The sequence below is a fragment of the Erythrobacter sp. 3-20A1M genome, from assembly GCF_018636735.1.
Taxonomy (GTDB): domain Bacteria; phylum Pseudomonadota; class Alphaproteobacteria; order Sphingomonadales; family Sphingomonadaceae; genus Alteriqipengyuania.
In genome coordinates this window covers 3,056,920-3,112,768 of record NZ_CP045200.1, presented here as the reverse complement: position 1 = coordinate 3,112,768, position 55,849 = coordinate 3,056,920, and the positions used below count along the sequence as shown (strand labels likewise).

Here is a 55,849-nt window from a genome sequence, read left to right as displayed (position 1 = left end):
TCCCCGCAGCATGGTCCGGCCACCGGCATAGGCCGCGACACCGCCGATCAGCGCAAAGCTGAACAACAGGCTCCATCCCATCACGCGGGCGAAATGGCGGCCCATGTGATAGGGGCGTTCGTCTGCAAGTTCAGGCTTCGTCATCGAAAATCTCCTCGATCGGCAGTTCGAACAGCCGGGCTATACGGAAGGCGAGGGGGAGGGATGGGTCGTGCTTGCCTGTCTCGATCGCGTTGACCGCCTGGCGGCTGACGTCGAGCTGCTGCGCCAGCTCCGCCTGGCTCCAGTCGCGCATCGCGCGCAGCACCTTCAGCTGGTTCTTCATTGAGAGCGCCATCGCTTCAGGCAGAACCCGGCGAAATAGGCCACCATGACCGCGCACATGGTCGTCATCTGGTCGGTCAGGAATACAGGCGGCCCGTAAGGCTTCTCCAGCGTGAACAGCGATATCAGCCCCACGATCGTGACCCATGTGCCCAGCAGCCCAAGGGCGCACCGCGCACCGGCGAGGATAAGGGCATCGAGATATTCGTCCCTGGCGCGATAGTTCAGGGACTGTGTGAAGAGCAGGCTGCCCGCCATCAGTGTGAGAAGCCAGGTGAACGAGCCGTCGAAACCCAGCAGCCGACAGGTTAGCGCAAGCAGCGCATCGGCTAGCCCGAACATCCGAGATAGGGCAATGTAGCCCGCTCGTTCTCAGTGACGGGATTTTCGGAATAGCTCATCGGTCAGCCCCTCCCACGCAGCCAGGCATAGGCGAAGCCGCCGTAGAACGCGGTCGCGGTCAAGGACGCGAGCAGGAACGCGCGATTGAACCAGTCCGGCAGGCGAAATCTGATATCGCCCGGATCGACCGGCGAACCCGCAGCCGAATGGCCGAGCCCGTAGGCTCCGTAGAAAATCCCCAGCAGGCCCTGCGCCAGAAACCACAGGGCGATGACCACGATGCCGCAGGCGAAACCGAAGGAGGCGAGCGAACGGAAGTGTTCGTCGAAACGGTTGTATGTGGCGAAGGTCACGAGGTGGCAGCCGATGATGACAGGCCCGGCCCCCTCCAGGATCGCTCCGACGGGGCCGAGCGAGAAGAAATTGCACACCACAAGTGCCAGACTGATCGGCAGCCCGACCCACACCATATTGTAGGATCGCGATTTCTGGTCTTCGGACAGGGCGTAGGGGTCGTAAGGCACTGGGTCTATCCTCGGTTTAGCGCGCGCTGCGCAGCCAGGCGATGTGGAAGGCGGCATAGAAAGCCAGGATCGCGCCGATGCCGACGTACTTGCCGTTGAAATCGGGCGGGGCGGCGTTAGCGGTGTCGTTGAACCCGTCGATCAGGCCGTGGCCGAAGCCCAGCAGCACCGGGCCGAAGATGGCAAGGATGACCACAGCGAAGAATGCGGCGGATGTCCCGGCCTGCCACAGCCCTTGCGTGTATTCGTCGCGCAGCTTGCGCCGCAGGATCATCGCGAGGCTGACGAGGATGATCCCGGTGAACAGTCCGAGCACGAAGTCGGGCCAGCCGAAGATGCTGGTCGCGGCCAGGCCCAGCGTAGCGATCGCGCCCATTATTGCGGAAACGAAATAGATGCGGGCTTTCTTGTCCGGGGTCATGCGGGTCTCGTGATGAAAAAGGCGGGCGATCGGACTGGCTGTCGGTTCGGTGCGCGGAAGGGTACGGTACCGCGCACCGATACCATAGGCTTCATGCGCCGGTGTTCTCGACGCGGCTCTGCGCAAGGCGCTCGGCGGAGAATTTCGCCATGGCGATCGCCCGTTCCTTTTCCGCGCTGGCGCTGGCGAGCGCGGTTTCGCGGCATTCGGCGCGCGCGCGGATCGCATGGAGGTCGCGGCCGGAAACCTTGCACACGGCCCGCGTAGCGGCGCTGATCCTGCGGTCGAGCGTGCGCTGGCCGGCTTCGCTGGTGAGATCGAGATCGTTGGTCTGGACGGTAACCTGCGGTGCCTCCTGCGCAGAGACGGTCGCGGGCAGTGCCATCATGGAACCGAGGGCGGCGAGGACGATGAACTTGGTCATGGCAGAAGTCCTTTTCTACTGTGCGTTGTGTCGCGTCAACCTCACGGAATGTCAGGTCTGCCTGACTATATGTCGCGATTCGCTGTCTATGTCAACACAACCTGACACAGTGTCGCGAGAACCTGTCTTTCGGCACTCGCGCGGGCCGCGCCATTGACGCGTTTTCGCACCTGCGCCATGGCCGCTCGCAATATGGACCGTTCGCCGCAAACCAGTTTTCAGGACATGATCCTCGCGCTTCACGATTTCTGGAGCACGCATGGCTGCCTGATCCTTCAGCCCTACGACATGCGGATGGGGGCAGGGACGTTCCACACCGCGACCACCCTGCGCGCGCTGGGGCCGGAGGCGTGGAACGCCGCCTTCGTGCAGCCGTGCCGCCGTCCGACCGACGGGCGCTATGGTGAGAACCCCAACCGGTTGCAGCATTACTATCAGTACCAGGTCATCCTGAAGCCCAGCCCGCCCGACATTCAGGAGCTCTATCTGGAAAGCCTGCGCGTGATCGGGATCGATCCGTTGAAGCACGACATCCGTTTCGTGGAGGACGACTGGGAATCGCCCACGCTGGGCGCATGGGGGCTGGGCTGGGAAGTCTGGTGCGACGGCATGGAGGTCACCCAGTTCACCTATTTCCAGCAGATGGGCGGGTTCGACTGCAAGCCGGTGGCGGGCGAGCTGACCTACGGGCTGGAACGCCTCGCGATGTATATCCAGGGCGTAGACAACGTTTACGACCTTGATTTCGACGGGCGCGGGACGAGCTACGGCCACGTCTTCCTCGAGAACGAGAAGCAGATGTCGAAGTGGAACTTCGAAGTCGCCGAAACGGACGCGCTCTTCGACCTGTTCGCCAAGGCGGAGAAGGAGTGCGAAAACGCGCTTGCCAACGACGTGCCCATCGCCGCTTACGAGCAGGCGGTGGAGGCGAGCCACATCTTCAACCTTCTCCAGGCGCGCGGCGTGATCAGCGTGCAGGAACGCGCCAGCTACATGGGCCGCGTGCGCGATCTCGCCCGCGGTAGCTGCGAGAAATACGCCGAGCTGAAGGCGCCGGAATGGGCCGAGAAATATCCGGAGTGGTCCCTGTGAACGAACGTTCACCCGACAAGAACGCGAGTGATTTCCTCCTCGAACTTCGCTCCGAAGAAATCCCCGCGCGGATGCAGGCGGGGGCGCGCGCCGAGCTGGAAAAGCTGTTCCGGCGCGAGATGGACGCGGCGGGCGTCTCGACTGGCGAGATCACCGTATGGTCCACCCCGCGCCGCCTGGCGCTGATTGCGCGCAGCCTGCCGCAAGCGACCGAGGCGGTGCGCGAGGAAGCCAAGGGCCCTCCCGAAGGCGCGCCGAATCAGGCGGTGGAGGGCTTCTGCCGCAAGAACGGCGTCACCCGCGAGCAACTCGAGGTGCGCGACGTGAAGGGCCGCCCGACCTATTTCGCGGTGATCGAGAAGCCGGGCCGCGCCACACGCGACCTGCTGGCCGAGGCGATCCCCGCGATCGTGCGCGATTTCGCGTGGCCCAAATCGATGCGCTGGGGCGTGGCCTCGATCAGCACCAAGAGCCTTCGCTGGGTGCGCCCGCTGTCCGGCATCGTCGCATTGCTGGGGGACGAGGTGGTGGAGTGCGAGGTGCACGGCGTTACCAGCGGTGCGGTCACGCTGGGGCACCGCTTCCACCATTCGGGCGTCATCACCATCGGCGATGCGGGCGACTACGCGATGAAGCTGCGCGCGGCCCATGTCATCGTCGACCATGAAGAACGCGCCGCGCTGATCCGTAAGGGCGCTGCACAGGTCGCGTCCGAGGCCGGCCTGTCGCTGGTCGAGGACGAGGGGCTGGTGGTCGAGAACGCCGGGCTGACGGAGTGGCCCGTCCCGCTGCTCGGCAGGTTCGAGGACGAGTTCCTCGACGTCCCGCCCGAGGTGATCCAGCTCACCGCGCGGGTGAACCAGAAATATTTCGTCTGCGAAGACGCCGCAGGCAATCTTGCCAACGCATTCGTGTGCACCGCCAATATCGAGGCGGCGGACGGCGGGGCGGCGATCGTCGACGGCAACCGCAAGGTCCTCGCCGCGCGGCTATCCGACGCGCGCTTCTTCTGGGAGCAGGACCGCAAGACCCCGCTCGCCGAACATGCCAAGCGGCTGGAGCGGATCACCTTCCACGAAAAGCTCGGCACCGTCGCCGACAAGGTCGACCGCGTGGCCAAGCTGGCGCGGTGGCTGGTGGAAGAGGGGATCGTTGGTTCGAATGCAACTCGGGGAGCCGCCTCCACCTCCGCTCGCCCTGAGCCTGTCGAAGGGCCGCACTCCACTTCTGGCGAAGCGCCGGAAGAAAAGGACGGTGCTTCGACAAGCTCAGCACGAGCGGGTGGGGAGGTGTACGACACTGCTCAACTCGCGGATTGGGCCGAACAGGCCGCACGGCTCGCCAAAGCCGATCTCGTCACCGAGATGGTCGGCGAATTCCCCGAATTGCAGGGCTTGATGGGCGGCTACTACGCCCGCGCCGAGGGGCTGCCCGACCCGGTCGCCGATGCGATCTGCGACCACTACAAGCCGGTCGGGCAGGGTGACGATGTGCCCAATGCTCCGGTAACGGTGGCGGTGAGCCTGGCGGACAAGCTGGATACGTTAGCCTCATTTTTCTTCGTGCAGGAGAAACCGACAGGGTCGAAAGATCCGTTTGCGCTTCGTCGCGCTGCACTCTCTATTCTACGCCTGCTGATGAACAATAGTCTTCGGCTTCCTCTGTATGGCGTTTTAGAAAGAGCAATCCTGCAAATTCGGTACTCTATACGCGTCGGTGAAATGGGCGACCTACCGGAAATCGTCGATAAGGCGTCGGGTTATTCGATCTCGTCTGAAGAAGGCAGCTGGGATGCGGACGGTGGGTATAACATCGTTAGAGACGGCGAGAAGGTTGTAGCTAGGTTTCCGTATCGCCTTTCTAGCGATGAAAAGAGTTTTCAAGAGCGGCTGCGCCAGCCTGATCCGATGCCAGACCTCCTCGACTTCCTCGCCGACCGCCTCAAGGTCCAGCAGCGCGAGGCCGGTGTCCGCCACGACCTGATCGACGCCGTCTTTGCGCTCGGGAACGAAGACGACCTCGTGCGGCTTCTCAATCGTGTGAAAGCCTTGCAGAACTTCGTCGCCGCGCCGGACGGGCAGAACCTGCTCGCCGCGTACAAGCGCGCAGCCAATATCCTGAAGAAGGAGGGCTGGGACCCGGATCGCGACGGCTCCGACCGTATCGCCCGCACGGGCGAGGAGGACCCGCTGGCGCTGGTCGACGATCCCGACATGGCGGCGGTGGTCGATGCCCGGATGGCCGAGAAGAAGAAAATCTCTCTGTCCTACGCTCCCGAGCTGGCCGAAAGCGCGCTGATCGAGGCGCTCGATACCGCCGAACCGCGCGCGATCGCGGCGGTGGAGGAGGAGCGGTTCGAGGACGCGATGGGGGCGCTCGCCACGCTTCGCGCGCCGATCGATGCGTTCTTCGAGGAGGTGACGGTCAATGCCGAGGAGGAGGACAAGCGCGCAGCGCGGCTCGGGCTGCTCGCGCGCTTCCGCGACGCGGTCGACCGGGTGGCCGATTTCTCGCGGATCGAGGGATAAACCCAAAGTTGACTTTCTTGGGCGTACAGGGGCGCAAATAGCACGCACTTTCAAACGGATGGCGCGCCGCCGCTGTTTTGCAAAACGGCCCGGTCGGTGTTCCACGGCAGGGGGATTCCAATGACGAAAACGGTCTACACATTCGGCGGCGACGCGGATCATTCGGACGCGCGGCAGAAGGACAAGACCGTCACCGGCGGCAAGGGCGCGAACCTGGCGGAAATGGCCAGTATCGGCCTGCCCGTACCGCCCGGCTTCACCATCACGACCGAGGAATGCCTGCGCTATCTGCAGGAAGGTGCGGATTTCTCCGACGACCTGCGCCGGGCGGTGGCCGATGCGGTCGGCCATATCGAGCGCACCGTCGGCAAGAAACTGGGCGACGCGGCCGATCCGCTGCTCGTCTCCGTCCGCTCGGGTGCCGCGATTTCCATGCCCGGCATGATGGACACCGTCCTCAATCTCGGCCTCAACGACGAGACGGTGAAGGGCCTCGCCCAGACCAGCGGCGACGAGCGCTTCGCCTGGGACAGCTATCGCCGCTTCATCCAGATGTATTCCGATGTCGTCCTCGGCCTCGACCACGGATTGTTCGAGGAAGCGCTGGAAATCGCGAAGGAAGATCGCGGCTATTACAACGATACGGAGATGGAGGCGCAGGACTGGCAGGCGCTGGTCGAGGAATACCTCTCCATCGCACAGCGCGACCTCGGCCACCCGTTTCCGCAGGACGTGAACGAGCAGCTGTGGGGCGCGATCGCCGCCGTGTTCGACAGCTGGGATACCGAGCGCGCAAAGATCTACCGCCGCCTGAACGACATTCCGCACGACATGGGCACCGCGGTGAATGTGCAGGCGATGGTGTTCGGCAATATGGGCGACACCAGCGCGACAGGCGTCGCCTTCACCCGCGATCCCTCCACCGGGGAGAAGGCCTATTACGGCGAGTGGCTAGTCAACGCGCAGGGCGAGGACGTGGTCGCGGGCATCCGCACGCCGCAATACCTGACCAAGGCCCGGCGAGAGGATGCCGGCGCGGACAAGCCGAGCATGGAAGAGGCCATGCCCGATGCCTATGGCGAGCTGGCCCGCGTGTTCGAGCTGCTCGAAGGGCACTACAAGGACATGCAGGACATCGAGTTCACGGTTGAACGCGGCAAACTGTTCCTGCTCCAGACCCGCAATGGCAAGCGCACCGCCAAGGCGGCGCTGAAGATGGCGGTCGAGATGGAAGGCGAGGGGCTGATCGACCGCAAGACGGCGGTGAGGCGGATCGACCCGATGGCGCTCGACCAGCTGCTGCACCCGACGCTCGATCCCGACGCGGCGCGCGATGTGATGACCACGGGCCTCCCGGCGTCACCCGGCGCGGCGAGCGGCAAGATCGCGATCGACGCCGACACCGCCGAACAATGGGCGGGGCGCGGCGACAAGGTGATCCTGGTCCGTATCGAAACCAGCCCTGAGGATATTCACGGGATGCACGCGGCGCAGGGTATCCTGACCGCGCGCGGCGGCATGACCAGCCACGCGGCGGTGGTCGCGCGCGGCATGGGCCGCCCCTGCGTGTCGGGTGCCTCGGCCGTCTCGATCGATCGCACCGCCCGCACGCTGCGGATCGGCAATCGCGAGTTGAAGGAAGGTGACGTCATCACCATCGACGGCGGCAACGGGCAGGTCATGGCGGGCGAGGTCCCGACCATCGAGCCCGAACTCGCCGGCGATTTCGCCAAGGTGATGGAATGGGCGGACGAGCATCGGCGGATGGGCGTGCGCACCAATGCCGAAACGCCCGCCGACTGCCGCATGGCGCGCCAGTTCGGGGCCGACGGCATCGGGCTGTGCCGGACCGAGCACATGTTCTTCGACGCCGGACGGATCAGCGCGGTGCGCGAGATGATCCTGGCCGACGACGAGAAGGGGCGGCGCAAGGCGCTCGACAAGCTGTTGCCCGAACAGCGCGACGATTTCGCGCAGATTTTCGAGGCGATGGCGGGCCTGCCGTGCACGATACGCCTGCTCGACCCGCCGCTGCACGAGTTCCTGCCCACGGAAGACGCCGATTTCGCCGATCTGGCGGAGATCACCGGGCTGGGTGTCGATCACCTGAAGCGGCGTGCGAACGAACTGCACGAATTCAACCCGATGCTGGGCCATCGCGGCTGTCGCCTCGGCATCACCTATCCCGAAATCTACGAGATGCAGGCGCGCGCCATCTTCGAGGCGGCGTGCGACGTGGCCGCGAGCAGCGGCGATGCCCCGGTCCCCGAAGTGATGATCCCGCTGGTGGCGACAAAGCGCGAGCTCGAAATCCTGCGCGCGCTGGTCAATCGGGTGGCGGACGAGGTCTTTACCGAGAAGGGCCGCACGCTCGACTATCTCGTCGGCACGATGATCGAACTGCCGCGCGCCGCGCTGATGGCGGGCGAGATCGCGGAGGAAGCGCGCTTCTTCAGCTTCGGCACCAACGATCTCACGCAGACGACGCTGGGCGTCAGCCGCGACGATGCGGGGCGGTTCCTCAGCACCTATGTCGACAAGGGCATCTTCGCGCGCGATCCCTTCGTCAGCCTGGATGTGGACGGCGTGGGCCAGCTGGTCGAGCTGGCGGCGGAGCGCGGGCGCAAGACCCGGCCCGAGATAAAGCTCGGCATTTGCGGAGAGCACGGCGGCGACCCCGCCAGCATCGGCTTCTGCGAACGCGTCGGGCTCGATTACGTCAGCGCCTCGCCCTACCGCGTGCCGATCGCGCGACTGGCGGCGGCGCAGGCGGCGCTGGACAAGTAGGGGCTATGTCCAGCCGGTCAGGGTGAGGATCTCGAACGTTTCGGTAACCCTGCCGGTGTCGTCGGCCTGAGCGGCGAACGCCTCCTTCGCCCGGTCGAGCGAGGCGCGGGTGAGGGGCGGGGGAGTATCGGCCAGCACGCCGCTCATCCCTTGCGCGCGCAGGTCGGCAACATGGCGCTCGAACGAACGGTAGGAGACGGTGAGCGTGCGCGAATCGACCACCTGCCGCGAAAAGCCGGCGCGTTGCATCAGCGCACTGGCCCCCTGCGTGTCGATCTGCGGATGCAGCCGCGCCGCGGTCCGCTCGCCATCCGCCGCCGCGAGGATCCGGCGCAACTGGGGCAGGCTACCAGCGCCCGTGAAGCTGGCAAAGAACAGCCCGCCCTCGGGCAGCGCGCGCCGCACATGCAGGAGCGCACCGGGCAGGTCGTTGACCGTATCGAGCAGGCCCATGCTGACGAGAATGTCGAACGCAGGCGCAGCGAAGGGCTGCTCCTCGTCGATCGTGTCGGGACCGGCAGTCCGTACTGTGAAGCCGCGCTCCTCCAGCGACGGACGGAGGAGGTTTGGCCGGTCTCCCAGCAGCAGGACCCGGGCAGGCTCGACCTGCATGAAGGCAAGCCGCTCCAGGATATCCTCGGCCATGTCGGAACGCAGGAACTGCGCCGAGTGATCGGGGGCAGCATGTGCGTGCCGCGCGTCGCGGGCAATCCGGCGGGTGGGCGAAAAGATGCGTGGCGGGGCGGGTGCGGACATGCCGCTTGCCTACCCGGCGAAGCCCGCGCAGCATAGACCGATGCCGCTCGTTTCGACACTCCGCCAGACCTTCGCGCCGGTGGTGGACTTCGTCTATCCGCCGCGCTGCCCAGTGTGCGGCACCGCGATCGGCAACCAGGCGGGACTATGCCTCGATTGCTGGAGCGAGCTGGCCATCCCGGGCGAGCCCGCATGCGCCACTTGCCAGCGCCCCCTGCCGGTCGAGACGGTAGGTGCCGAAGGGAGTTGCGCGCCGTGCCTCGCCGCTCCGCCACGGCACGCGGGTATCCACGCCGCGACGATCTACGGAGCCGTCTCGCGCAAGATCATCCTCGCCTTCAAGCACGGCGGGCGAATCGCCCATGCCGGAATGATGGCGAGGCTGATCGCGGCGCGGCTACCAGTGATGGAGGGAGAGCATACCGTGATCGTGCCGGTCCCGCTGCATCGCTGGCGGCTGTGGCGGCGCGGTTACAACCAGGCCGCGCTGTTGGCAGCGGAGCTGGCGAAAGCCGGGCGAGGAACGCTGATGGTCGACGCGCTAGTCCGGACGCGCGGCACACCTTCGCTGGGGGGCTTGGGTCGCAGTGCGCGGATGCGCGCTCTGCGTGGCGCGATTGCAGTGCACCCGCGCCGCCGTTCGGCACTCGCCGGTAAGTCGGTTATCCTCGTCGACGATGTCGTGACGAGTGGCGCTACGTCGGACGCTTGCGTACGGGCGCTCCTGCAGGCGGGAGCCTCCAGCGTCCGGATCGCCTGCTTCGCGCGGGTGATCGATGAAGGATCGCAGAAAAGAGTGTCCAAGGAACAAGCGCCCGGAACCGCGAAGGCTCCGGGCGCTGCGTGACGATACCGTCATCGAAGCGGGCGACCATCCCCCCGGATCGCGCACCGCCCTGTTCTCCAGCGAACGCACGAACCCTCATGTGCGATCGCCAACCCCCCGAACCCTGGCGCTCTTGCGGCACCGCCGTTCGGCTGAGGCAATAAGTTCCACGGGAGCGTCCAAGAGCAAAGGGCCATTGCGCGACCCATCCGATTTTGCGACGACCCTGTTGTTCGAGTGCAACATAAGAAGCGCCCCGACGAGGGGGACTAGATCATGACGACGAAATCAGACCAGCTGATGCGGGAAACCGGCGCGAACTTCATGCCCAAGTTCGACGATCGCGGGCTGCTGACCGCGGTCGTTACCGATCAGAAGGATGGCACCGTTCTGATGGTGGCGGCCATGAATGCCGAAGCGCTGGAAATGACCCGCCGGACCGGCTTTGCCCACTTCTGGTCCCGATCGCGGGAGCGACTGTGGATGAAGGGAGAGACCTCGGGCAACCGCCTCGCGGTAAAGCGCATGCTGGTCGATTGCGACCAAGACGCATTGGTGCTGATCGCAGAACCCGCCGGTCCGACATGCCATACCGGCGCGCGCAGCTGCTTTTACCGTGAACTCGCTGGAGGGGAACTTGCGCCCGTCGGGGAGTGAGGATTGACCCTTACGTAAAGGTCAGGTAGATGATGCCGACCATGTCGGAAACCGCACTTGATCGCAGCAAGCCCCATGCCGGGGCGCATCTCGAACGGCCGGACGCGCTGAAACGGGACCGCTTCAGTATCTCCGATCTGACCTCTGAATTCGACTGTACCGCGCGAGCATTGCGATTCTACGAGGACGAAGGGTTGATCGCGCCGCGCCGGGTGGGTCTGACGCGGATTTACTCGCAGCGCGATCGCGCCCGCCTGGCGTGGATCATGCGGGCCAAGAATGTCGGGTTCAGCCTGTCCGAAATTCGCGAGATGATCGATCTCTACGATCTCGACGACGGGCGGAGCGAGCAACGCCGCGTCACTATCGAACGCTGCCTGGCCCATGTCGCCAAATTGAAGCGCCAGCGTGATGACATCAATTCTTCGATCGACGAACTGACCGCCTTCATCGCCCAGGTCGAGAACGCGATCTACAACGAAGACGAGTGAGTTCGAGCCATTGGCCTGAACACCTTACATCAAACCCCGAAGGACACCCATGCCGACCTATATTGCTCCCACCCGCGACGCGCGCTTCGTTATCAACGAGGTGCTCGATCTTGCCAGCTATGGAAATCTTCCTGGGTTCGAGAGCGCGACCCCGGACCTGGTCGATACGATCCTGTCGGAAGCGGGCAAGTTCACCGCCGAGGTGCTCGCGCCCCTCAACCGGTCGGGTGACGAGCAGGGTTGCACGCGACATCCCGATGGCTCGGTGACCACCCCCGATGGCTTCAAGGAAGCCTACGCGCAGTTCGTGGAGGCCGGTTGGGGCACACTGACTGCGCCCGAGGAGTTTGGCGGGCAGGGCCTGCCGCATGTCGTCGGCTTCGCGATGGAGGAGTTCATTTCTTCGTCCAACCAGGCGTTCGGCATGTATCCCGGCCTCGCCAACGGCGCGGTTTCGGCGATCATCGCAGCGGGCTCGCAGGAGCAGAAGGAAAAGTACCTTCCCAGGATGATCGCTGGCGAATGGCTGGGCACGATGAACCTGACCGAGCCCCAGTGCGGCACCGATCTGGGTCTTATCCGCACCAAGGCGGAGCCGCAGAGCGACGGCAGCTATGCGATCACCGGCACGAAGATCTTTATCTCGGCGGGCGAACACGACCTGACGGAAAACATCATACATCTGGTGCTAGCGAAGACCCCGGGTGCGCCCGACAGCTCCAAGGGGATCAGCCTCTTCATCGTGCCCAAGGTGTTGGTGAACGACGACGGCTCGCTCGGCGAGCGCAACGGTGTCGTCTGCGGCTCGATCGAGGAGAAGATGGGTATCCACGGCAACTCGACCTGTCTGCTGAACTACGACGGAGCGAAGGGCTGGCTCGTCGGCGAGGAGAACAAGGGGCTCGCCGCGATGTTCGTGATGATGAACGCGGCGCGCCTCGGTGTCGGCATTCAAGGGCTCTCGCAGGCCGAAGTCGCCTACCAGAACGGCGTCACCTACGCGCTCGACCGACGGCAGGGCCGCGCGCTGACAGGTCCGGCGGAGCCCGAGGAAAAGGCCGATCCGATCTTCGTCCACCCCGACGTGCGGCGGATGCTGATGGATGCGAAAGCCTTCACCGAAGGGATGCGGGCACTAGCCCTCTGGACCGCGCTGGAGGTCGATATGACCCACCGTGCGGCGGACGAGGAAGACCGCAAGACGGCGGATCAGCTCGTCGGTCTGCTGACCCCGGTGATCAAGGGATACGGCACGGACAAGGGTTACGAGATCGCGACCAATATGCAGCAGGTCTATGGCGGCCACGGCTACATTCGCGAATGGGGCATGGAGCAGTTCGTGCGCGATGCGCGTATCGCGCAGATTTACGAAGGCACGAATGGCGTGCAGGCCATGGATCTGTGCGGCCGCAAGCTGCCATCGAAGGGTGGGGCGGCGATCCAGGCGTTCTTCAAGCTCGTCGGTGAGGATGTGGGCGCCGCGAAGGACGACGAAGCGCTCGCTCCGCTGGCCGAGAAGTTGGAGAAGGCGCTGGGTGAACAGCAGGCCGCGACCATGTGGTTCATGCAGAACGCAATGCAGAACCCCAACAACCTAGGCGCGGGTGCCCATCACTACATGCACCTGATGGGTATCGTCTGCCTCGGGCTGATGTGGCTTCGCATGGCGAAGGTGGCGCAGGAGAAGCTGGCGAATTCGCCTGAGGACAAGGCGTTTTACGAGGCGAAGATAAAGACCGCGCGCTATTTCTTCGATCGCTACGTACCCGATGCGGGCGCGCTGCGGCGCAAGATCGAAAGCGGGAGCGAGAGCATGATGGCGCTGGAAGAGGCGGACTTCGCCACCGCCGCCTGATCCAGCCGGATACGAAAAAGGGCCGGACCGCGAAATGGTCGCGATCCGGCCCTTCTCGATCAGGCACTGCGATTATTCGGGCAGGAAGTCCGCCACCGAGAGGTAGCGTTCGCCCGTATCGTAGTTGAAACCGAGAATGCGGGTTCCGCTGTCCAGCTCGGAAAGCTTCTTGTCGATTGCGGCGAGCGTCGCTCCGCTCGAAATCCCGACCAGCAAACCTTCCTCGGCCGCGCAGCGGCGCGCCATTTCCTTGGCCTTGTCCGCATTCACGGCGATCGCACCGTCGATGCTGCCGGTATGCAGATTGTCGGGGATGAAACCGGCGCCGATTCCCTGGATCGGGTGTGGGCCGGGCTGCCCGCCGCCGATAACCGGCGAACCCTCTGGCTCCACGGCATAGGCCTTCATGGAGCTCCAGTGTTTCTTGAGCTCCTCCGCACAACCGGTGATATGGCCCCCCGTACCAACGCCGGTGATCATGACATCGATCGGATCGTCGGCGAAATCGTCGAGAATTTCTTTCGCGGTGGTCCGCACGTGAACCTTGTAGTTCGATTCGTTGTCGAACTGGCTCGGCATCCAAGCCCCATCGGTCTGTTGGACCAGCTCGGTAGCGCGTTCGATCGCGCCCTTCATGCCGCCTTCCTTGGGCGTGAGGTCGAATTTGGCACCGTAGGCCAGCATCAGGCGTCGCCGCTCTACGCTCATGCTTTCGGGCATGCACAGGATCAGCTCGTAGCCTTTCACTGCGGCGACCATGGCAAGGCCAATGCCGGTATTGCCACTGGTCGGTTCGATGATGGTGCCGCCCGGTTTCAGCGTGCCGGCCTTCTCCGCATCTTCCACCATGGCTAGGGCGATGCGGTCCTTGATCGAACCGCCGGGGTTGGCGCGTTCGGATTTCACCCAGACTTCGTGATCCGGAAACATCCGCGAAAGGCGGATGTGCGGGGTGTTTCCGATGGTGGCTAGAACGCTGTCGGCTTTCATGAGATCTGCTCCTGCAATTGCTCTTCGGGGCTTTCTTCATCCAACGCAGGCGGCGGGTCGAAGGTCCGGGTGGTCCGCAGAACCGGAAAGATACGGCTCCACAGGATCACGGTCGATATGGCGCCCGCACCACCGGCGACAAGAGCGGCCACGGGCCCGATGAGGAAGGCAAGGCTGCCAGAGAAGAAGTCGCCGAATTCGTTGGAGGCGCTGATCGTCAGCAGGCTGACGGCGGAAACGCGGCCCCGCTTGTCGTCGGGGGTGTGTAGCTGGATCAGAGACTGGCGGATATAGACCGAGAACATGTCGGCCGCGCCCACAATGAACAGCATCGCCAGGCTGAGCGGCATCCAGGTCGACAGGCCGAACCCGATGGTCGCGCCACCGAATACCGCCACCGCGCCCAGCATTTTCGGCCCGACATTGGTCTTGAGCGGGCGGATGGAAAACCATGCCGCGGTCAGCGCCGCGCCGATGGCCGGTGCCATGGCGAGTTGCGCCAGACCGGTTTCCCCCACCTGCAACACATCGCGGGCAAAGACGGGCAGCAGCGCGTTGGCTCCGGCGAGAAACACCGCCAGCAGGTCGAGCGTGATCGAACCGAGCACCATCTTATTGTGGACGACATAGCGCAGCCCCTCCACGATCCGCCCGATCGGACGCTGAGCCCCGGCGATGGGGGTACGCGGAACCTCTCCGATGAAGCCGAGCGAGACGATAGCGACCAGGAACAACGCACCCGCGACAGCATAGGGAAGCGCCGGCTGGATCGCGTAGAGATACCCGCCCAGTCCCGGGCCCGCGATCATCCCGACCTGCCACGCGATGGAAGACAGCGCGATGGCGTTCGGCAGGATCGCCTTGGGTACCAGATTGGGGGCGAGGGCGGACAGCGCAGGGCCGTTGAATGCGCGAACGATGCCCAGCACCACGGCGATGCCGAACAGCCAATGAAGCTCGAGCAATCCCCGCGCAGTGAGCAAAGCGAGCGCGATGGCGCAGCCCAGTTGCAGGACCACGGTGGATCTCGCGACCGTGCGACGATTGAACCGGTCGGCCACGAGGCCGGAAAACGGGGTGAGGAGGAATAGCGGAACGAACTGGAACAGCCCGATCAGCGCCAACTGGCCCGACGCCTCCGCAACGTTGTGCCCGGCATCGCGCGCGATGTTGTAGGTTTGCCAGCCGATGATCAGCATCATCGCGTACTGGCCCAGCGTCATGGTCAGCCGGGCGAACCAGTAGGCGCGAAAATTGGCAATGCGGAAGGGGTGGGTTGGTTCGCTCACCCCCGCGCCTTGGCATTCGCCGCGATCGAATACCAGCGCTTAAGACTGGCTCAGCGCATCCGCTTGAGACGGGGATTGGGCTGCAACTGTTCGATGATCGCCATCAGGTCGTCGGTCCGCAGGATGCGTTCGAACTGGAATCCGGCGCGTGTGTCGCGTGCCCAGATCGTGTGTGCCTCGATCCGGCCGATGATCGGCAGACGCACGATCACGCGCTCGCCGCGCTCGATCCCTTCCGCGTTGTCGATCATGAAACCGTTTGCGGAGATATTGCTGATGTGAAACGCGATATCGCCGCGTTCGCTATGTTCCGCCAGGGTAGGGTAATCGACCGGATGGCGCGACGCGCGCCGCTGGTCGGTTACAGACAGCTGTGCTCCCACGGCCATGGTTCCACCGGTCCCTTCTTCGCCAACTTCGTGAAGGGAGACAATTGCCGGGTAATCGCTGACATCTGGTTAAGAGCGGACTGTCCCGTTTCGACACAAGATAAATGAAATCAGTCGCTTAACCCCTCAGGAGGCCGTGCTTCTTCTTGCCGAGACTGATGCGGATGTCCGATCCGGGCGAAGGGGAGAGCTCCAGCGCGAGGTCGTCCACCACCTCGCCGTCGACCCGGATCGCACCCTCCTTGATCTTGCGCTTGGCCTCGCCATTCGACTGCACGAAGCCGAGCGCGTTGAGTACGGTGGTCAGGGGAACCGGGCCGGCATCGGCGACATGGACGGGTAGATCGGCCCCGGCTCCGCTGCCCGCGAACGTATCGCGCGCGGTGGCCGCGGCTGAAGCCGCCGCCTCTTCGCCGCGGACGAGTGCGGTCACTTCGTTGGCGAGAACTTCCTTCGCTGCATTGATCTCGCTCCCTTCGAGCGATTCGAACCGTGCGATCTCGTCCAGCGGCAGATCGGTGAACAGACGCAGAAAGCGGCCGACGTCCCGATCATCCGTATTCCGCCAGTATTGCCAGAAATCGTAGGCGGGCAGGGCATCCTCGTTCAGCCACACCGCGCCCGCCGCGGTCTTGCCCATCTTCGCACCGTCGGCGGTGGTGAGCAGGGGAGTCGTGACCCCGAACAGCTCCGCCCCGTCCATGCGCCGCGACAGCTCGATCCCGTTGACGATATTGCCCCACTGGTCGCTGCCGCCCATCTGCAGGCGACAACCGTGGCGACGCTTCAGCTCCAGGAAATCGTAGGCCTGGAGGATCATGTAATTGAATTCGAGGAAGGTCAGCGGCTGCTCGCGGTCGAGCCGCAACCTGACCGAATCGAAGGTCAGCATCCGGTTCACCGTGAAGTGCGGGCCGACATCGCGCAGCAGCTCGATATAGCCGAGATCCGACAGCCAATCGTCGTTGTTGACCATGATCGCACCGGTCGGACCGTCGTTGAAATCGAGCACCCGTTCGAACACCCTGCGGATAGACGTGATGTTCGCTTCGATATCCTCGCCGGTTAGCAGCTTGCGGCTTTCGTCCTTGCCGCTCGGATCACCGATCTTGGTCGTGCCGCCGCCCATCACCACGATCGGCTTGTGCCCGGTCTGCTGCAGGCGGCGGAGCATCATGATCTGCACAAGACTGCCGACATGCAGGCTTGGCGCGGTGGCATCGAAGCCGATATAGCCCGGCACGATCTCCTTCGCAGCCAGCGCGTCGAGCGCGTGGGCATCCGTCGTCTGGTGGATGTAGCCGCGCTTTTCGAGCAGGCGCAGGAGGTCGGAGGAATAGGTGCTCATGGTGGGCGCCCGCTAGCACGGGGGAGGGCCGATGAAAACGCATGAACTGGTGCCGCACATCGCCTGTCCGCCGCGGCGGGTAAGCACGGTAACGGTCTATGTCGCACAGCATCACCCCGGCTGGCTGTGGCTGCGTTGGCGCATCGACACCGCCCGGCGGCTCGTGGCGCCGCGTTTCGCGGGGGCAGGGCGCGCAGATGGGTTGTGGCAGACGACCTGCTTCGAGCTGTTCCTGCGGCCCGAGGCCGGGGAGGGTTATTGCGAGTTCAACTTCTCCCCATCCGATCGCTGGAACGCCTACGATTTCGACCGTTATCGCGATGGCATGCGCGAGCGGCCGGGCGAGGCCGCACCGGTTTGCACCATGCGAACCGGGCGCGTCTTTGCGCTGTTCGAGGCAGCGATCCCGCTATCCCTGCTACCCAATGCCCCTTGCGCGATGGGCTTGAGCGCGGTCATCGAGGAGGAAGGCGAAGAGAAGAGCTTCTGGGCGCTAGCGCAACCCGCCGGCCATCGCCCCGATTTCCACGATCCCGCTTGCTTCGCCGCGACGCTTCATCCACGCGGAGCGGTATGAAAACCGGACTGGACCGCCTGCTCGCCGACTCCACCTTTCGCAAACCGCTGGAGGGTAAGCGCGTCGCGCTGGTCGCCCATCCCGCCTCGGTCGCGTCGGACCTGACCCACAGCCTCGACGCCCTGATCGCAGCGGGTTTTACCGTGACCAGCGCGCTCGGCCCCCAGCACGGTTTGAAGGGGGACAAGCAAGACAATATGGTGGAGACGGCGGACGAGACCGATCTGCAATACGGCATCCCGGTCTTCAGCCTTTATGGCGAGGTGCGTCGGCCGACGGGGCAGATGATGTCGACCGCCGATGTTTTCCTGTTCGATCTGCAGGACCTCGGCTGCCGCATCTACACCTTCGTCACGACGCTGCTCTATCTGCTTCAGGAAGCGGAGAAGCACGGCAAGAGCGTCTGGGTGCTCGACCGCCCCAACCCGGCGGGTCGTCCGGTGGAAGGTACGTTGTTGGTGCCGGGGCAGGAAAGCTTCGTCGGCGCCGCTCCCATGCCGATGCGACATGGGTTGACCATGGGCGAGATGGGGCGATGGTTCGTCGAGCACTTCGACCTCGACGTCGACTATCGGGTCGTGACGATGGAAGGGTGGGAGCCGGACGGCCCCGGTCACGGCTGGCCGCAAGATCGTGTCTGGATCAACCCGAGCCCCAATGCCGCCAATGTGAACATGGCGCGCGCCTATGCGGGTACGGTGATGCTGGAGGGCGCGACGCTGAGCGAGGGGCGTGGCACCACGCGTCCGCTGGAGGTGCTGTTCGGCGCACCGGATATCGACGCGAAGGGGGTGCTGGCAGAAATGGAACGGCTCGCGCCCGAATGGCTGGCTGGGTGCGCCCTTCGCGAATGCTGGTTCGAGCCGACCTTCCACAAGCACGCGGGAACGCTGTGCAACGCGCTGATGATCCACGCCGAAGGGTCGTTCTACCGGCACGACACTTTCCGGCCGTGGAGGCTGCAGGCCCTGGCTTTCAAGGCCATTCGCGCCCTCTATCCGGATTACGACATGTGGCGCGACTTTCCCTACGAATACGAGAGGGAGCGGTTGGCGATCGACGTCATCAACGGCGGGCCGAGCTTGCGCGAATGGGTCGACGATCCCGCCGCTACGCCGCACGATCTCGATAACATGGCCGCGTCGGACGAGGCGAGCTGGGTAGAGACCTTGCGCGGCCATCTGCTGTACTGAGGCGAGACCACGCCGGATCGTCGGCAGTTCATACTGTTAGCCTTATAAGGCACAGCGGCCGCCCTCTGATCCCCATTGCTTAGAGCCGACCCCATTCCGAGGACAGGCGGACCGGCTATCCTCGCCGCCGATGCGGCGTCTGTCTGGTACCGGAACACCGGCCACATCCCGCGCGAATTCGACATGCGCGTGCAAGACTGCTGTCGATTAAACGATGCGCAGTCGCGCTGGTTCAGCAAACCGCCACCCTCCATCGAAGACCCGAGCTAATTTGCAGACCCGGGTCGGTCAGCGAGCTGGAATGAACTCCACTTTTCTGGGGTCGGTCTCTGGCACCGGACGAATGCCATCTTCCGGGTCTTTCATGACGAGGACCGTGCAGCCATCGACGCGGTGATCGACCGCCGCGTAAAACAGCGGCTCCTCCGGGCTGGCGGTGCGGCGATCGAGCCTGGGCAGGCCGCGATCTTCCCGCACGTCTGTGACCGTGTCACGACAATGGCGTTCGGACTGGGCGCTGGTTGCCTGGGCGTGCGGCAGCTCCATCGGGTCCTCCGGTTGGGGGTGCGCGGAAATGAGAGGCGCGGCAGCGGCAAGGATCAGAAGAGCTTTCATCGAGACGTCCTCCAGAAGGATGAGGTTATGTTATCCCTGCTTTCGGCTCAACTCCCGCATGGCACCGTCCAAACCGTCAAGCGTCAGGGGATACATGCGGTCATTCACCAGCTCGCGCATCATGCGGGTGCTCTGCGAATAGCCCCACTGCTTCTCGGGGACGGGATTTAACCAGACGGTGGCGGGATAGGTATTGGTCATCCGGCGCATCCAGGTCGCGCCCGCCTCCTCGTTCATATGCTCCACGCTGCCGCCGGGATGGCTGATTTCGTAGGGGCTCATCGCTGCATCGCCGACGAAGACCACCTTGTAGTCGTGACCGAACTTGTGGAGCACGTCCCAGGTCTTCGTCCGCTCCTGCCAGCGGCGGCGGTTGTCCTTCCACACGCCTTCGTAGAGGCAGTTGTGGAAGTAGAAGAATTCGAGGTTCTTGAATTCAGTGGTTGCGGCGCTGAACAGCTCCTCCGTAACCTTGATAAAGGGGTCCATCGACCCTCCGACGTCGAGGAAGAGCAGCAGTTTCACCGCATTGTGCCGTTCGGGGCGCATGCGGATGTCGAGCCAGCCCTGCTTGGCCGTGCCGCGAATGGTTCCTTCGAGATCGAGCTCATCCGCCGCACCCTCGCGCGCGAAGCGCCGCAGGCGGCGCAGTGCCATCTTGATGTTGCGGGTGCCGAGTTCCTTCGTGTTGTCGAGGTTCTTGAACTCGCGCTTCTCCCACACCTTGATCGCGCGCTTGTGCTTGCTCTCGCCGCCGATCCGCACGCCCTCCGGATTGTAGCCCGAATGGCCGAAGGGCGATGTGCCGCCCGTGCCGATCCACTTGTTGCCGCCGTGGTGCTCTTCGTTCTGCTCCTCGAGCCGCTTCTTCAGCGTCTCCATGATCTCGTCCCAGTCGCCCAGCGACTCGATCTCGGCCATTTCCTCCGGGGTCAGGAATTTTTCGGCAACGGCTTTCAGCCACTCCTCCGGAATATCGACCGGGTTCTGGCCGTAATCGGTCAGCACACCCTTGAAGACCTTCTGGAACACCTGGTCGAAGCGGTCGATCAGCCCCTCGTCCTTCACGAAGGTCGCGCGAGAGAGGTAATAGAACGCCTCGGGCGTCTGGGCGATGACGTTGCGATCGAGCGCTTCGAGGAGCGTCAGATGCTCCTTGAAGCTGGCGGAGATACCCGCCTCGCGCAATTCGTCGACGAAATTGAAGAACATCAGCTTTCCAGTGCCGGCTTTTCGATTGAGGGTTTAGAAGCGATAGAGGGCGCACGAATGCGTGCGACCGCGCTGACCAGCACGAAGCTGATATACATGAGCAGGTACCACGCGCCCAGCTTCATGGGCGACACCATGGTCCAGCCTGCCGCTTGGTGGGGATAGCTCCATGCGCGGGCGAATGTGCCGAGATTTTCGGCGAACCAGATGAACAGCGCGACGAGGAACCAGCCGAGTAGCAGCGGCATCCAGCGCGGCGTGCGCCAGACCGTGAACCATACGCGGGTCTGGGCAAACAGGATGAGGAGCGCGGCGAACAGCGCCAACCGGATGTCCGGCAGCCAGTGATGGGCGAAGAAGTTTACGTAGATCGCGACGGCGAGCCCCCAGCTTGCCCAGCGGGGCGGATAGCCGGTGTAACGAAAGTCGAAGATGCGCCAGACACGGGCGATATAGCTACCGACGGCGGCATACATGAAGCCTGAGAACAGCGGCACATCGCCGATCCGCAGCACGCTGGTTTCGGGATAGAGCCACGAGCCGTGCGCTGTCTTGAACAGCTCCATCACCGTGCCGACGACGTGAAAGGCCAGGATAACCTTCGCCTCCTCCCACGTTTCCAGCCGAAATCCGAGCATACCGAGCTGGATCGCCAGCGCGGCGAGAGTCAGGAAATCGTACCGCGCCAACGTTGCGTCGTCGGGGTAGAAAAGGTGCGTCGCAACGAGCAGGACCAGCATCAATGCGCCGAACAGGCACGCCCAGCCTTGCTTGAAACCGAACAGCGCGAACTCGTAAATCCACGCATGCCATCCGGGTCGCGGCTCGAACGATTCGAGCCGCGCGCGGATCGCCGCGAAGCGCGTGGTTTGCGGCTTGCCCGGCGGGTCAGCCGCCCGGATTGCGCCGGCTCATGAAAGCGAGCCGTTCGAACAGCATGACGTCCTGTTCGTTCTTCAGCAGCGCGCCGTGGAGCGGCGGGATCGCCTTGTTCGGGTTGCTGTCCTGCAGCACCTCCAGCGGCATGTCCTCGTTCATCAGCAGCTTGAGCCAGTCGAGCAGTTCGCTGGTCGAAGGCTTCTTCTTCAGGCCCGGCACTTCGCGCAATTCGTAGAACACGTCCATCGCCTGCTTCACCAGCCGCGCCTGGATGCCGGGAAAGTGCACGTCGATGATCGCCTGCATCGTGTCGCGATCGGGGAACTTGATGTAGTGGAAGAAGCAGCGGCGCAGAAACGCGTCAGGCAGCTCCTTCTCGTTGTTGGAGGTGATGACGACGATCGGGCGTTCCTTCGCCTCGATCCGCTCCTGCGTCTCGTAAACATCGAAGCTCATCCGGTCGAGTTCCTGCAACAGGTCGTTGGGAAACTCGATATCGGCCTTGTCTATCTCGTCGATCAGCAGGACGGGCAGCTCGGGTGCGGTGAACGCTTCCCACAGCTTGCCCTTCTTGATGTAGTTCGCAATGTCGTGGACACGCTCGTCGCCCAGCTGGCCGTCGCGCAAGCGGGCGACCGCGTCGTACTCGTAAAGCCCCTGCTGCGCCTTGGTGCTCGACTTGACGTTCCATTCGATCAGGGGGGCATCGATCGCCTTGGCGATCTCGTGGGCCAGCACCGTCTTGCCGGTGCCGGGCTCACCCTTGACCAGCAGGGGGCGCCGCAAGGTGACAGCGGCGTTGACGGCCACCTTCAGGTCTTCGGTCGCGATGTAGGAACTGGTGCCTTCGAATTGTGCGGTCATACTGCTCCATCCGGATTGCTTTACGTAAGCGTTAGGGAAGCGGGCGGGCGCGGGCAAGGCCGCTGGCACCGCACCGATCCATCGCCTAGGGCGTGGCCGCCAATATCGGATAATCGAGAGAAACAGCATGCCGACCGAGACCGTGACCATCGAAAATGCGGAAGGCATCGAGCTCTCCGGGTCGATCGAGATGCCCGCCGGGGCTCTTCGCGGTGCTGCGCTGTTCGCGCACTGCTTTACCTGCACGAAGCAAAGCATCGCCGCCGTGCATGTCTCGCGCGCGCTGGCGCGTCATGGTATCGCGACGCTACGGTTCGATTTCACTGGTTTGGGGGGTAGCGAGGGCGAGTTCGGCCACCAGGGGTTCTCGGGCGATGTCGACGATCTCGTCGCGAGCGCGGGCTTTCTCGAACGGCGCTTCGGCGGACCGATCCTGCTGGTCGGCCACAGCCTGGGCGGCGCGGCCGTCTTGGCGGGAGCGGAGCGGCTCCAGAATGTAGCGGGCGTCGTCACCATCGGCGCACCGGCCAGCGTGCCGCATGCGCTGAAGCAGGTCTCCGGTAATCTCGGCGCGATCGAGCAGGATGGCGAAGGGCCGGTCGATATCGGCGGTCGACCCTTCACGGTCAGCCGGACCTTCATCGAACAGATGCGTTCGGCCGACCTCCTGTCCTGCGTCGCAAAGCTGCGCACGCCGCTGATGGTCATGCATTCGCCGACCGACGACACGGTCGGGATCGAGAACGCAGCGAAGTTGTTCGAGAAGGCCCATCACCCGAAGAGCTTCGTAAGCCTCGAAGATGCGAACCATCTGCTCACGCGATCCGCGGACGCCACATTCGTGGCCGAAATGACCGCCGGATGGGCGCATAAGCGGTTTCCCGAATTGGAAACGCAATTGCCGGACGAAGGCATTCGGGTCTCCACCGGCCACGGGCGCTTCGCGAGCATCGTCGAGACCCGGAGCCACCATTTCGTCGCCGACGAGCCGCGCTCGGTCGGAGGGGACGATACCGGCCCGACGCCCTACGACCTGCTGCTGGCGGCGCTCGGCACGTGCACCGCGATGACGATGAGGATGTACGCCGATCGCAAGGGCTGGCCGTTAGCCGGGACGCGCATCGAGCTGCGCCACGAGCGCGATCACCAGCAGGAATGCGACCACGTCACCGCCATGGAAGAGGGCAAGCAGATTCAGGCCCTCTACCGGGAAATCGCTCTCCTCGGAGATGAACTCACGACCGAACAGCGCGCGAAGCTGATCGAGATCGCGGACAGATGCCCGGTGCATCGCACGCTGGATGGGCATCTCCACATTCATACCGAGACTGCCGAAGACTGAGCCTCAGGCGTCGATCAGGTCGCGGTCGAGCTCGCCTGCGCGGTTCTGGATGAAGTTGAACCGGTGTTCGGGATTGCGGCCCATCAGGCGATCGACCAGTTCCTTCACCGCGTGGCGCTGCTCGTGCTCGGGGGGGAGGGTGATCCGGATCAGGCCGCGGCTTTCGGGTGCCATGGTGGTTTCGCGCAATTGCTGCGGGTTCATTTCGCCAAGGCCCTTGAACCGCGCGACCTCCACCTTCTTGCCCTTGAAGACCGTTGCCTCCAGCTCCGCGCGATGGGCGTCGTCGCGGGCGTAGGCGCTCTCCTTGCCCGCAGTCAGCCGATAGAGCGGCGGTTGTGCGAGGAATAGGTGCCCGCGCTTCACCACCTCGGGCATTTCCTGGAAGAAGAACGTCATCAGCAGCGTTGCGATGTGCGCACCGTCGACATCGGCATCGGTCATGATGATGATGCGGTCGTAGCGCATGTTCTCCGGATCGCAGTCCTTGCGCGTGCCGCAGCCGAGAGCGAGGACCAGGTCGGCGATTTCCGAATTGGCCCGAATCTTATCCGCGGTGGCGCTGGCGACGTTCAGGATCTTGCCGCGGATCGGCAGGATCGCCTGCGTCTTGCGATTGCGCGCCTGCTTCGCGCTGCCGCCCGCGCTGTCGCCTTCGACGATGAACAGCTCGGTCTCACCGTCGCCTTCGCCGCTGCAGTCGGTCAGCTTGCCGGGCAGGCGCAACTTCTTCGCGTTGGTCGCGGTCTTGCGCTTGACCTCTCGCTCGGCCTTGCGGCGCAGCCGCTCGTCCATCCGCTCCATCACGCTGCCGAGCAGCGCGCGGCCACGATCCATGTTCTCGGACAAGAAATGGTCGAAGTGATCGCGCACCGCATTCTCGACCAGACGCGCCGCCTCCGGGCTGGTCAGGCGGTCCTTCGTCTGGCTCTGGAATTGCGGATCGCGGATGAAGACGCTGAGCATGATCTCGGCGCCCGTCATCACGTCGTCGGCGGTGATGTCCTTGGCCTTCTTCTGCCCGGTAAGGTCGCCGAATGCGCGCAGTCCCTTTGTCAAAGCAGCACGCAGGCCCTGCTCGTGCGTGCCGCCATCGGGCGTGGGTACGGTGTTGCAGTACCAGCTGGTCGAACCATCGGAATACAGGGGCCAGGCGATCGCCCACTCGACGCGGCCCTGTGTCGTGCCGTCCTGCTCGGGAAAGTCCTGCGATCCCGCGAAAGGCGTAGCCGTAACGCACTCCCGCTCGCCGATCTGCTCGGCAAGGTGGTCCGCCAGCCCACCGGGGAAATTGAAGGTCGCCTCCGTTGGGACGTCTGCACTCGCCAGTGTCTCGTCGCATTTCCAGCGGATTTCTACCCCGGCGAACAGGTAGGCTTTCGACCGGGCGAGCTTGAACAATCGCTTCGGATTGAACTGGCGATCCCCGAAAATCTCGGGGTCGGGGGTGAACGTCACCGTGGTTCCGCGCCGGTTCGGTGTCGGACCCAGCTCTTCGATCGGGCCGAGCGTCTGCCCCTTGCTAAATTCCTGCGCATAGAGCTGGCGGTCGCGCGCAACCTCGACCCGCGTATGCGCCGACAGGGCATTTACCACTGATACGCCCACGCCGTGCAGGCCGCCGCTGGTGGCATAGGCCTTGCCCGAGAACTTGCCGCCCGAATGTAGTGTCGAGAGGATCACTTCCAGCGTCGACTTGCCGGGGAACTTGGGATGTTCGTCCACCGGCATGCCGCGACCATTGTCGGTCACGGTCACGCGGTTTCCCGCCTCCAGCTTGACCTCGATCCGGCTGGCGTGCCCCGCCACCGCCTCGTCCATCGAATTGTCGAGCACTTCGGCGACGAGGTGGTGGAGGGCGCGATCGTCGGTGCCGCCGATATACATGCCCGGGCGGCGGCGCACCGGCTCCAGCCCCTCCAGCACCTCGATCGAGGAGCTATCGTAATCGCCGCTGGAAGCGGGGGTGTTCTCGAAAAGATCGTCGGCCATCCACCTGCTATAAGGCGCGGCTTCGGTCCGCTACAAGCGGGGCCTTCGGCTTTTCGGCATTCGTGCGCTCAATTGCCGAAGCGGGAAGGGGCCTGGTCCACGATCACGACTTCGCCGTCGCGCACCTCGCGCACCTCCATGGCGCGCTCGACCAGTCCGGTCTTTTCGAAGCGGAAAGCGCCGTCGAGGCCAAGGAAACCGCCCTGGTCCAGCAGCTTGCGCGTGGGGAAGGGGGTGCCGGGTTTCCAGTCCGTCGCCACTCGCAGCGCCAGCAGCACGCTGTCGTAACCCAGCGTGGAGATACGGAAGGGCTGCCCACCGAAGCGAGTTTTGTAGCTGTCGGAGAACTTGCGGAAGCGCGCGTCGGAAACGGCGGCAAACTGCGCCCCGCGCATCGCAGCGTTGCGCGTCAGGGCAGCTTCCCCGCTCCACAATTCGGTGCCGATGATGCGGCCCGGTCCGCTGCCGCCGGGGTGTAGGACCTTGGCCGCCTCGATCGCCCGATCGGCCCCATCGGCTACCAGCACGGCATCGAACCCGCCGTTCTGGCGCAGACGCTGCGCCGCGCTGACGATCGAGGTGTTGCTGCGGCTATAGCTCTCTATCCGGGTGACGGTGCCGCCGACGCGGGCGACGGCTTCCTTCAGCGCCTGTTCGGCGCGGCTGCCGTATTCGCCATCGGGGATGAGGGCGGCAAAGCGGCGCGCGCCCTTCGCCCCGGCGTAGCGCACAGTCCGTTCGATCGATTCGCTGGGAATATGCCCCATCACAAAAACATCGGCCCGGGCGACCTGCGCGTCGTTGGAGAAGGAGATCAGCGGGACATCGGCGGGCCGCGCCTCGGCCAGGACGTCCCCCACATCGTTCGACATGAGAGGCCCTAGGATAAGGCGGTTGCCGTCAGCGATTGCCTGCCGCGCGGCGGTGCGCGCACCGCTTGCGGTGTCATAGGTAGTGATACGAAGGTTCTCCGCACCGGTATCGAGCAGCGCCATCGTGGTGGCGTTCGCTATCGACTGGCCCACCGCGCCATTGCTGCCGCTCAGGGGAACGAGCAGGGCGACCCGATGCCGCGTTTCATCGCTGGGCAGGGTCGATGTGCTGGGTCCCGCGGTCGGTTCTGGTGCCGGGCCGGGGGTCGAGGTCTGCGGTGCCTTCGGGATGATCTGACACCCCGCGAGCAGCGCAGCCGCCACGACCAGAATGGAGCGGCGGTTCAGCCTCGAAAAACTCATTGTTGCGATTCCCTCTTGTCCCGGTGCATGGGCGTTGGCGTGGAAAGCGAAGCGACCCGCCAACCCCTGTCTGCCGGACTGTATATAGTCGCCACGCCCATTGGCAATCTCGGCGACATCACCTTGCGCGCGATCGACATCCTCGCTCGTTGCGACGGAGTGGCGTGCGAGGACACGCGTGTGACCGGCAAGCTCATGAAGCATCTCGGGCTGTCCAAGCCGCTATGGCGTTACGACGATCATTCGGGAGAACGCGACAGGGCGCGCCTGGTAGAAAGCATGGCCACGCGCGCGGTGGCGCTGGTGAGCGATGCGGGAACGCCGCTGGTTTCCGACCCCGGCTTCCGTCTGGTGACGGCAGCGCGCGAGGCGGCGGTTCCGATCACCACGATACCCGGAGCATGCGCGGCGATCGCGGGTCTGACGCTTTCCGGCCTGCCCAACGACCGCTTCCTGTTCGCCGGTTTCCTGCCGGTAAAGGACAAGGCGAAAGGCGATGTGCTCTCTGGTCTAGCGGCGATCAATGCGACGCTGGTGTTCTACGAGACCGGACCACGCCTGACGAAGAGCCTCTCAGCTATTGAACGGACATTGCCCGGCCGGGCCGTCTCGGTGGCTCGCGAGCTGACCAAGCTGCACGAGGAATGCCGTACAGGGTCGGCGGAAGAACTGATCGCACATTACGAGGCGCATCCCCCCAAGGGCGAAATTGTACTGCTGGTCGGACCGCCGGGCGAGAGCGAACCGGGGGATTTCGACATAGATGCCCTGCTGCGTGATGCGCTCGAAACCGAAAAGCCTTCTCAGGCCGCGGCGCAGGTGGCGAAGGCCACCGGGCAGGATCGTAAGGCGCTCTATGCCCGCGCGCTGGAACTGCGCCGATGAAGCGCCAGCGCGCGGAAAGTGCCGGTCGCGAAGGGGAGCGGCAGGCGGCGCTGTACCTCCAGCTGAAAGGCTGGCGCATTCTCGACCGCCGCCGCAAGACCCCGCTGGGCGAGATCGACCTGGTGGCGCGACGGGGGAATCTCGTCGCTTTCATAGAGGTCAAATGGCGTCGCAAAGCGAGCGACCTCGACACCGCGATAGACGAATTCCGCCTGCGCCGTGTCGCGGCCGCCGTCGGAGCGGTCGCCCATGAATATGCAACGCAGGGCGAGGATATCCGTATCGATGTCCTGCTGATGGCGCCGCGCAGCATGCCGCGCCATATCGTCAACGCCTGGATGCCCTGAATTGACCGGAGAAAACACATGCCGCTGAACGCCGCCTTCCAGATGGACCCCATGGAAAGCATCAAGATCGCAGGCGATTCCAGCTTCGCGCTGATGCTGTCGGCGCAGGCGCGCGGGCATCGCGTGTGGCATTATGACGTTGCGACACTGGCCTACGAAGACGGGCGCATCACTGCGCATGCTGCGCCGGTGACGGTGCAACGGGTCGAGGGCGATCATTTCACCATGGGGGAGCGGCGGCGGATCGATCTCGGCAGCGAGATCGACGTGGTGCTGATGCGGCAGGACCCACCGTTTCACCTCGGCTACATCACCGCCGCATTTCTGCTCGATCGGCTTAAGGGCACCACCCTGGTGGTGAACGATCCGCGCGAGGTGGTGAACGCGCCGGAAAAGATGTTCGTACTCGACTACGCGCGCTTCATGCCCCCGACGCTGATCGCGCGGCATGCCGACGATGTGCGCGCCTTCCAGGAGAAGCATGGTTCGGTGGTGGTGAAGCCGCTGCACGGAAACGGCGGCAAGGCGATCTTCCGCCTGGGCGAGGACCGGATGAACACCTCCGCCCTATTCGAGGTTTTCAACCAGACTTGGCCCGAACCCCACATGGTCCAGCCTTTCCTCCCTTCCGTAAGCGAAGGCGACAAGCGCATCGTGCTGATCGACGGCGAATTCGCGGGCGCAATCAACCGCTTGCCGGGCGAGGGCGAGTTCCGCTCCAACCTTGCGCAAGGGGGTCGTGCCGAGGCGGCGACGTTGACCGCGCGGGAGGAAGAAATCTGCGCGGCAATGGGGCCGGAGCTCAAGCGCCGGGGACTGGTCTTCGTCGGGATCGACGTGATCGGCGGCGAATGGCTGACCGAGATCAACGTCACCAGCCCCACCGGAATCGTCGCGATCGACAGGTTCAACGGCACCGATAGCGGCGCGGCGATCTGGGACGCGATCGAGGCGCGCCACGCCGCGATGTAGCGAATGCGCGAACCTTCGCCGCCCTCGCGCATTGAGGGGGGCATGGATTCGGTCATCGTCGATATCGTCCAGCAACTCGGCCTTGCCGGGATTGCGATCCTGATGGCGCTCGAAAATATCTTTCCGCCGATGCCATCGGAAGCGATCATGGGCGCGGCGGGCCTCGCCGTTCACCATGGTCGCATGAGCCTGTGGGCGGTGGTCGTCGCCGGGACTATTGGCACCCTGGTCGGCAATTACTTCTGGTTTTGGATCGGCGACAAATGGGGCTACGAGCGCCTCGGCCCGTTCATCGATCGCTGGGGACGATGGCTGACGATGGAGTGGGAGGACGTCGAGAACGCCAGCCGCTTCTTCCGCAAGCATGGCCACTGGGTCGTGTTCCTGTTGCGCACCACACCGATCATGCGGACGATGATTAGCCTGCCCGCCGGCCTTGCCCATATGAACTGGATCAAGTTCAGCATCTTCACCGCGGCCGGCGCCGCCCTCTGGAACATACTGTTGGTGGTCGGCACGGGATGGCTCGTGAGCGCTTTCCCCGGCGGAACCTCGATCTTCGCGGGTGTGCTCATCGCGATCGCCGCGATATCGATCCTCGCCTATATCTGGCGGCTCATCACATGGAAGCCGCGTAGCCGGCGCGACTAGTCCTCGCGCTCGCGCGGATGCGCCGCGCGATAGGTATCGAGCATCGTCGCGGCATCCACCTTGGTGTAGATCTGCGTCGAACCTAGGCTGGCATGGCCGAGCAATTCCTGGAGGCTGCGAAGGTCGGTCCCGTTGCCCAGCAAATGCGTCGCGAAGCTATGGCGCAGGGCATGGGGCGTTGCGCTTGCCGGAAGCCCCAGGGAGCGGCGCGCGCGAGCGGTGGCCTTCTGGATGAGCCCTGGCGATAGCGGCCCGCCCTTCGCTCCGCGGAACAGCGGTTCGGCAGGCCCCAGCGGCCACGGGCAGGTGGCGGTATAGCGCGCGACGGCTTCGGCCACCTGCGGCAGTATCGGCACCACTCGCTGCTTGCCGCCCTTGCCGGTGACTTGCAGCCGGTCGCCGAGCGGCGCATCCCGCCCGGCAAGCGACAGCGCCTCCGCGATGCGCAGGCCAGCCCCGTAAAGCAGGTACAGCACCGCCCGGTCACGCGCGCCGATCCAGCCTTCCACCGCGTCGCTCTCGACCCGTTCGGCGAGGTTCACCGCATCGTCCGGTGTGACAGGGCGGGGAAGGCCCTTCTTCGTTCGCGGACCGCGCAATCGGGGCGGGGCGGGCTCGACCTCTCCCGCTTCGCGGCGGGCAAACGCAATGAACCCTTTCAGCGCCGACAGCTCACGCGCGGCGGAGGCGTTTGACAAACCCTCCGCCCGGCGGGTCGCCATATGGCGACGCAAGGCCGCGTGGTCGATGGCGGCCACTTGCGGCCAGTCGTCGTGGGACTGCGCAAGCAACAACCGCCGTGCCGCGGCCTCGTAAGCGCGAACCGTGTGAGGCGAACGCCGCCGATCCTGCGCGAGATAGGCGCTCCACTGCGCCAGCAGCGCGGCTTCGCTCACGACGTCACCAGCCCATCGTCCACCAGCTCTCCGAGCAGGGCATCGAGCAGTGGCATACCCGCCGGGGTTATAGCGATGCGCGCCCCCTCTGTGCGCACGAAGCCGAGATCGGTGTAGAGCGCGAGCCGGTCGATACGCAGCAGCCGATCGGGTTCGAGGCCGAAGCGGCGACCCAGTTCGACCCGGTCGATCCCCTCGCGCAGCCGCAGGCCCATCAGCAGCGCTTCGCTCGCCTGTTCGCGAACCGAAAGCTCGCGTGTTTCGGCGATACCCGAGCCATCGGAGTCGATCGCCGCCAGCCAGTTCTCCGGCTTGCGGTGCCGCGTGGTGGCCTGCCCGCCGCGGCGCCCGTGTGCGCCCGGCCCGATCCCGACATAGTCGCGATAGCGCCAATAGGTCAGGTTGTGCGCGCTTTCCTGACCCGATGTCGCATGATTGCTGATCTCGTATGCCGGCAAGCCTGCGCTTTCGGTCAGTTCGCGGGTCACCGCGAACAGATCGGCCGCCGCGTCGTCGTCCAGCGGAGCGAAATCGCCGCGCCGCACGTCTGTCGCGAAACGCGTGCCGGGTTCTATGGTGAGCTGGTAAAGTGACAAATGGCGGGTGGCGAAGGATAGACCGTGCCGCAGCTCCCGCTCCCATTCCTCTGGCGACTGGTTCGGTCGGGCGTAAATCAAATCGAACGTCACCCGGTCGAAGATCGACTGCGCTGCCTCCAGCGCGGCGGTCGCCTCGCCCACCGAATGCTCGCGACCGAGGAACCGCAGCGCTTCGGGCTCGAAACTCTGGACGCCGAGGGAGACGCGATTGACCCCGGCGGCGGCGAAGTCCCGAAACCGCGCCGCCTCGAACGAAGTCGGGTTCGCCTCGCAGGTGATCTCGATATCGGGTGCGAAACCCCACAGCCGCTCCGCCTCTTCCAACAGTCCGGCGACGGTGCGCGCTTCCATCAGCGAAGGCGTGCCGCCACCGAAGAAGATTGAGGTCAGCGTTTCGTTGCCGGCCAACGCCGCCTCGGCCTGCATGTCGGCCTTCATTGCGGTGAGCCACCGCGCCTGGTCCACATCCTGCCGGACATGGCTATTGAAGTCGCAATAGGGGCACTTCTTCAGGCAGAAGGGCCAGTGAATGTAGAGAGCGCGGGCCACGCGGGCGATCCTAGCTGTCGAATTGCTCCGCGACCAGCTTGGCGAAGGCATCGGCGCGGTGGCTTATCGCATGTTTCTCGTCCGGATCGATCTCGGCAAAGGTCATGTCGCGACCTTCGGGGACGAAGACGGGGTCGTAGCCGAAGCCCATTTCGCCGCGCGGTGGCCAAGTCAGCGAACCTGGGCAAGTGCCTTCGTATACCACGTGCTCGCCGTCTGGCCATGCAATGGCGAGGACACAGTGGAAGGCCGCGCTGCGATCGATATCCGGGCCGCGCTCGCGGAGCATTCCCTCGACCTTGCCCATCGCCATGTACCAGTCCCGGCCCGGTTCGCCTTCGAACCACTGCCGCTCGGCCCAGTCGGCAGTATACACACCGGGACGGCCATCGAGCGCCGCCACCGAGAGGCCACTGTCGTCGGCGAGCGAGACGATCCCCGATCCTTCCGCCGCAGCGCGCGCCTTGAGAAGCGCGTTCTCCATGAAGGTGGTGCCCGTCTCCGCCGGCTCGGGCAGTCCCAGCGAGCCTACACTCAAGCATTCGATGCCATAGGGAGCGAGGAGAGCCGAAATCTCTTTCAGCTTCCCCGCATTGTGCGTCGCGATGACGAGCTTGCCCGAGCCGATACGTTGTGTCACCGGACGGCCGCGTCCTGTGCCTTGAAGATCTCGTCGCACCCGGTGCGGGCGAGGCGTAACAGCCGCAGGAGGCCTTCCTCGTCATAGGTCGCGCCCTCTGCGGTGGCCTGAACCTCCGCGATCTGCCCACCTTCGATCAGCACGAAATTGGCGTCCGCATCGGCGCTGGAATCCTCGTCGTAATCGAGGTCGAGCACCGGCGTGCCCTTGTAGATGCCGCAGGAAACCGCCGCGATCCTGGCCGAGATCGGATCGTTCACGATCAGGCCCTGCTTCATCAGCCCGTTCACCGCGAGCCGCAGGGCGACCCAGGCACCGGAGATCGAGGCGGTGCGGGTGCCGCCATCGGCCTGGATCACGTCGCAATCGAGGGTGATCTGCCGCTCGCCGAGCTTCTTCATGTCCACCACGGCACGCAAGGAGCGACCGATCAGCCGCTGGATTTCCTGGGTGCGCCCTCCTTGCTTGCCGCGCGCCGCCTCGCGTTGACCGCGGGTGTGGGTCGCACGCGGCAGCATCGAGTACTCGCCGGTGACCCAGCCTTCGCCCTTGCCGCGCAGCCATGGCGGAATGCGTTCTTCGATGCTCGCAGTGCACAGCACCTTCGTGTCGCCGAAGGAAATCAGGCACGACCCCTCTGCATGCTTGGTGTAGCCGGTTTCGATGGTGATGGGGCGCATCTCGTCGGGCGCACGGCCGGAAGGTCGCATTGGGTAATCTCCTGTTCTCTCGCACGCGCGCTAGAGGAGATTGGGGGGGCGCGGCAAGCGCAGGCGGTTCTAAATTTGCGTGTAGCCGAACGCGCGCTAGATGATGGGGCATGGCTTCACCCCCGATCAGCGAAATGACAGAGCGGATGCGTGCGATCTTCCGCCTCGTGGTGGAGGGCTATCTCGACAGCGGTCAGCCGGTCGGGTCGAAGACCTTGGCGAGGGCGGGGCGCTCGACCTATCGCCCGCCTCGATCCGCTCCGTGCTGGCCGATCTCGAAAGCCTAGGCCTGCTCGCCGCGCCGCACACCAGCGCGGGCCGGATGCCGACGGATAGCGGGCTGCGCCTGTTCGTCGACGGGATGATGCAGGTGGCCGAACCGACGGCCGAAGAACGCCGGGCGGTGAAGGAGCGGCTGGGCGAGGGCGGGCCGATCGAGGAAGCGCTGGAGCGCACAAGTGCTCTCCTTTCCGACATTTCGGGCGCTGCGGGTATGGTCATGGTGCCTACCCGGGAGCAGCGCCTGTCGCAATTCAGCCTGGTCGATCTCGGGCAGGGCCGCGCGCTGGCGGTGGTGGTGGCCGAGGATGGCGGGATCGAGAACCGTGTAGTGGAACTGGGGGCGGGGCTTTCGCCGACCGCGCTGGAGCAGGCGGCTAATTATATCAGCGCACGCCTTTCGGGACGTACTCTCGCCGAAGCGTCCGCCGCGATGCGCGCCGAACTGGCATCGGGTCGCACCGAACTGGACGAGGCGAGCCGCAACCTCGTGCAACGGGGCCTGGCCATGTGGAGCGAGGACGCGGCGCAGCGCCCGGTGCTGATCGTGCGCGGGCAATCGAAACTGCTCGACGAGGCTGCGCTGACCGATCTCGACCGGGTGCGATCGCTTCTGGACGACCTCGAGAACAAGCAGTCTGTCGCCGATTTGCTGGAACGTGCCCGCGATGCCGAGGCGGCGCGCATATTCATCGGAAGCGAGAACCGGCTGTTCGCGCTTTCCGGCTCTTCAGTGGTCGCTTCTCCCTATCGCGATCGCGAGGGAAGGGTGGTCGGCGTGCTGGGCGTGATAGGGCCGACGCGGTTGAATTACGCGCGTGTCGTTCCCATGGTGGATTTCACCGCCCGATCCCTGGGCAAACTCTTCGGATAGAAACAGAAAGAAAAGCGCGAAACGATGAGCGATAGCGATACGGCGAAGAACGAGAAGCAGGTCGATCCCGAGGTGGAGAAGGAACTGAAGGGCGTGCCGAAAAGCATGCTGGATGATGGCGATGACGAGACGGCGGAAGCGGGAGCGGGCGATCTGTCCGACGCGCTGGCTGCCTTGAAGAACGACCTCGACGCGTCGAAGCAGGAAGTCCTGTATGCTCGCGCGGAAACGCAAAACGTGCGCCGCCGGCTGGAGAAGGATGTCGCCGATGCGCGCGCCTACGCCGCCACTGGATTTGCCCGCGACATCCTGTCGGTGTCGGACAACCTCGCCCGTGCGGTCGACTCGATCCCCGAGGAACTGCGCGAGGACGACAAGTTCAAGGGTCTGGTCGCCGGGATCGAAGCGACCCGGCGCGAGCTCGATAAGGTTTTCGGCCAGCATGGTGTCACGCGGATTGCGGCCATGGGCCTACCGCTCGACCCCAATCTCCATCAGGCCATGCTGGAGATTCCGTCGGACGATGCGGAACCCGGCACGGTCGTGCAGGAAATGCAGGCTGGCTACACCATCCGCGACCGTCTGCTCCGCCCTGCGCTGGTCGGTGTGGCTAAGAAACCGGGCTGATCGCCGCACGGGCGGGAACGTTTCTCCTCAGACATCGCTGAGATGCGCAGGTGGATAAGACATGAGGAGCATACAAATGAAATCCCGACTTCTAATCGCGCCGGTCGCCCTTCTTTCCGCGGTTTCGCTGAGCGCTTGCGCCGAAAACTATGCGGCGGAAGGTGCGGCGGGCGGCGGCGCGCTGGGTGCGGCCGTGGCGGCGGTGACGGGCGGCGATATCGTCAAATATGCGCTCGCGGGCGCGGCAGCAGGCGGGCTGGCCGGGTATTTTGTCGACAAGAACGATGGCTGCGACGGTTACGACCGCAACGGTTATCTCGATGACGATTGCTTCGGCACGCGCGGCTATCCGGCCGATCCGCGCCGCTGATCGGAATCTGCGACTATCGGGGAAGGGCCGTCTCGAAAGAGGCGGCCCTTTCTGCGTTCGAGCTCAGGCGATCACGTACAATATCAGGTAACGCGCGATCAGCGCCACCAGCAGCACTGCTTGCGCGCTACGACGGCGCAGGATCATCGCGGCGCACATCAATCCCACGAACAGGGCCGTCATGGAAACGCTGACGGGCGTAATCAGGTTGGCGCGGATGGTGGGGATGCTGAGCAGGTAGATCCACTGCGCGACCACGAGCGCTAGGAGAATGCCGAAAATCAGCCGACTGACACGGAAATAATGCGTATCGAGTTGCGCAAAGCGTGCCGGGTCGCTCGGAAAGACCATGCGCGCTGCGAGGTAATAGGCGCTGGCGAACAGCACCACCGCCAACAGCGCATGGGTCGACACCTCGATATGATCGCGCGCGACCCAGGCGAAGGCCCAGAACGACATGAGGTCGAGCAAGACGAACACTGCCAGCAGCGGTGTGAGCCAACCGATCGAGAAACCCGCTTCCTCACCCGCGGCATCGCGCGAGAATTCGTATTCCAGCGCGCGCCCCAGTCCGCCGAGCAGTTCCACCAGCGACAGCCCGAGCAGCAGGGAATAAAGCGCGAAGATAAACTCGAAATCGGTCATCCGCTCGCTCCCTTGAACCGAACAAGCACATCATAGGCCGCGGCGCTCTCCACCCCCGCCAGTTTCATTCCGCGGCGCAGCCAGAAGGCGTGCTTCACGATCTCCGCCTGCTGCTCGATACCATAGCGCTCCAGCGCCCAGCCGGGCTTGAGTGCGTAATCGTACCGGCACCACGGGTGGCGATGCAGCGGCAGGTACCAGCTGCCGTGCTGTTGGCTCTGCCACACATGCGTCATCTCGTGAATGAAGAGGCCCTGCGAACGCCAGTCGGCGGCGGCGAAGTCGTCGCAATAGACGTGCCCGCGCGGGTGGAAATGCAGGTGCCCGCGCGGGGCCATGATGATCTCACGCGGCTGGAAGGGGAACCACTTCCGCCGCCGTATGGTGACCGGGCGGTAATCGATCGCATCGCCGAAAATCGTGCGGGCGAGCGCGATTTCTCCCTCGGTGAGGGATCGCTCCCCGCCCACGGGGCAGGCGGGCGCATCGCTCGATACCCCCGCCACGCCGCCATCTCCGGTCAATCCTAGCGATCCTCGCCCGCGGCCTGGATCGTCACGGGTACCACCTCTTCCTTTCCGCCGGAGAAGTGCAGCGTCATGTCGGTCGATCCGCCCGCCTTGAGTTCGGGCGACGGGTTCATCGCCATGACGTGGAGGCCGCCGGGCTCGAACTTCACCGTCTCCCCCTTGTTCAGGGTCATGCGGCTCGCCTCGACCATTTGCTCCTGCTCGTTCCACATGCCGTATTTATGGATGACCGCGCTTTCGGCACCCTTCACCGACGCGCGACTGAGCGCGAGCGGTCGGTCGCTGTCATAGGACAGGTCGAAATAGATCGCGGCCGGATTGCCGGCCACCGGCGCGAGTACCATGCGAGCATTGCTGACCGTGACGCCGGGGACTCCGGCTTCCTCGGTCGGCGCATCGCCCCCGCAGGCGGCCAGGGTCGGAACGGCCAGAACCAGTGCGGCGGCGGCGAAAATCTGTCTGCTCATATCGGATATATCCTCCTCGTCCTGGGCCGGATTTCTAGCGATCCTCTTCCCTTGTGCCAAGCGCAAGCGCACCTATATCGCCGTGGTCAATCGAGCTGCCGAGTGCCTTTTGCCGCTAGCGGGAAAGCGAATGTGCAGCGTCCAAACAACTGAAACAGGATAGGGAAATAATGGCGAAAGTAATCGGTATCGACCTCGGCACGACGAACTCCTGCGTCGCCGTCATGGATGGGGGCAAGCCCAAGGTCATCGAGAATTCGGAAGGCGCGCGCACGACGCCGTCGATCACCGCATTCACCAAGGATGGCGAGCGCCTCATCGGCCAGCCGGCGAAGCGCCAGGCAGTCACCAATCCCGACAACACGCTGTTCGCGATCAAGCGATTGATCGGGCGCCGTTACGACGATCCGCTGACTCAGAAGGATCAGAAGCTGGTCCCCTATGACATCGTCAAGGGCAAGAACGGAGATGCCTGGGTCGAAGCGGGTGGCGAGGAATACTCCCCCAGCCAGATTTCGGCCTTCATCCTGCAAAAGATGAAGGAAACCGCCGAGAGCTATCTCGGTGAGACCGTGGCGCAGGCCGTGATTACCGTTCCCGCGTACTTCAACGACGCGCAGCGCCAGGCGACCAAGGACGCCGGCCAGATCGCGGGTCTCGAAGTTCTGCGCATCATCAACGAGCCGACCGCGGCCGCGCTCGCCTATGGCCTCGATAAGGACGACGGCAAGACCATCGCGGTCTACGACCTCGGCGGCGGTACCTTCGACATCTCCGTGCTGGAAATCGGCGACGGCGTGTTCGAGGTGAAGTCGACCAATGGCGACACCTTCCTGGGCGGCGAGGATTTCGACAGCGCGATCGTCGAATATCTCGCGGACGAGTTCAAGAAGAAGGAGAACATGGATCTCCGGACCGACAAGCTCGCGCTGCAGCGCCTGAAGGAAGCGGCCGAGAAGGCGAAGATCGAGCTTTCCAGCGCCGCGCAGACCGAAGTCAACCTGCCCTTCATCACCGCTCGCATGGAAGGTGGGTCGAGCACCCCGCTGCACCTGGTCGAGACGATCACGCGCTCCAAGCTGGAGCAGCTGGTCGGTGACCTCATCAAGCGCACGCTCGAACCCTGTAAGAAGGCACTGGCCGATGCCGGTGTCGACAAGGGCGGCATCGACGAGGTGATCCTGGTCGGCGGCATGACCCGCATGCCCAAGGTGCGCGAAGTGGTCGAGGAGTTCTTCGGCAAGAAGCCGCACACCGGCGTCAACCCCGACGAGGTCGTGGCCATGGGCGCGGCGATCCAGGCGGGCGTTCTGCAGGGCGACGTCAAGGACGTGCTGCTGCTCGACGTGACCCCGCTGTCGCTGGGTATCGAGACGCTGGGCGGTGTCTTCACCCGGATGATCGATCGCAACACGACGATCCCGACCAAGAAGAGCCAGACCTACTCGACTGCGGAAGATAACCAGAATGCGGTGACGATCCGCGTCTTCCAGGGCGAGCGCGAGATGGCGGCGGACAACAAGCTGCTGGGCAATTTCGACCTCGTCGGCATTCCCCCCGCCCCGCGCGGCGTGCCGCAGATCGAGGTGACCTTCGACATCGACGCGAACGGCATCGTCAATGTGTCCGCGAAGGACAAGGGCACGGGCAAGGAGCAGACGATCAAGATCCAGGCCTCCGGCGGTCTGTCCGATTCCGACATCGACCAGATGGTGCAGGACGCGGAGAAGTTCGCCGAGGAGGACAAGAAGCGTCGCGCCTCTGCCGAAGCCCGCAACCAGGCAGACAGCCTGGTCCACGCGACGCAGAAGCAGATCGACGAGCATGGCGACAAGATCGACGCGGGGCTGAAGTCCGACGTCGAGGCCAAGATCGCCGAGGTGAAGACCGCGCTCGAAGGTGACGATGCGGAAGCGATCAACGGCAAGGCGCAGGAACTGACCGAAGTCGCGATGAAGATGGGTCAGCAGATCTACGAGCAGGAGCAATCGAACGCTTCCGCCGATGCGCCCAACGACGGTGCCGCGGCGGGCAGCGAGAGCGGTACCGACGAAGATGTCGTCGACGCCGAGTTCTCCGAAGTCGACGACGAAAATAAGGGCTGACAGTTCTGGTGAGAACCATCGCCGCCACCGGTGCCCGCTGCCTGAAAAGGTAGGGCATCGGTGGCGGTCAGGTTTTTGACGGACGGGAAGGCACCATGTCGGCAACCGAATACGATTTCTACGAATTGCTGGGCGTCACGCGCGATGCGGACGGCGGCACGATCAAATCCGCCTATCGCAAGATGGCGATGAAGTATCATCCGGACCGCAATCCGGGAGATGCCGAGGCGGAGGCGCAGTTCAAGGCGTGCAGCGCAGCCTACGAGGTACTGAAGGACCCGCAGAAGCGCGCCGCTTACGACCAGTATGGCCATGCAGCCTTCCAGCAGGGCGGACCCGGTGGCGGCTTCGGCGGCGGTCGCGCCGGCGCAGACTTCGCCGATATCGGCGACATTTTCGAAACCATCTTCGGCAGCGCGTTCGGAGGTGGCGGTGGGCGGCAGCAGCCGCGCCGCGGTGCGGACCTGCGCTACGATATGGAAATTACGCTCGAAGAGGCGTTCCACGGGAAGGATACGCAGATCGAGATCGAGGTGTCGCAGACCTGCGAGACCTGTGACGGATCGGGTGCGGCACCGGGCACCGGCACGCGTGGCTGCAATCTGTGCAAGGGTTTCGGCAAGGTGCGCGCGCAGCAGGGGCTGTTCGTGGTCGAGCGGCCCTGTCCCAATTGCAACGGTCGCGGCGAAGTGCTTGAGGAACCTTGCCACGACTGCCGGGGCGAGGGCCGTGTGGATCGCGAGCAGGCTATCACGGTCGAGGTCCCGCCGGGCGTCGATACCGGCACGCGCATCCGCTTGTCCGGCAAGGGCGAGGCCGGGCCTCGCGGCGCGCCGCCTGGCGACCTCTACATCTTCATTCACGTCCGTGCGCACGGAGTATTCCAGCGCGAGGGTACGAACCTCCTCGCTCGCGTTCCGGTCAGTTTCACCACGGCGGCCCTTGGCGGAACGGTGACGATTCCCGATCTGGACGGATCGACCAACGAGATTTCCATTCCCGCCGGCATTCAATCGGGTCGCCAGCTGCGCAAGCGCGGAGCGGGCATGCCGGTTCTGCAAGGGCGTGGGCGGGGCGATCTGGTAGCGGAGATCGTCGTGGAGACTCCGACCAAGCTCACCCGCGAGCAGAAGGATATATTGCAGCAGTTCGCGGAGACCGAGACCGGCGAGGAATGCCCGGAAACGCGTGGCTTCTTCGACAAGCTGAAGGGCGCCTTCGGCGCCTGACGCGCGCTAGGCCGGGCCGAGGCGTGCCTCGATCTCGGCTTCGATCGTGGAAATCAGCCGTGGATTGGCTCTCAGACGACCGCGTTCCTCGTCCAGGATGGCAAGGAAAGCGCGGCGTTTCCACGCTTTGCTATCCACCTTCACCTTGTCGGTCTCCATCGTCGACAACACGATGTCGATTAGCCGCTCCGCCCCGTGCAGACGACCCCAGAGGTAGTCGTTCTCCCGATAGGCCCGGCTGAAGAATGCACCGAAATTGTAGAATTCGATGCCACGGAGCGTCGAACGGGTTCCGCCCGGCCTGATCGAGCGCGCGTCGTCCGGGCTGATCCGGTCGACCTTTACCGGATTGAGCTCGCGCTGCCCGTCGCCCCCGATCAGGGTCAGCGTGGCGACGTCGTAGAAAGGGAATCCAAGGTAGGTCAGCAGCGTCCGACGGCGCAGATTGGTCGGCATCGCCTGCAACGCCTCGGCCAGCAGCGCCTCAGCCTGTTCGTCCACCGAGGGCAGCAGATGGCGCTGCTCCAGGCGTTCCAGCACAGCCCCCGGCTCCGTGAATACGGCCTGGGCCAATGCCGGGAAATCCTCGCCCAGATGGGCGGTGCCCTCGCGGTCGAAATAGAGCGCGAGGATGTCGTAAACGCGCTCCCGCGCATGGTCGAGCGCGGCATCGTCGATCTCGGGATCGGCTTCCCATTCGCGCGACAGGCGCCGCGCGATCGTGCGCAGGCGCCGCACGCGGAAATCAAGGTCGTGCTGGCGGAAGAATGCGATTGCGGCATCGTTGGCACCGCCACCCGGCGCGGCCAGCGTATCGAGACCCCGGGCCTGTAGCGCAATGCGAAGCCGCGCGCCCACCAGCACCGGATCGAGTGCATCGGCCCCGTCCGCCGCATCGCAGATCAGCCGCGCCAGCCGCTCTACGATCCCATCGAACTTCGCTTGGGCATAGGCCTGAAAAGCATAGCCCGCCCGCTCCGCCGCCGCCTGTTGCGCGCGATTTCGCCAGTTCCGCAGGCGGCGCGGATTGGGGTTATCGAGGAACAGCGTACGCCCGAACAATCGCTCGATCGCCGCCTCAACTTCCGGACGCAGGCCGCGCGTGATCCGGGCGAGGCGCTCCGCCTCGCGCGATTGCTCGGCCAGAGCCTCCAGATTGTCGCGGATAGGCTGCTCGCGCGGAATGGTAGACAGCGAGCCGAAAATCGCACCGAAGAAGCCCACCGGCTTCGTGTGATCGTCGCGCAGCGAACCGACCCGGTCGGGGCGCGGATCGATATAGACGAAGCGGCGATCCACCTCCCGGTGGGCCGGGCGGCCGCGCTGCGCCTCGATCGCGCCCTCGAACGGGCGATTGACCAGCACCGAGCCATCGATCAGCGACACGCTTTCGGCCACCCCGGCCGCAGAATGCGTCGGCATGATCCTAAGCAGGAACGCGTCGCGCCCTTGCCACGCAGCCCCTTCCGATTTCGCCAACGCGTCGATCTCCGGGACGCGCAGAGGGGGGAAGGCGCCGGGAAAGCTGGAGGTGGCGCGCGCTGCGAAGGTGAGTTCGAGCGGATCGGCGAAGGCCATCCCTGGAATCGCGGGCGTATCCGCGGTGAAGGAAATTGGCAGACGATGCTCGCTTTCCTGAACCACCGGCGGGCTGTTGAGCCGCAACTCGGCGAGATAGCCGCGAAAATCCGTCGTCGTCACATAGAGGTCGAGCGGATGGCCGGGCGGGAGGAGGGGCGGGCCCGCGTCTGCCTGCGCCATGGCTTGCAATGCATCCCAGATCAGCCGCGACATGCCCGCGCCTGAGAAAGGCGGCGCGAACCAGCGACCGCGGATCAGGCGCGAGACCTTCTCGCGCACTTCGGACCGGGTTTCCGGCGCGACGCTTTCCGACACCGCATTGCCGGGACGGCGCAGGACGTATTCCGCCAGCGGCTGCGCCCAGAACTTGGCGAAGCGCCAGCCGGGGCGTGCCTCTTCCGCGAACAGCCGGTCCACGTCGGCCGATTCGAGCCAGAGTTCGGTCAGTGGGTCGAGCGAATATCCGGCGAAGATCGCCTGGGACAGAAACACGGCATTGATGCCGCCCGCACTCGCGCCGCTCAGGATGTCGGGCAGGATGCGCAGGCGCAGGCCGCTCTGTTCCTCGCAATGGCGGATCAGGTCGCGATAGACCCCCGTAATGCCACCGCCCGCGTCAGCACCCGAATGATGGTCGCGGCTCGCCTGCGCGAGATGCCAGACCTCCTTGGTGACGCCGTGCATGTAAACGGCGAGGCTGACCCCGCCATAGCACACGAGCGCAATGCGAAGTTCCTTTTGCCGCATGCATACGATGATGGCGGCAGAAAGCGCCCTTTGCAATTGCGTTCCCGAATTGTTCTCGATAGAGGGCGCAAATGGCGAAGCCGAAGAAGCGTTATGTCTGCCAGGCCTGCGGGGCCGTATCGCACCGGTGGCAGGGTCAGTGCGGCGATTGCGCCGAATGGAACACGCTGGTCGAGGATGTGCCCGCGACCGTTTTCTCGCAGAAACACGATTTGTCGAGCGGCGGGCGGGCCTTCGCGCTGGAGGCGCTCGACGCGCCGGGCGAGGCGCTGCAACGCCGCCCGACCGGTATCGCCGAATTCGACCGCGCGCTGGGCGGCGGCCTCGTCCCCGGGTCGGCGATTCTCATGGGTGGTGATCCCGGGATCGGGAAGTCCACGCTGTTGCTGCAAGCGGGTGCAAGTATCGCGCGCGGCGGCGGACAGGTGGTCTATATCAGCGGTGAGGAAGCGGCGGGACAGGTCCGCTTGCGCGCCTCGCGCCTCGGTCTCGCCGATGCGCCGGTCCAGCTCGCGTCCGCGACATCGGTGCGCGATATCCTGACCACGCTTGGTGGGCGGGAGTTTCAGGATCGGCCCCCGGCGCTGCTGGTGATCGATTCGATCCAGACGATGCATTCCGACACCATCGAAGGTGCGCCGGGGACCGTCAGCCAGGTGCGCGGCTGCGCGTTCGAGCTCATCCGCTACGCCAAGGAGAACGGGGTCGCGCTCGTGTTGGTCGGCCATGTCACTAAGGATGGGAGTATCGCCGGCCCTCGTGTGCTCGAGCACATGGTCGATGTGGTGATGAGCTTCGAGGGGGAGCGCAGCCACCAGTTCCGCATCCTGCGCGCGCTCAAGAATCGCTTCGGTGCCGTGGACGAGATCGGCGTGTTCGCGATGGCTGGGCAAGGGCTGGAGGAGGTCGCAAACCCCTCCACGCTGTTCCTGTCGGGCCGGGACGAACCGCTGGCAGGCAGCGCGGTGTTCCCCGCGCTGGAGGGTACGCGGCCGGTGCTGGTAGAAGTGCAGGCATTGATCGTACGTTTGCAATCGGGCGCGACGCCGCGCCGTGCGGTCGTGGGCTGGGATAATGGCCGCCTCGCCATGTTGCTAGCCGTGCTCGAATCGCGCTGCGGCCTGAGCTTCTCCAATGCGGAGGTCTATCTCAACGTCGCGGGTGGCTATCGCCTGACCGACCCCGCCGCCGATCTCGCTGTCGCCGCCGCGCTGGTCTCCGCGCTTGCCGACCGGCCATTGCCCGATCGTTCGGTGTGGTTCGGGGAAGTGTCGCTCGCAGGGGAAATCCGTCCGGTCGCGCGCGGCGCGCCCCGGCTGCGAGAGGCGGCCAAGCTCGGCTTCGATCGCGGTTACGGACCGCGCCCATCCGGTAAATCGGACGAGGACAAGGTGGAGGGACTGCAGCGGATCGCGCTCGACCGGCTCGCCAACCTCGTTGACCGGGTGATGGGCAACGCATAATCGGCGGAATAAATGACCGCTTTCGATATCATCGTTCTCGTGATCGTCGGTTTCGGCGCTGTCGGCGGCTTTGCGCGCGGCTTCGTGCAGGAGGTGCTGTCGCTTCTCGCCTGGGTCGCGGCGATCGTAGCGATCCGCTATTTCCACGAACCGCTGCTTGCCTGGCTCGCTCCGAAATTCGATTCCGAGACGACGGCGGCGGTGGTGGCGTTTCTCCTCTTGCTGGGCGTTTCCTACGGCCTGATGCGCCTGATCGCGACGCGCGCGGGGAAGACCTCTCGCAATTCCATGCTGGGTCCGGTCGATCGCGCCCTCGGCTTCGGCTTCGGCGCGCTGAAGGGGGCGGTTATCGTGATGATCGCCTTCTCCATCGTGGTGCTGGGCTACGATACCATCTGGGGCGAGGAGGGGCGACCGGACTGGATCACACAGGCGCGAACCTATCCTGTCGTCAACGCGGCGACCGACGCGACGGTCACCTACATTCAGGAGAGGCGCACCGCGCAATCCGGCACTACCGATGAGGACGAGGAACCGGCAGCCGAATGAGCGCGGCGAAGCTCTACACCCCGCAAATTCTGGCATTGGCGGTGGAGCTGCACGAGTATCCGCTGACCAACGATCTGCCCTTGCGCGGCGCGGCGCGCTCTCCCGCATGCGGGAGTACGCTGTCGCTGGGGCTCAGGCTGTCCGGCGACGAGATCGCCGCGATCGGCCTGCGGCTGTCGGCGTGCGCCATCGGCCAGGCGTCCGCCGCGATCTTCGCCCGCCATGTGGTCGGCAGGACGCGGGAGCAATTGCTTGGCTCGGCCAGGGCGATGGAAGACTGGCTCACCGAGAACGCAGATCGCCCCGACTGGCCCGACCTTGCGCTGCTCGAGCCCGCGCGGGCCTATCCCGGTCGCCATGGCGCGATGCTCCTGCCGTGGAAGGCCGCGATCGACGCGCTTTCCAATTCCCAGGCCGCTGAGTAAACCGCTTTCCATAAGGGGGAGAGGGACAGCCATGGCCGAGAGCGTCGATACCGCATTGGAGCGAGAGCCAACCGCGAAGGAAATCCGCCTCGTCATTGCCGCATCTTCCGCCGGCACGATCTTCGAATGGTACGACTTCTTTATCTACGGCACGCTCGCCGGGCTGATCGGCGCCGCCTTCTTTCCGGGTGGAAACCCGACATTGCAGTTGCTGCTGGTCTGGGCGGGCTTCGCGATCGGCTTCGGCTTCCGTCCGCTCGGCGCGATTCTGTTCGGCTTTCTCGGCGACCGGTTGGGCCGCAAATATACCTTTCTCGTCACGGTTACGCTGATGGGAATCGCGACCGCTGGCGTCGGGCTCGTCCCCGATGCGACCAGTATCGGGATCGTCGCGCCGATCATCGTGATCGGCCTGCGCATCCTTCAGGGTCTGGCGCTGGGCGGCGAGTATGGCGGCGCGGCGATCTACGTCGCCGAGCATGCTCCGCCGGACAAGCGCGGGTTCTACACCAGCTTCATTCAGGCGAGCGTCGTGGGCGGTTTCGTCCTGTCCATCGCGGTGGTCGTGCTGTGTCGCTGGATTATTCCCGAAGACACCTTCGCCGCGTGGGGCTGGCGGGTTCCGTTCCTGCTGTCCCTGCTGCTGCTCGCCATATCGCTGTGGATGCGCCTCAAACTGTCCGAGAGCCCGGTATTCCAGGCGATGAAGAACGCGGGCGAAACTAGCGGCAATCCCTTCGTCGAAAGCTTCACCTATCCCGGTAACAAGGGGCGCATCTTCGTCGCGCTGTTCGGCGTTGCCGGCACGCTGACGGTGATCTGGTACACCGCCTTCTTTTCCAGCCTGAATTTCCTGCGCGGACCGATGCGGGTGGAAGAAAAGACGGTCGAATACATACTGTTTTGCGCCGGGCTGGCGGCCATGCCGCTCTACGTCATCGTCGGACGCTGGTCCGACCGGATCGGTCGCAAGAAGCCGATCGTCGTCGGGGCTCTGCTGACGTTGGTGCTGGTCTTCCCGATTTTCTGGGGCATGGGACACCTCGCTAATCCTGCGCTGGCCGATGCGGCGGAGCGCTATCCGGTTGTGGTGGCGGGGCGCGATTGCGCGACCGATCCCTTCGCCGAGCTCACCGGGCGCGAGCAGAGTCCGTGCGGCAAGGTGCTCGAGACGCTGACGGCGAGCGGTGTCGCCTATCGCGTGCGCGAGGCACCGACCCTTTCCATGTCGATTGCAGACCAAGCCTTCGCCATTCCCTCGGGTTGGCTGACCGACAGCGACGCGCGCCGCGACGGTTTGCAGGAGATGCTCGGCCGCGCGGGTTTCGACTTCGCACGCCAGCAGCCCGGCGCAGTTGCCCTTGCGGGCATCTTCGCGCTGTTGCTGGCGATGGGCATGCTCTCGGCGCTCACCTACGGATCGGTCGCCGCGCTGCTGACGGAGATGTTCCCGGCCAAGATCCGCTACAGTTCGATGTCGATCCCCTACCACCTCGGCGCAGGCATCCTCGGCGGGTTCCTGCCGCTCATTTCAAGCTACATCGTGGCGCGCACCGGGGATGTCTATTCGGGCCTCTGGTACACCTGGGCCCTCACGGCATTCGGTGCGATCATTGCGATCTGGGGTATTCGCGGCGGCCCGCCGCGGGAGTTCGAGAACACATGACCAACCTGCCCGAGCCTCCTCCGCGTTCCCTCGAACTGCGCATCGATCGCGAGGCGCTGGCCGCCAACTGGCGCGCTCTCGATCGCCTGTCGGGAAAGGCGCGCGCGGGTGCGGCGGCCAAGGCGAATTGCTACGGCCTCGGCGTAGATACGTGCGTGCCGGTGCTGCGCGATGCGGGTGCGCGCAACTTTTTCGTCGCGCACTGGAGCGAGGTTGTCGGCGTGGTCGGGCATGTGCCGCCCGAGCAGGTGAGCGTGCTCCATGGCGCGAACAGCGCGGACGAGGTGGCTTATGCGCAGGCTGTTGGCGCGGTCCCTGTGGTAAACTCGCTGCATCAGGCGCGGCGGTGGACCGAGGGGGGCGGGGGCCCGTGCGATCTGATGGTCGACACGGGAATCAATCGGCTCGGGGTTCCCGTATCCGCGCTGTCCGAGCCAGCGATTGCCGCGCTCGATGTTCGCGTGTTGCTGACCCATCTTTCCAGCGCGGACGAAGACGATCCGGCCAATGCGCGCCAGCTCGCGGCGTTCCGGGAGGCGCGCGGCCGCGTTCGCCATCGCGAGGCGAGCATCGCCAACAGTGCCGGTATCGCGTTGGGGGAGGGCTACCATGCCGACCTCACCAGGCCGGGACTGGCGCTCTATGGCGGCATCCCGCGCGGCGAGCTTTCCGGCACGATCCGGCAAGTCGCCTTTCCCCGCGCCGCGATCATCCAGACCCGCGATATCGGCGCTGGCGACGCGGTCGGCTACAACCGTGAGTTTGTGGCGAAGGCACCCATGCGGGTCGCCACGGTCTCGCTAGGCTATGCCGACGGGTTCCTGCGCGCGCGCGGCGGATCGCACCTTGTCAGCGAGGGTCGCAAGCTGGCGCTGCTCGGCAAGGTGTCGATGGACATGGTGATCGCCGACATTACCGCCGCGCCCGACCTTCGCGCGGGCGAATGGCTCGACGTGCCGTTCGACCTACCCGAAATCTCCGCCCAAAGCGGGCTGTCGCAATATGAATTGCTGACCACGATCGGGACACGCTTCCGCCGCTGATGCGGCTCATGTTGCACTGCACATATTGCAGGTGGTAAGCTGCAGCAAAACTGCACAAAACCCGGAGCTCGCGATGGCTAGCAAGAATACCAAGACCGATAGCGACGAAACGGTCGTTATCAAGAAATACGCCAACCGGCGGCTCTACAACACTGCCTCGTCGAGCTACATCACGCTCGACGATCTCGCCCGGATGACCCGCGAAGGCGTGGAGTTCAAGGTGATCGACGCGAAGACCGGCGACGATCTCACCCGCACGATCATGACGCAGATCATCATGGAGGCAGAAACGAACGGCGCGGAAATGCTGCCGATTAGCTTCCTGCGCCAGATCATCTCGCTCTACGGTCATTCGATGCAGCCGGTGATGCCACACTTTCTGGAAGCCGCAATGGAGAACTTCTCCACCCACCGGCCCGAATGGCAAAAGGCGATGGAGTCGGGCTGGAAGGATCATCCCTTCGCCAGGATCGCAGAGAACAACATGGAGATGATGCGCGCTGCGACCGAGGCGTTCATGGGTGGGGGCCGGAAGGATAAGCCCGCACCTGCCACCACCGACGAAGCGCCCGCTGCGAAGGGTGACGATCTTGCTGAAATGCGCGCGCAGATGGCGGCGATGCAAAAGCGACTGGACGAACTGGGCAAATAGCGCGAGGGGGCGCCCTTCCGCCCAGCGCCACCGAACATCAGGATCTGCCCGTGCCCGAAATACGCCACGCCCTCTCGATCAAGCGCGCGGACGACTTCGCGCAATGGTACCAGGCGGTCGTTGCCGAAGCGCAGTTGGCCGAGGAATCGGGCGTGCGTGGCTGCATGGTGATCAAGCCGTGGGGCTACGGCATGTGGGAACGCATCCAGCGCCTGCTCGACGACCGGATCAAGGCGAAGGGGCACGAGAACTGTTATTTCCCGCTGCTGATCCCGCTCGCCAATTTCGAGCGCGAGGCGGAGCATGTCGAAGGCTTCGCCAAGGAAATGGCGGTCGTCACGCATCACCGCCTGATCGCCGATGGCAAGGGCGGGCTGATCCCCGATCCCGAGGCGAAGCTGGAAGAGCCGCTGGTGATCCGGCCGACCTCCGAAACGATCATTGGCGATGCCATGGCGCGCTGGATCCAGAGCTGGCGCGACCTGCCGCTGCTGACCAACCAATGGGCCAACGTCATGCGCTGGGAGATGCGCACCCGCATGTTCCTGCGCACCAGCGAATTCCTGTGGCAGGAAGGGCATACCGCGCATGAAACTGCCGAGCAGGCGAAGGCGCACACCATGACCATGCTGGAGGTCTATCGCGCCTGTGCCGAGGAAGATCTCGCGCTGCCGGTGATCGCTGGCGAGAAGCCGGAGAACGAGCGCTTTCCCGGCGCGGTCGAGACTTGGTCGATCGAGGCGATGATGCAGGACGGCAAGGCGCTGCAGGCCGGTACCAGCCATTATCTCGGCACCAATTTCGCGAAGGCGAGCGGCATCCAGTTCCAGGACCGCGAGGGTTCGCAGCAGTTCTGCCACACGACCAGCTGGGGTGTCTCCACCCGCATGATCGGCGGTGTCATCATGACCCATGGCGACGACGACGGGCTGCGCGTACCGCCGCGCATCGCGCCGTGGCAGGTCGTGATCCTGCCGATGCTGCGCGACAAGCCGGAGGATGCGGAACTGCTCGACTATTGCGAGGGGCTGCGCGTTGCGATCGCCGGGCAGCACGCGCTGGGCGAGCCGGTGCGCGTGCTGCTCGACACCAAGCCGGGCAAGGCCGCGGCCAAGCGCTGGGACTGGGTGCGCAAGGGCGCGCCGGTGATCATCGAGGTCGGCGGCCGCGACATGGAAAACGGCGTCGTCAGCCTGCTGCGCCGCGACGCGCTGTGGAATGCCGAAACCGGCAAGCCTGCCTTCCAGACGCCGACGCGCGAGGCCGCCGGCCAGACGATCGGCGGCTTGCTGGGTGATATCCAGCATGCGCTGTTCACCGAGGCGGCGGAGCGGCGCGATGCCAATATCGTGCGCGACATCGCCGATATGGATGGCCTGCGCGCCTTCTATTCGGGCGATGCGCAGTTCCCCGGTTGGGTCGAGGTGCAATGGTCGAAGCCGACCGGTGCGGCGCTGGACAAGGTGGTCGAACAGCTCAAAGAGCTGAAGCTGACGATCCGCAACGTCCCGATGGACGGTCCGGCCGCCGACGGCTCCTGCATCTTCACCGGCGATCCGGCAGTGGAGCGGATCTACGTCGCGAAGGCGTATTGACGCAGTTGTAATCGCGAGCATTCGCGGCGACAGTGCCGCGCATGAAAAAGCCCCTGCTCGCATCCGCCGCTATCGCTCTACTCGCGACACCTCTCGCCGCGCAGGACGATCCGGCGAGCGCCGTGTCCGCCGAACGCCTGAAGGAGACGGTGGAGAAGCTGGTGTCGTTCGGCACGCGGCATACGCTTTCCAGCCAGACCGATCCGAAGCGCGGCATCGGCGCGGCGGTCGATTGGGGCGCGGACGAATTTCGATCGATCTCGAAAGGCTGCGGCGGCTGTCTCGAGGTCGTGCTGCCCGAAACGCAGGTGCAGGGCGGGCGCATTCCCGATCCGGTGCGGTTGCGCGATGTGGTGGCCATCCAGCGCGGGACCGAGCGGCCGAATGAAGTGGTGATCGTGCAGGGCCATATCGACAGCCGCGTCAGCGACGTGATGAACGCGACGGCGGACGCGCCGGGCGCGAACGACGACGGCAGCGGCACCGCCCTGGCGATAGAGGCAGCGCGGGTCCTGTCCAAACACCGATATCCGACCACGATCGTCTACGCGCTGCTCTCGGGCGAGGAGCAGGGGCTCTACGGGGGGCAGTTGCTGGCGGATTACGCGCAGCAGCAGGGGTGGACAGTCAAGGCGGTGCTGAACAACGACATCGTAGGCAACAGCTGCGGTTCGGACGGGTTCTGCGATGCCGGGCACGTCCGCGTCTTTTCCGAAGGGACCCGCGCCGATGTGACCGACCGGGCGCTGTCCGCGCAAGCGCGCGACGGCGGCGAGAACGACAGCCCGAGCCGCAATCTGTCGCGCTTCGTCGATGACATCGCGGAGAAGAGCGAGGGCGAGCTGGCGGTTCGTCAGATATGGCGGACGGACCGGATGGGGCGGGGTGGCGACCAGCTTCCGTTTCTGGATAAAGGTTATCCCGCAATCCGCTTCTCCGTTGCGGTCGAGAACTACGACCAGCAGCATCAGGACCTGAGGACCGAAGACGGAGTCGAATACGGCGACACCATCGACAAGATGGACTTCCCCTACCTCGCCAAGGTCACACAGCTGAACGTGCGTACGCTGGCGGAGCTGGCCCAGGCTCCGATGCCACCCGCCCCGGTCGCGAAAGCAGCGGTGAGCACCGATACCGAAATCAGCTGGAAGCCGGTTGTCGGCGCGCATTCCTATCGCCTCTATCGGCGACGGACGGATCAACCCTACTGGCCGAGTGAGCCGTTCGATACCATCGACGTGCCCGATGCGGTGAGGCAGGCCAACGAAGGGGTTGTCGTATCCGTTCGCGAACCACGCGGACAACGCAATGGAGCAGTTGTCTCTCGTACCGAGATTTCGACCACGCTGGCGCATATCCGCGGCGACGACTGGTTCTTCGGCGTCTCGTCCTGCTCCGCCGACGGCGCGTGCAGCCCGGTCGCCAGCGCGGTTCCCGGCGGCGCTTTCGCACCGCTCGCGCAAGGGGAGGGTGACAGCGAGTAGGGCGATCCCCATATTGGTGGGCGAATGACACAACAGAAAAACGCAAAGCACTCGCACGGCAAGCCCCAGGGCCTGCCGACGCGCGAGCAGATACTCGAATTCATCCAGACCTCCGATACCCCGGCCGGCAAGCGCGAGATCGCGAAGGCCTTCGGTCTGAAGGGACAGGAGAAGATCGCGCTCAAGAAGCGCCTCAAGGACATGGCCGAGGAAGGCCTGATCGACGGCAAGAAGACCGCCTATCATCGCATGGGCGGTGTTCCGAAAGTGACGGTGCTCAAGGTCGTCGAGATCGACGATGGCGATATCTTCGCCGAGCCCGAGAACTGGAACCCGGACGACGGCTCCAAACCGCCGCGCCTGCTGGTGGTCGAAGACAGGGGCGGTCGCGGCAAGGGCCAGAAGAAAACCAAGGGTATGCCCGCCCTCAAGCGCGGCGACCGCATCCTTGCGCGCAACGAAGAAACCGATCGCGGCTGGCGCGCCCACCCGATGAAGAAGCTGCCCGCCCGAACCGAAGGAATGATGGGTGTGGTCGAGATCGACGGCAGCGGGAAAGCGTGGCTTGCACCGATCGACAAGAAGGTGCGCAATGCCTCCCCCATCCGCGACATCGGCGGGGCGGAGGAAGGTCAGCTGGTCCTGGCCGAACCCGCCGGGCGCGGAGCACGCGCGGGGGTAAATGTCACCGAAGTGGTGGGCGATCCGCTCGAGCCGAAAAGCTTCAGCCTGATCGCGATCGCCAAGCACGGCATCCGCCATGTTTTCTCCGAAGAGGTGCTGGAGGAGGCCGAGCGCGCAGCCAAACTGCCGCTGCACGCGGACAAGCGCGAGGACCTGCGCAACGTGCCGATCGTCGCGATCGACCCCGCCGACGCGCGCGACCACGACGATGCCATCTGGGCGGAGCCCGACGGCAATGGCGGCTTCAACGCCATCGTCGCCATCGCCGATGTCAGCTATTACGTGCGGCCCGGCGGCCAGATCGACCGTGAGGCGAGGAAGCGCGGCAATTCGGTCTATTTCCCGGACCGCGTGGTACCGATGCTGCCCGAAGTGCTGAGCGCCGACGTCTGTTCGTTGAAGGCGGATCAGGACCGTGCGGCGATGGCGTGCCACCTGCATATCTCGCCGGAAGGCAAGATAACCAAGTGGCGCTTCACCCGCGCGATCGTGCGGCTCGCGCACAATATCGCCTACGAAGATGCGCAGGCCGCGATCGACGACGGCTCGGCGTCGGACGAGCTCAAGAACCTGTGGGCGGCGTGGAAGGCGCTGTTCGCGGCCCGCGAGGCCCGCGATCCGCTCGATCTGGACCTGCCGGAGCGCCGCGTGGTGCTCGACGACAAGGGCAAGATCGCCGAGATCGCGGTGCGCGAGCGGCTCGATGCCCACCGGGTGGTGGAGGATTTCATGATCGCGGCCAATGTCGCGGCGGCCAAGGCGCTGGAAGCGAAGACCGCTCCCGTGGTCTATCGCATCCACGAACCGCCGAGCCGCGAGAAGCTGATCGCACTGCGCGATTTTCTCGCCACGCAGGACAAGAAGCTGGCGCTGGGCCAGGTCATCACGCCGACGCTGTTCAACCGCTTCCTGAAGGACGTGACGGACGAGGCGGAGAAGGCGCTGTTGATGGAGGCGGTGCTGCGCAGCCAGACGCAGGCCTATTACGGGCCGCAGAACGCGGGCCATTTCGGCCTGTCGCTCGGCAGCTACGCGCATTTCACCTCGCCGATCCGCCGCTATGCCGACCTGCTGGTCCACCGCGCGCTGGTCGATGCCTACGGGCTGGAGCAACCGGCGCCGCCGGGCTCGCTGCCCGATACCAGCGGGCTGTCGGAGCGCGACCGTACCAAGCTGAACGAGATCACCGACGCGATCAGCCAGGCGGAGCGCCGCGCGATGGAGGCGGAGCGCGATACCATCGACCGCTACGTTGCCGCCTATCTCGCCGAGAAGGTCGGCCAGGAATTCGACACGCGCATCACGGGCGTGCAGGGCTTCGGGTTCTTCGCCACCATCCTGGGATTCGGTGGGGACGGGCTGGTGCCGGTCTCCACGTTAGGTCGCGAATATTTCCATTACGACGAGGCCGCGCAGGCGCTGATCGGCTCGGACACCGGCACGCGCTACGAGGTGGGGCAGCGGCTGCGGCTGAAGCTCGCCGAATCGAACCCGCTGACCGGCGCTCTCAAATTCGACGTGCCCGACAGCGATGGCGGCAAGATCGAACCGCGCGGCGATCGCCCACCCGCTCGCAAGAAGGGTGGTCCGCCCAAAGGCAAAGGGACGGGCAGGAGGGATGGCAAGGGCCCGCCAAAGCACGCGCAGGGCAAGCGCGGTCGCCCCGGCAATATCCGGCACCAGGGGCGCAAGAAGAAGTAGGGCGGAACGGGACGCACCCGGGGCCGGTTGGTGAATAAAAGGAGACACCGACCATGCTCATCCCCGGCGAGAAGACCCCCGACATCCAGCTGCCGCTTACGATCGAGGCGCAGTTCGAACTCTCGAAACAGTCGCCCGACGCCTTCACCATGCTCGTGTTCTACCGCGGCAGTCACTGCCCGATATGCGAGAACTATCTGGAGGAACTCGGCGGCGAGCTCGACCGGTTCACCAGACGCGGCCTGAACGTTTTCGCCATCTCCATGGATAGCAAGGAACGGGCGATGAAGGTCGACGACGAATGGGACACCGGCGATCTGCCGCTCGTCTACGATCTGAGCGAGGAGGATGCCCGAAACTGGGGCCTCTATATCTCCGAGAAGCGTGAAGGCAGCGAAGAGCCGGATCGGTTTTCCGAACCCGGCCTGTTCCTGATCCGCCCCGATGGCACACTGTACATGGCGCAGGTGCAAAGTGCGCCCTTCACGCGGCCCGACCTCGACGATCTGCTGGAAAACCTCGATTTCATTGCCGAGGAGGACTATCCGCCGCGGGGAACCGCCACCTGACATCGCGTGGTGGCACTACTCCGAAAGGCGGTCGATTTCCTCGAAGCTGAGACGGCCGGGCAGGAACACCACCGGACACGACAGCGCGCCGACGATCTGCGAGAAATGCGAGACCAGCGGCCCCGGCGCGCCTTCGGCCGCGGCGCTCAGCACCAGCATGGTGACTTCTGGGTGCGTCTCGAGATAGCCGCGCACCACCGTATTGCCGTCGCCCACCTCCACGCTGATCGCGGGCATGCGACCGCTTTCGGAAAAGAGATTGCCCGCCGCGCTAGTGGCGATCGCCTCCGCCCGGTCGCGCGCCTCCTTCTCGATCGTGGCCTGCACGCCGCCGAACGCGTTGAAGCTCTGTGGCTCGACCAGCGCAAGGATCTGCACCGTACCGTGCGTCGCCTCGGCGCGCCTGCTGGCATAGCGCAGTGCCTTTCGCGCCTCTTCGGTCTCGTCGATGATGACAAGGAATGTCCGCAAGTCCGTCTCCCGGGCACGGATATCGGCTGAAAACGTATGCGTGGCAAGGACCTTGCCGCGCTTCGCCTATTTCGCCTAAGCCGTTCGGCAAATCCGCGCCGCCGTAGCGCCAGAGGAGACCCGATGCCCACACCGATCAAGATGCCCGCCCTGTCCCCCACCATGGAGGAGGGGACGCTCGCCAAGTGGCTCGTCGGCGTGGGCGACAAGGTCGAGGCCGGGGACATCATGGCCGAGATCGAGACCGACAAGGCGACCATGGAGTTCGAGGCGGTCGACGAAGGCACTATTGCCAGCATTGAAGTGGACGAGGGGACCGAGGGCGTGGCCGTCGGCACCGTGATTGCGATGCTCGCAGGCGAGGGCGAAGACGTGGAGGAAGCGGCGAACGCCGCGCCGTCCGGCGAGAGCGAGGATAGCGACGACGAGGGGAAGGGCGACCGTCAGGCACCCGCCGACCGCACCACCGCGAAGGACGCGAAGGATGCGAAGCCCGCCTCCGCAAAGACGCAGGAACTGCCGCAATCGGCCCCCGCGCCGAAGGTGGACAGCGACCGCATCATCGCCTCCCCGCTCGCGAAGCGGATCGCGGAGCAGGAGGGCATCGACCTCGCCGAGGTGACCGGCTCCGGTCCCAATGGCCGGATCGTGAAAGCGGACCTCGAAGGTGCCAAGAAAGGCGAAGCGAAGCCAGCGAAAGCCGCGACGAAATCCGACGGCACCGGCGAGATGGAGCAGCCGCGCACCCCGGCGAAGACTCCGGCCGAGAGCGAGTACGGCGCACCTTACGAGGAAGAGAAGCTTTCCAACGTGCGCAAGGTCATCGCCCGCCGCCTGACCGAGAGTAAGCAGCAGGTCCCGCACTACTACCTGTCGATCGACATCCGGCTCG

55 protein-coding genes and 1 pseudogene (2 of these 56 running past the window's edge) are annotated in these 55,849 nt (G+C 64.8%); 30 read left to right on the top strand and 26 right to left on the bottom strand.

Annotation, left to right across the window (positions count from 1 at the left end):
* The 6 genes from F7D01_RS15070 to F7D01_RS15045 form a co-directional block, all read right to left on the bottom strand.
* A protein-coding gene (locus F7D01_RS15070) for a hypothetical protein (protein ID WP_215228247.1) crosses the window boundary here: on the bottom strand, positions 1-144 show its beginning. Its footprint begins 159 nt before the window's first position; only the first 144 of its 303 coding nucleotides appear in the window; the start codon lies at positions 142-144; the stop codon falls past the left edge of the window.
* Complete coding sequence (locus F7D01_RS15065) at positions 131-325, bottom strand: helix-turn-helix transcriptional regulator (RefSeq protein WP_215228246.1); 195 nt, start codon at positions 323-325, stop codon at positions 131-133. Before F7D01_RS15065 ends, F7D01_RS15070 begins: the two co-directional genes overlap by 14 nt.
* Positions 322-666 (bottom strand): hypothetical protein, encoded by a 345-nt coding sequence (locus tag F7D01_RS15060; RefSeq protein ID WP_215228245.1) that lies wholly within the window; start codon positions 664-666, stop codon positions 322-324. Before F7D01_RS15060 ends, F7D01_RS15065 begins: the two co-directional genes overlap by 4 nt.
* Before the next feature lie 62 nt (positions 667-728).
* Positions 729-1,190 carry a hypothetical protein gene (locus tag F7D01_RS15055; RefSeq protein WP_215228244.1) on the bottom strand — a complete coding sequence of 154 codons (462 nt, stop codon included), beginning with the start codon at positions 1,188-1,190 and terminating at the stop codon, positions 729-731.
* Positions 1,191-1,206: 16 nt separating this feature from the next.
* Complete coding sequence (locus tag F7D01_RS15050; RefSeq protein ID WP_215228243.1) at positions 1,207-1,611, bottom strand: hypothetical protein; 405 nt, start codon at positions 1,609-1,611, stop codon at positions 1,207-1,209.
* A gap of 91 nt (positions 1,612-1,702) precedes the next feature.
* Positions 1,703-2,035 carry a UrcA family protein gene (locus F7D01_RS15045; RefSeq protein WP_215228242.1) on the bottom strand — a complete coding sequence of 111 codons (333 nt, stop codon included), beginning with the start codon at positions 2,033-2,035 and terminating at the stop codon, positions 1,703-1,705.
* 192 nt (positions 2,036-2,227) lie between these two features.
* Here F7D01_RS15045 and F7D01_RS15040 point away from each other — a divergent pair, with 192 nt between their 5' ends.
* The 3 genes from F7D01_RS15040 (at position 2,228) to ppdK (ending at position 8,442) form a co-directional block, all read left to right on the top strand.
* Entirely contained in the window at positions 2,228-3,127 is a 900-nt protein-coding gene (locus F7D01_RS15040; protein WP_215229850.1) for a glycine--tRNA ligase subunit alpha, read from the top strand.
* Positions 3,094-5,655, top strand: coding sequence for a glycine--tRNA ligase subunit beta (gene glyS / locus F7D01_RS15035; protein WP_215228241.1), 2,562 nt, complete (start codon positions 3,094-3,096; stop codon positions 5,653-5,655). Before F7D01_RS15040 ends, glyS begins: the two co-directional genes overlap by 34 nt.
* A 120-nt stretch (positions 5,656-5,775) precedes the next feature.
* A complete protein-coding gene (gene ppdK, locus F7D01_RS15030) occupies positions 5,776-8,442 on the top strand; it encodes a pyruvate, phosphate dikinase (protein ID WP_215228240.1) in 2,667 nt (888 codons plus the stop codon).
* Positions 8,443-8,445: 3 nt separating this feature from the next.
* On the opposite strand, the gene F7D01_RS15025 is transcribed toward ppdK, so the two are convergent.
* Positions 8,446-9,198, bottom strand: a complete 753-nt coding sequence (locus F7D01_RS15025; protein ID WP_215228239.1) for a class I SAM-dependent methyltransferase — start codon at positions 9,196-9,198, stop codon at positions 8,446-8,448.
* A gap of 40 nt (positions 9,199-9,238) precedes the next feature.
* On the opposite strand from F7D01_RS15025, the gene F7D01_RS15020 reads away from it, so the two are divergent.
* The 4 genes from F7D01_RS15020 (at position 9,239) to F7D01_RS15005 (ending at position 13,027) form a co-directional block, all read left to right on the top strand.
* The gene (locus F7D01_RS15020; protein ID WP_215228238.1) at positions 9,239-10,045 is read left to right on the top strand and encodes a ComF family protein; all 807 of its coding nucleotides are present in this window, start codon (positions 9,239-9,241) and stop codon (positions 10,043-10,045) included.
* Positions 10,046-10,300: 255 nt separating this feature from the next.
* Positions 10,301-10,681 carry a phosphoribosyl-AMP cyclohydrolase gene (hisI, locus tag F7D01_RS15015; protein ID WP_251566944.1) on the top strand — a complete coding sequence of 127 codons (381 nt, stop codon included), beginning with the start codon at positions 10,301-10,303 and terminating at the stop codon, positions 10,679-10,681.
* 29 nt (positions 10,682-10,710) lie between these two features.
* Complete coding sequence (locus F7D01_RS15010) at positions 10,711-11,172, top strand: MerR family DNA-binding transcriptional regulator (RefSeq protein ID WP_215228237.1); 462 nt, start codon at positions 10,711-10,713, stop codon at positions 11,170-11,172.
* A gap of 49 nt (positions 11,173-11,221) precedes the next feature.
* Entirely contained in the window at positions 11,222-13,027 is a 1,806-nt protein-coding gene (locus F7D01_RS15005) for an acyl-CoA dehydrogenase C-terminal domain-containing protein (protein WP_215228236.1), read from the top strand.
* 72 nt (positions 13,028-13,099) lie between these two features.
* On the opposite strand, the gene cysK is transcribed toward F7D01_RS15005, so the two are convergent.
* From cysK to tyrS, 4 genes are all read right to left on the bottom strand, one after another.
* Positions 13,100-14,017 carry a cysteine synthase A gene (cysK, locus tag F7D01_RS15000; protein WP_215228235.1) on the bottom strand — a complete coding sequence of 306 codons (918 nt, stop codon included), beginning with the start codon at positions 14,015-14,017 and terminating at the stop codon, positions 13,100-13,102.
* Positions 14,014-15,306 (bottom strand): MFS transporter, encoded by a 1,293-nt coding sequence (locus tag F7D01_RS14995; RefSeq protein WP_215228234.1) that lies wholly within the window; start codon positions 15,304-15,306, stop codon positions 14,014-14,016. Before F7D01_RS14995 ends, cysK begins: the two co-directional genes overlap by 4 nt.
* Before the next feature lie 50 nt (positions 15,307-15,356).
* Entirely contained in the window at positions 15,357-15,695 is a 339-nt protein-coding gene (locus F7D01_RS14990) for a PilZ domain-containing protein (RefSeq protein ID WP_215228233.1), read from the bottom strand.
* Between the two features lie 118 nt (positions 15,696-15,813).
* Entirely contained in the window at positions 15,814-17,043 is a 1,230-nt protein-coding gene (gene tyrS / locus F7D01_RS14985) for a tyrosine--tRNA ligase (RefSeq protein WP_215228232.1), read from the bottom strand.
* Between the two features lie 31 nt (positions 17,044-17,074).
* Here tyrS and F7D01_RS14980 point away from each other — a divergent pair, with 31 nt between their 5' ends.
* Together F7D01_RS14980 and F7D01_RS14975 are read left to right on the top strand one after the other, a co-directional pair.
* Positions 17,075-17,620 (top strand): DOMON-like domain-containing protein, encoded by a 546-nt coding sequence (locus F7D01_RS14980; RefSeq protein ID WP_215228231.1) that lies wholly within the window; start codon positions 17,075-17,077, stop codon positions 17,618-17,620.
* Positions 17,617-18,813: an exo-beta-N-acetylmuramidase NamZ domain-containing protein gene (locus F7D01_RS14975; RefSeq protein ID WP_215228230.1), complete on the top strand. Its 1,197-nt coding sequence runs from the start codon at positions 17,617-17,619 to the stop codon at positions 18,811-18,813. Before F7D01_RS14980 ends, F7D01_RS14975 begins: the two co-directional genes overlap by 4 nt.
* A 288-nt stretch (positions 18,814-19,101) precedes the next feature.
* Here the strand turns inward: F7D01_RS14975 and F7D01_RS14970 are convergent, their stop codons facing one another.
* Genes F7D01_RS14970 through F7D01_RS14955 form a run of 4 tightly spaced genes read right to left on the bottom strand, consistent with a single transcriptional unit; the run spans position 19,102 to position 22,383 of the window.
* Positions 19,102-19,428, bottom strand: coding sequence for a hypothetical protein (locus tag F7D01_RS14970; protein ID WP_215228229.1), 327 nt, complete (start codon positions 19,426-19,428; stop codon positions 19,102-19,104).
* 30 nt (positions 19,429-19,458) lie between these two features.
* Positions 19,459-20,640, bottom strand: coding sequence for a VWA domain-containing protein (locus F7D01_RS14965; protein ID WP_215228228.1), 1,182 nt, complete (start codon positions 20,638-20,640; stop codon positions 19,459-19,461).
* Complete coding sequence (locus F7D01_RS14960; RefSeq protein ID WP_215229848.1) at positions 20,640-21,542, bottom strand: DUF817 domain-containing protein; 903 nt, start codon at positions 21,540-21,542, stop codon at positions 20,640-20,642. The genes F7D01_RS14965 and F7D01_RS14960 overlap by 1 nt, the downstream gene beginning before the upstream one ends.
* Complete coding sequence (locus F7D01_RS14955; RefSeq protein ID WP_215228227.1) at positions 21,529-22,383, bottom strand: MoxR family ATPase; 855 nt, start codon at positions 22,381-22,383, stop codon at positions 21,529-21,531. The genes F7D01_RS14960 and F7D01_RS14955 overlap by 14 nt, the downstream gene beginning before the upstream one ends.
* Before the next feature lie 127 nt (positions 22,384-22,510).
* On the opposite strand from F7D01_RS14955, the gene F7D01_RS14950 reads away from it, so the two are divergent.
* Positions 22,511-23,725: a bifunctional alpha/beta hydrolase/OsmC family protein gene (locus F7D01_RS14950; RefSeq protein ID WP_215228226.1), complete on the top strand. Its 1,215-nt coding sequence runs from the start codon at positions 22,511-22,513 to the stop codon at positions 23,723-23,725.
* 3 nt (positions 23,726-23,728) lie between these two features.
* On the opposite strand, the gene parE is transcribed toward F7D01_RS14950, so the two are convergent.
* Both parE and F7D01_RS14940 read right to left on the bottom strand, forming a co-directional pair.
* The gene (gene parE, locus F7D01_RS14945) at positions 23,729-25,717 is read right to left on the bottom strand and encodes a DNA topoisomerase IV subunit B (protein ID WP_215228225.1); all 1,989 of its coding nucleotides are present in this window, start codon (positions 25,715-25,717) and stop codon (positions 23,729-23,731) included.
* 68 nt (positions 25,718-25,785) lie between these two features.
* Positions 25,786-26,952 (bottom strand): penicillin-binding protein activator, encoded by a 1,167-nt coding sequence (locus F7D01_RS14940; RefSeq protein ID WP_215228224.1) that lies wholly within the window; start codon positions 26,950-26,952, stop codon positions 25,786-25,788.
* A 39-nt stretch (positions 26,953-26,991) separates the two neighbouring features.
* Between F7D01_RS14940 and rsmI the strand changes: the two genes are divergently transcribed.
* The 4 genes from rsmI to F7D01_RS14920 are packed head-to-tail and all read left to right on the top strand — an operon-like array spanning position 26,992 to position 29,807.
* Entirely contained in the window at positions 26,992-27,837 is an 846-nt protein-coding gene (gene rsmI, locus F7D01_RS14935; RefSeq protein WP_251566942.1) for a 16S rRNA (cytidine(1402)-2'-O)-methyltransferase, read from the top strand.
* Positions 27,834-28,184, top strand: coding sequence for a YraN family protein (locus F7D01_RS14930; protein ID WP_215228222.1), 351 nt, complete (start codon positions 27,834-27,836; stop codon positions 28,182-28,184). The genes rsmI and F7D01_RS14930 overlap by 4 nt, the downstream gene beginning before the upstream one ends.
* 18 nt (positions 28,185-28,202) lie before the next feature.
* On the top strand, positions 28,203-29,156 hold the full coding sequence (gshB, locus tag F7D01_RS14925) for a glutathione synthase (RefSeq protein ID WP_215228221.1): 954 nt from the start codon (positions 28,203-28,205) through the stop codon (positions 29,154-29,156).
* A 42-nt stretch (positions 29,157-29,198) separates the two neighbouring features.
* A complete protein-coding gene (locus tag F7D01_RS14920) occupies positions 29,199-29,807 on the top strand; it encodes a DedA family protein (protein ID WP_215228220.1) in 609 nt (202 codons plus the stop codon).
* On the opposite strand, the gene F7D01_RS14915 is transcribed toward F7D01_RS14920, so the two are convergent.
* The 4 genes from F7D01_RS14915 to rph are packed head-to-tail and all read right to left on the bottom strand — an operon-like array spanning position 29,804 to position 33,201.
* Positions 29,804-30,703, bottom strand: coding sequence for a tyrosine recombinase XerC (locus F7D01_RS14915; RefSeq protein WP_215228219.1), 900 nt, complete (start codon positions 30,701-30,703; stop codon positions 29,804-29,806). The genes F7D01_RS14920 and F7D01_RS14915 overlap by 4 nt on opposite strands.
* Positions 30,700-31,851: a radical SAM family heme chaperone HemW gene (gene hemW / locus F7D01_RS14910; RefSeq protein ID WP_215228218.1), complete on the bottom strand. Its 1,152-nt coding sequence runs from the start codon at positions 31,849-31,851 to the stop codon at positions 30,700-30,702. Before hemW ends, F7D01_RS14915 begins: the two co-directional genes overlap by 4 nt.
* A 10-nt stretch (positions 31,852-31,861) precedes the next feature.
* A complete protein-coding gene (rdgB, locus tag F7D01_RS14905) occupies positions 31,862-32,491 on the bottom strand; it encodes an RdgB/HAM1 family non-canonical purine NTP pyrophosphatase (RefSeq protein ID WP_215228217.1) in 630 nt (209 codons plus the stop codon).
* Complete coding sequence (gene rph / locus F7D01_RS14900; RefSeq protein ID WP_215228216.1) at positions 32,488-33,201, bottom strand: ribonuclease PH; 714 nt, start codon at positions 33,199-33,201, stop codon at positions 32,488-32,490. The genes rdgB and rph overlap by 4 nt, the downstream gene beginning before the upstream one ends.
* 110 nt (positions 33,202-33,311) lie before the next feature.
* On the opposite strand from rph, the pseudogene hrcA reads away from it, so the two are divergent.
* The 3 genes and pseudogenes from hrcA to F7D01_RS14885 all read left to right on the top strand — a co-directional run bounded on the left by hrcA (position 33,312) and on the right by F7D01_RS14885 (position 35,351).
* Positions 33,312-34,354 (top strand): annotated as a pseudogene (hrcA, locus tag F7D01_RS14895) (heat-inducible transcriptional repressor HrcA).
* A gap of 24 nt (positions 34,355-34,378) precedes the next feature.
* The gene (locus F7D01_RS14890; RefSeq protein ID WP_215228215.1) at positions 34,379-34,981 is read left to right on the top strand and encodes a nucleotide exchange factor GrpE; all 603 of its coding nucleotides are present in this window, start codon (positions 34,379-34,381) and stop codon (positions 34,979-34,981) included.
* A 76-nt stretch (positions 34,982-35,057) separates the two neighbouring features.
* Positions 35,058-35,351, top strand: coding sequence for a glycine zipper domain-containing protein (locus F7D01_RS14885; RefSeq protein WP_241553820.1), 294 nt, complete (start codon positions 35,058-35,060; stop codon positions 35,349-35,351).
* 63 nt (positions 35,352-35,414) lie between these two features.
* Here F7D01_RS14885 and F7D01_RS14880 read toward each other — a convergent pair whose 3' ends face one another.
* Genes F7D01_RS14880 through F7D01_RS14870 form a run of 3 tightly spaced genes read right to left on the bottom strand, consistent with a single transcriptional unit; the run spans position 35,415 to position 36,993 of the window.
* Complete coding sequence (locus F7D01_RS14880) at positions 35,415-35,996, bottom strand: hypothetical protein (protein ID WP_215228213.1); 582 nt, start codon at positions 35,994-35,996, stop codon at positions 35,415-35,417.
* Positions 35,993-36,466 carry a vgr related protein gene (locus tag F7D01_RS14875; RefSeq protein ID WP_215229847.1) on the bottom strand — a complete coding sequence of 158 codons (474 nt, stop codon included), beginning with the start codon at positions 36,464-36,466 and terminating at the stop codon, positions 35,993-35,995. Before F7D01_RS14875 ends, F7D01_RS14880 begins: the two co-directional genes overlap by 4 nt.
* Positions 36,467-36,522: 56 nt before the next feature.
* Entirely contained in the window at positions 36,523-36,993 is a 471-nt protein-coding gene (locus tag F7D01_RS14870) for a copper chaperone PCu(A)C (RefSeq protein ID WP_215228212.1), read from the bottom strand.
* A 170-nt stretch (positions 36,994-37,163) separates the two neighbouring features.
* On the opposite strand from F7D01_RS14870, the gene dnaK reads away from it, so the two are divergent.
* Both dnaK and dnaJ read left to right on the top strand, forming a co-directional pair.
* On the top strand, positions 37,164-39,098 hold the full coding sequence (gene dnaK / locus F7D01_RS14865) for a molecular chaperone DnaK (RefSeq protein WP_215228211.1): 1,935 nt from the start codon (positions 37,164-37,166) through the stop codon (positions 39,096-39,098).
* Positions 39,099-39,193: 95 nt separating this feature from the next.
* Positions 39,194-40,327 carry a molecular chaperone DnaJ gene (dnaJ, locus tag F7D01_RS14860; RefSeq protein WP_215228210.1) on the top strand — a complete coding sequence of 378 codons (1,134 nt, stop codon included), beginning with the start codon at positions 39,194-39,196 and terminating at the stop codon, positions 40,325-40,327.
* A 6-nt stretch (positions 40,328-40,333) separates the two neighbouring features.
* On the opposite strand, the gene F7D01_RS14855 is transcribed toward dnaJ, so the two are convergent.
* Positions 40,334-42,655 carry a patatin-like protein gene (locus tag F7D01_RS14855; RefSeq protein ID WP_215228209.1) on the bottom strand — a complete coding sequence of 774 codons (2,322 nt, stop codon included), beginning with the start codon at positions 42,653-42,655 and terminating at the stop codon, positions 40,334-40,336.
* A 71-nt stretch (positions 42,656-42,726) separates the two neighbouring features.
* On the opposite strand from F7D01_RS14855, the gene radA reads away from it, so the two are divergent.
* From radA to F7D01_RS14805, 10 genes are all read left to right on the top strand, one after another.
* The gene (gene radA / locus F7D01_RS14850) at positions 42,727-44,118 is read left to right on the top strand and encodes a DNA repair protein RadA (protein ID WP_215228208.1); all 1,392 of its coding nucleotides are present in this window, start codon (positions 42,727-42,729) and stop codon (positions 44,116-44,118) included.
* A gap of 12 nt (positions 44,119-44,130) precedes the next feature.
* Complete coding sequence (locus F7D01_RS14845; protein WP_215228207.1) at positions 44,131-44,667, top strand: CvpA family protein; 537 nt, start codon at positions 44,131-44,133, stop codon at positions 44,665-44,667.
* Positions 44,664-45,092, top strand: coding sequence for an iron-sulfur cluster assembly scaffold protein (locus tag F7D01_RS14840; protein ID WP_215228206.1), 429 nt, complete (start codon positions 44,664-44,666; stop codon positions 45,090-45,092). The genes F7D01_RS14845 and F7D01_RS14840 overlap by 4 nt, the downstream gene beginning before the upstream one ends.
* Before the next feature lie 31 nt (positions 45,093-45,123).
* The gene (locus F7D01_RS14835; RefSeq protein WP_215228205.1) at positions 45,124-46,758 is read left to right on the top strand and encodes an MFS transporter; all 1,635 of its coding nucleotides are present in this window, start codon (positions 45,124-45,126) and stop codon (positions 46,756-46,758) included.
* Positions 46,755-47,801 (top strand): alanine racemase, encoded by a 1,047-nt coding sequence (locus F7D01_RS14830; RefSeq protein WP_215228204.1) that lies wholly within the window; start codon positions 46,755-46,757, stop codon positions 47,799-47,801. Before F7D01_RS14835 ends, F7D01_RS14830 begins: the two co-directional genes overlap by 4 nt.
* A 73-nt stretch (positions 47,802-47,874) precedes the next feature.
* Positions 47,875-48,453, top strand: coding sequence for a polyhydroxyalkanoate synthesis repressor PhaR (phaR, locus tag F7D01_RS14825; RefSeq protein ID WP_215228203.1), 579 nt, complete (start codon positions 47,875-47,877; stop codon positions 48,451-48,453).
* Positions 48,454-48,503: 50 nt separating this feature from the next.
* Complete coding sequence (locus F7D01_RS14820; RefSeq protein ID WP_215228202.1) at positions 48,504-50,048, top strand: aminoacyl--tRNA ligase-related protein; 1,545 nt, start codon at positions 48,504-48,506, stop codon at positions 50,046-50,048.
* Positions 50,049-50,089: 41 nt separating this feature from the next.
* Positions 50,090-51,532: a M28 family peptidase gene (locus F7D01_RS14815; protein WP_215228201.1), complete on the top strand. Its 1,443-nt coding sequence runs from the start codon at positions 50,090-50,092 to the stop codon at positions 51,530-51,532.
* A gap of 24 nt (positions 51,533-51,556) precedes the next feature.
* Positions 51,557-53,917, top strand: coding sequence for a ribonuclease R (gene rnr, locus F7D01_RS14810; protein ID WP_215228200.1), 2,361 nt, complete (start codon positions 51,557-51,559; stop codon positions 53,915-53,917).
* Between the two features lie 53 nt (positions 53,918-53,970).
* Positions 53,971-54,486 carry a peroxiredoxin-like family protein gene (locus F7D01_RS14805; protein WP_215228199.1) on the top strand — a complete coding sequence of 172 codons (516 nt, stop codon included), beginning with the start codon at positions 53,971-53,973 and terminating at the stop codon, positions 54,484-54,486.
* 15 nt (positions 54,487-54,501) lie between these two features.
* On the opposite strand, the gene F7D01_RS14800 is transcribed toward F7D01_RS14805, so the two are convergent.
* Positions 54,502-54,957 (bottom strand): universal stress protein, encoded by a 456-nt coding sequence (locus F7D01_RS14800; protein ID WP_215228198.1) that lies wholly within the window; start codon positions 54,955-54,957, stop codon positions 54,502-54,504.
* A gap of 123 nt (positions 54,958-55,080) precedes the next feature.
* Here F7D01_RS14800 and F7D01_RS14795 point away from each other — a divergent pair, with 123 nt between their 5' ends.
* Positions 55,081-55,849: the 5' portion of a pyruvate dehydrogenase complex dihydrolipoamide acetyltransferase gene (locus tag F7D01_RS14795; protein ID WP_215228197.1), read on the top strand. It continues 578 nt past the right edge of the window; 769 of the gene's 1,347 nt are visible here — the first part of the coding sequence; its start codon is at positions 55,081-55,083; the stop codon falls past the right edge of the window.

Bases quoted from the DNA above. Each gene is read 5' to 3' on its own strand.
- F7D01_RS14975 (WP_215228230.1), top strand. From the start codon at position 17,617: ATGAAAACCGGACTGGACCGCCTGCTCGCCGACTCCACCTTTCGCAAA.
- F7D01_RS14870 (WP_215228212.1), bottom strand. From the start codon at position 36,993: ATGAGCAGACAGATTTTCGCCGCCGCCGCACTGGTTCTGGCCGTTCCG.
- F7D01_RS14840 (WP_215228206.1), top strand. From the start codon at position 44,664: ATGAGCGCGGCGAAGCTCTACACCCCGCAAATTCTGGCATTGGCGGTG.
- F7D01_RS14880 (WP_215228213.1), bottom strand. From the start codon at position 35,996: ATGACCGATTTCGAGTTTATCTTCGCGCTTTATTCCCTGCTGCTCGGG.
- F7D01_RS15065 (WP_215228246.1), bottom strand. From the start codon at position 325: ATGAAGAACCAGCTGAAGGTGCTGCGCGCGATGCGCGACTGGAGCCAG.
- gshB (WP_215228221.1), top strand. From the start codon at position 28,203: ATGCCGCTGAACGCCGCCTTCCAGATGGACCCCATGGAAAGCATCAAG.
- F7D01_RS14950 (WP_215228226.1), top strand. From the start codon at position 22,511: ATGCCGACCGAGACCGTGACCATCGAAAATGCGGAAGGCATCGAGCTC.
- F7D01_RS14855 (WP_215228209.1), bottom strand. From the start codon at position 42,655: ATGCGGCAAAAGGAACTTCGCATTGCGCTCGTGTGCTATGGCGGGGTC.
- F7D01_RS14830 (WP_215228204.1), top strand. From the start codon at position 46,755: ATGACCAACCTGCCCGAGCCTCCTCCGCGTTCCCTCGAACTGCGCATC.
- dnaJ (WP_215228210.1), top strand. From the start codon at position 39,194: ATGTCGGCAACCGAATACGATTTCTACGAATTGCTGGGCGTCACGCGC.
- F7D01_RS14990 (WP_215228233.1), bottom strand. From the start codon at position 15,695: ATGGCCGTGGGAGCACAGCTGTCTGTAACCGACCAGCGGCGCGCGTCG.
- tyrS (WP_215228232.1), bottom strand. From the start codon at position 17,043: ATGAGCACCTATTCCTCCGACCTCCTGCGCCTGCTCGAAAAGCGCGGC.
- F7D01_RS15050 (WP_215228243.1), bottom strand. From the start codon at position 1,611: ATGACCCCGGACAAGAAAGCCCGCATCTATTTCGTTTCCGCAATAATG.
- F7D01_RS14920 (WP_215228220.1), top strand. From the start codon at position 29,199: ATGGATTCGGTCATCGTCGATATCGTCCAGCAACTCGGCCTTGCCGGG.
- F7D01_RS14930 (WP_215228222.1), top strand. From the start codon at position 27,834: ATGAAGCGCCAGCGCGCGGAAAGTGCCGGTCGCGAAGGGGAGCGGCAG.
- dnaK (WP_215228211.1), top strand. From the start codon at position 37,164: ATGGCGAAAGTAATCGGTATCGACCTCGGCACGACGAACTCCTGCGTC.
- F7D01_RS15025 (WP_215228239.1), bottom strand. From the start codon at position 9,198: ATGTCCGCACCCGCCCCGCCACGCATCTTTTCGCCCACCCGCCGGATT.
- F7D01_RS15010 (WP_215228237.1), top strand. From the start codon at position 10,711: ATGATGCCGACCATGTCGGAAACCGCACTTGATCGCAGCAAGCCCCAT.
- F7D01_RS14970 (WP_215228229.1), bottom strand. From the start codon at position 19,428: ATGAAAGCTCTTCTGATCCTTGCCGCTGCCGCGCCTCTCATTTCCGCG.
- radA (WP_215228208.1), top strand. From the start codon at position 42,727: ATGGCGAAGCCGAAGAAGCGTTATGTCTGCCAGGCCTGCGGGGCCGTA.
- rnr (WP_215228200.1), top strand. From the start codon at position 51,557: ATGACACAACAGAAAAACGCAAAGCACTCGCACGGCAAGCCCCAGGGC.
- F7D01_RS14835 (WP_215228205.1), top strand. From the start codon at position 45,124: ATGGCCGAGAGCGTCGATACCGCATTGGAGCGAGAGCCAACCGCGAAG.
- F7D01_RS14965 (WP_215228228.1), bottom strand. From the start codon at position 20,640: ATGTTCTTCAATTTCGTCGACGAATTGCGCGAGGCGGGTATCTCCGCC.
- parE (WP_215228225.1), bottom strand. From the start codon at position 25,717: ATGGCCGACGATCTTTTCGAGAACACCCCCGCTTCCAGCGGCGATTAC.
- F7D01_RS14940 (WP_215228224.1), bottom strand. From the start codon at position 26,952: ATGAGTTTTTCGAGGCTGAACCGCCGCTCCATTCTGGTCGTGGCGGCT.
- F7D01_RS15020 (WP_215228238.1), top strand. From the start codon at position 9,239: ATGCCGCTCGTTTCGACACTCCGCCAGACCTTCGCGCCGGTGGTGGAC.
- F7D01_RS14845 (WP_215228207.1), top strand. From the start codon at position 44,131: ATGACCGCTTTCGATATCATCGTTCTCGTGATCGTCGGTTTCGGCGCT.
- phaR (WP_215228203.1), top strand. From the start codon at position 47,875: ATGGCTAGCAAGAATACCAAGACCGATAGCGACGAAACGGTCGTTATC.
- F7D01_RS14980 (WP_215228231.1), top strand. From the start codon at position 17,075: ATGAAAACGCATGAACTGGTGCCGCACATCGCCTGTCCGCCGCGGCGG.
- glyS (WP_215228241.1), top strand. From the start codon at position 3,094: ATGGGCCGAGAAATATCCGGAGTGGTCCCTGTGAACGAACGTTCACCC.
- F7D01_RS15060 (WP_215228245.1), bottom strand. From the start codon at position 666: ATGTTCGGGCTAGCCGATGCGCTGCTTGCGCTAACCTGTCGGCTGCTG.
- F7D01_RS14955 (WP_215228227.1), bottom strand. From the start codon at position 22,383: ATGACCGCACAATTCGAAGGCACCAGTTCCTACATCGCGACCGAAGAC.
- F7D01_RS14805 (WP_215228199.1), top strand. From the start codon at position 53,971: ATGCTCATCCCCGGCGAGAAGACCCCCGACATCCAGCTGCCGCTTACG.
- F7D01_RS14890 (WP_215228215.1), top strand. From the start codon at position 34,379: ATGAGCGATAGCGATACGGCGAAGAACGAGAAGCAGGTCGATCCCGAG.
- rph (WP_215228216.1), bottom strand. From the start codon at position 33,201: ATGCGACCTTCCGGCCGTGCGCCCGACGAGATGCGCCCCATCACCATC.
- cysK (WP_215228235.1), bottom strand. From the start codon at position 14,017: ATGAAAGCCGACAGCGTTCTAGCCACCATCGGAAACACCCCGCACATC.
- F7D01_RS15040 (WP_215229850.1), top strand. From the start codon at position 2,228: ATGGACCGTTCGCCGCAAACCAGTTTTCAGGACATGATCCTCGCGCTT.
- ppdK (WP_215228240.1), top strand. From the start codon at position 5,776: ATGACGAAAACGGTCTACACATTCGGCGGCGACGCGGATCATTCGGAC.
- F7D01_RS15045 (WP_215228242.1), bottom strand. From the start codon at position 2,035: ATGACCAAGTTCATCGTCCTCGCCGCCCTCGGTTCCATGATGGCACTG.
- hisI (WP_251566944.1), top strand. From the start codon at position 10,301: ATGACGACGAAATCAGACCAGCTGATGCGGGAAACCGGCGCGAACTTC.
- F7D01_RS15005 (WP_215228236.1), top strand. From the start codon at position 11,222: ATGCCGACCTATATTGCTCCCACCCGCGACGCGCGCTTCGTTATCAAC.
- F7D01_RS14815 (WP_215228201.1), top strand. From the start codon at position 50,090: ATGAAAAAGCCCCTGCTCGCATCCGCCGCTATCGCTCTACTCGCGACA.
- F7D01_RS14885 (WP_241553820.1), top strand. From the start codon at position 35,058: ATGAAATCCCGACTTCTAATCGCGCCGGTCGCCCTTCTTTCCGCGGTT.